This window comes from Enterobacter sp. Ag1 (assembly GCA_000277545.1).
Taxonomy (GTDB): Bacteria; Pseudomonadota; Gammaproteobacteria; order Enterobacterales; family Enterobacteriaceae; genus Cedecea.
In genome coordinates this window covers 57672-114168 of the sequence record AKXM01000016.1, presented here as the reverse complement: position 1 = coordinate 114168, position 56497 = coordinate 57672, and the positions used below count along the sequence as shown (strand labels likewise).

At 55.8% G+C, this 56497-nt stretch carries 55 protein-coding genes, 3 tRNA genes and 3 pseudogenes (1 of these 61 running past the window's edge); 29 read left to right on the top strand and 32 right to left on the bottom strand.

Annotation, left to right across the window (positions count from 1 at the left end; all coding sequences use genetic code 11):
- The 6 genes from sufB to ldtE form a co-directional block, all read left to right on the top strand.
- Positions 1–1163, top strand: the 3' portion of a protein-coding gene (sufB, locus tag A936_RS08210) for a Fe-S cluster assembly protein SufB (RefSeq protein ID WP_008456512.1). It extends 319 nt beyond the left edge of the window; only the last 1163 of its 1482 coding nucleotides appear in the window; its start codon lies beyond the left edge, outside the window; it ends in the stop codon at positions 1161–1163.
- 16 nt (positions 1164–1179) lie between these two features.
- On the top strand, positions 1180–1926 hold the full coding sequence (gene sufC, locus A936_RS08205) for a Fe-S cluster assembly ATPase SufC (protein WP_008456510.1): 747 nt from the start codon (positions 1180–1182) through the stop codon (positions 1924–1926).
- Positions 1901–3181 carry a Fe-S cluster assembly protein SufD gene (sufD, locus tag A936_RS08200; protein WP_008456509.1) on the top strand — a complete coding sequence of 427 codons (1281 nt, stop codon included), beginning with the start codon at positions 1901–1903 and terminating at the stop codon, positions 3179–3181. The genes sufC and sufD overlap by 26 nt, the downstream gene beginning before the upstream one ends.
- Entirely contained in the window at positions 3178–4398 is a 1221-nt protein-coding gene (gene sufS / locus A936_RS08195) for a cysteine desulfurase SufS (protein ID WP_008456508.1), read from the top strand. The genes sufD and sufS overlap by 4 nt, the downstream gene beginning before the upstream one ends.
- 11 nt (positions 4399–4409) lie before the next feature.
- Positions 4410–4826 (top strand): cysteine desulfuration protein SufE, encoded by a 417-nt coding sequence (gene sufE / locus A936_RS08190; RefSeq protein WP_008456507.1) that lies wholly within the window; start codon positions 4410–4412, stop codon positions 4824–4826.
- 109 nt (positions 4827–4935) lie between these two features.
- Positions 4936–5934 (top strand): L,D-transpeptidase LdtE, encoded by a 999-nt coding sequence (ldtE, locus tag A936_RS08185; protein ID WP_008456506.1) that lies wholly within the window; start codon positions 4936–4938, stop codon positions 5932–5934.
- A 66-nt stretch (positions 5935–6000) separates the two neighbouring features.
- On the opposite strand, the gene A936_RS08180 is transcribed toward ldtE, so the two are convergent.
- The 3 genes from A936_RS08180 to A936_RS08170 form a co-directional block, all read right to left on the bottom strand.
- Positions 6001–6237, bottom strand: a complete 237-nt coding sequence (locus A936_RS08180; RefSeq protein WP_008456504.1) for a major outer membrane lipoprotein — start codon at positions 6235–6237, stop codon at positions 6001–6003.
- A gap of 309 nt (positions 6238–6546) precedes the next feature.
- Positions 6547–7959: a pyruvate kinase PykF gene (gene pykF, locus A936_RS08175; RefSeq protein WP_008456501.1), complete on the bottom strand. Its 1413-nt coding sequence runs from the start codon at positions 7957–7959 to the stop codon at positions 6547–6549.
- Positions 7960–8330: 371 nt separating this feature from the next.
- Positions 8331–8407 (bottom strand) — tRNA-Val (locus tag A936_RS08170).
- 403 nt (positions 8408–8810) lie between these two features.
- Here A936_RS08170 and A936_RS08165 point away from each other — a divergent pair.
- On the top strand, positions 8811–9722 hold the full coding sequence (locus A936_RS08165; protein ID WP_157141392.1) for an FAD-dependent oxidoreductase: 912 nt from the start codon (positions 8811–8813) through the stop codon (positions 9720–9722).
- 36 nt (positions 9723–9758) lie between these two features.
- Here A936_RS08165 and A936_RS08160 read toward each other — a convergent pair whose 3' ends face one another.
- A complete protein-coding gene (locus A936_RS08160; RefSeq protein WP_008456494.1) occupies positions 9759–10682 on the bottom strand; it encodes a LysR family transcriptional regulator in 924 nt (307 codons plus the stop codon).
- Between the two features lie 72 nt (positions 10683–10754).
- Between A936_RS08160 and A936_RS08155 the strand changes: the two genes are divergently transcribed.
- Both A936_RS08155 and A936_RS08150 read left to right on the top strand, forming a co-directional pair.
- The gene (locus tag A936_RS08155) at positions 10755–11687 is read left to right on the top strand and encodes an alpha/beta hydrolase fold domain-containing protein (protein WP_008456492.1); all 933 of its coding nucleotides are present in this window, start codon (positions 10755–10757) and stop codon (positions 11685–11687) included.
- 64 nt (positions 11688–11751) lie between these two features.
- Positions 11752–12150 carry a RidA family protein gene (locus A936_RS08150; RefSeq protein ID WP_034808298.1) on the top strand — a complete coding sequence of 133 codons (399 nt, stop codon included), beginning with the start codon at positions 11752–11754 and terminating at the stop codon, positions 12148–12150.
- Between the two features lie 34 nt (positions 12151–12184).
- Here A936_RS08150 and A936_RS23275 read toward each other — a convergent pair whose 3' ends face one another.
- The 4 genes from A936_RS23275 to mdtK form a co-directional block, all read right to left on the bottom strand.
- Positions 12185–12325, bottom strand: coding sequence for a hypothetical protein (locus A936_RS23275; protein ID WP_008456485.1), 141 nt, complete (start codon positions 12323–12325; stop codon positions 12185–12187).
- A gap of 200 nt (positions 12326–12525) precedes the next feature.
- Positions 12526–12602 (bottom strand) — tRNA-Val (locus A936_RS08145).
- Between the two features lie 17 nt (positions 12603–12619).
- Positions 12620–12696 (bottom strand) — tRNA-Val (locus A936_RS08140).
- Between the two features lie 154 nt (positions 12697–12850).
- Complete coding sequence (gene mdtK / locus A936_RS08135; protein ID WP_008456484.1) at positions 12851–14224, bottom strand: MdtK family multidrug efflux MATE transporter; 1374 nt, start codon at positions 14222–14224, stop codon at positions 12851–12853.
- Between the two features lie 237 nt (positions 14225–14461).
- Here mdtK and A936_RS08130 point away from each other — a divergent pair, with 237 nt between their 5' ends.
- Positions 14462–15106: a riboflavin synthase gene (locus tag A936_RS08130; RefSeq protein ID WP_008456483.1), complete on the top strand. Its 645-nt coding sequence runs from the start codon at positions 14462–14464 to the stop codon at positions 15104–15106.
- A 59-nt stretch (positions 15107–15165) separates the two neighbouring features.
- Here A936_RS08130 and gmuD read toward each other — a convergent pair whose 3' ends face one another.
- The 3 genes from gmuD to punC form a co-directional block, all read right to left on the bottom strand.
- Positions 15166–16557, bottom strand: a complete 1392-nt coding sequence (gmuD, locus tag A936_RS08125; protein WP_008456482.1) for a 6-phospho-beta-glucosidase GmuD — start codon at positions 16555–16557, stop codon at positions 15166–15168.
- Positions 16558–16783: 226 nt separating this feature from the next.
- A complete protein-coding gene (gene cfa / locus A936_RS08120) occupies positions 16784–17932 on the bottom strand; it encodes a cyclopropane fatty acyl phospholipid synthase (protein WP_008456481.1) in 1149 nt (382 codons plus the stop codon).
- Positions 17933–18228: 296 nt separating this feature from the next.
- The gene (gene punC, locus A936_RS08115) at positions 18229–19431 is read right to left on the bottom strand and encodes a purine nucleoside transporter PunC (protein ID WP_008456480.1); all 1203 of its coding nucleotides are present in this window, start codon (positions 19429–19431) and stop codon (positions 18229–18231) included.
- A gap of 114 nt (positions 19432–19545) precedes the next feature.
- Here punC and punR point away from each other — a divergent pair, with 114 nt between their 5' ends.
- A complete protein-coding gene (punR, locus tag A936_RS08110; RefSeq protein WP_008456479.1) occupies positions 19546–20484 on the top strand; it encodes a DNA-binding transcriptional activator PunR in 939 nt (312 codons plus the stop codon).
- Here punR and purR read toward each other — a convergent pair.
- Positions 20481–21506: an HTH-type transcriptional repressor PurR gene (gene purR, locus A936_RS08105; protein ID WP_008456478.1), complete on the bottom strand. Its 1026-nt coding sequence runs from the start codon at positions 21504–21506 to the stop codon at positions 20481–20483. The genes punR and purR overlap by 4 nt on opposite strands.
- A 292-nt stretch (positions 21507–21798) precedes the next feature.
- Here purR and cydH point away from each other — a divergent pair, with 292 nt between their 5' ends.
- Positions 21799–21888 carry a cytochrome bd-I oxidase subunit CydH gene (gene cydH, locus A936_RS23435; RefSeq protein WP_008456477.1) on the top strand — a complete coding sequence of 30 codons (90 nt, stop codon included), beginning with the start codon at positions 21799–21801 and terminating at the stop codon, positions 21886–21888.
- 82 nt (positions 21889–21970) lie between these two features.
- Here the strand turns inward: cydH and sodB are convergent, their stop codons facing one another.
- A complete protein-coding gene (gene sodB, locus A936_RS08095) occupies positions 21971–22552 on the bottom strand; it encodes a superoxide dismutase [Fe] (RefSeq protein ID WP_008456476.1) in 582 nt (193 codons plus the stop codon).
- 170 nt (positions 22553–22722) lie between these two features.
- The gene (locus A936_RS08090; RefSeq protein WP_008456475.1) at positions 22723–23568 is read right to left on the bottom strand and encodes a C40 family peptidase; all 846 of its coding nucleotides are present in this window, start codon (positions 23566–23568) and stop codon (positions 22723–22725) included.
- Positions 23569–23930: 362 nt separating this feature from the next.
- Here A936_RS08090 and A936_RS08085 point away from each other — a divergent pair, with 362 nt between their 5' ends.
- Positions 23931–24275, top strand: a complete 345-nt coding sequence (locus A936_RS08085; protein WP_008456474.1) for a Grx4 family monothiol glutaredoxin — start codon at positions 23931–23933, stop codon at positions 24273–24275.
- Between the two features lie 41 nt (positions 24276–24316).
- On the opposite strand, the gene rnt is transcribed toward A936_RS08085, so the two are convergent.
- From rnt to eptA, 5 genes are all read right to left on the bottom strand, one after another.
- Entirely contained in the window at positions 24317–24976 is a 660-nt protein-coding gene (gene rnt, locus A936_RS08080) for a ribonuclease T (protein ID WP_008456473.1), read from the bottom strand.
- 275 nt (positions 24977–25251) lie between these two features.
- Positions 25252–25659, bottom strand: coding sequence for a lactoylglutathione lyase (gene gloA, locus A936_RS08075; RefSeq protein WP_008456471.1), 408 nt, complete (start codon positions 25657–25659; stop codon positions 25252–25254).
- 88 nt (positions 25660–25747) lie between these two features.
- Positions 25748–26845, bottom strand: a complete 1098-nt coding sequence (locus A936_RS08070) for an alkene reductase (RefSeq protein WP_008456469.1) — start codon at positions 26843–26845, stop codon at positions 25748–25750.
- Between the two features lie 53 nt (positions 26846–26898).
- Complete coding sequence (locus A936_RS08065) at positions 26899–27498, bottom strand: TetR/AcrR family transcriptional regulator (RefSeq protein WP_008456467.1); 600 nt, start codon at positions 27496–27498, stop codon at positions 26899–26901.
- Between the two features lie 71 nt (positions 27499–27569).
- Complete coding sequence (gene eptA, locus A936_RS08060; protein ID WP_008456465.1) at positions 27570–29198, bottom strand: phosphoethanolamine transferase EptA; 1629 nt, start codon at positions 29196–29198, stop codon at positions 27570–27572.
- A gap of 167 nt (positions 29199–29365) precedes the next feature.
- Between eptA and A936_RS08055 the strand changes: the two genes are divergently transcribed.
- On the top strand, positions 29366–29605 hold the full coding sequence (locus A936_RS08055; protein ID WP_008456463.1) for a DUF1289 domain-containing protein: 240 nt from the start codon (positions 29366–29368) through the stop codon (positions 29603–29605).
- Between the two features lie 57 nt (positions 29606–29662).
- Positions 29663–30559, top strand: a complete 897-nt coding sequence (locus tag A936_RS08050) for an aldo/keto reductase (protein WP_008456461.1) — start codon at positions 29663–29665, stop codon at positions 30557–30559.
- A gap of 3 nt (positions 30560–30562) precedes the next feature.
- On the opposite strand, the gene A936_RS08045 is transcribed toward A936_RS08050, so the two are convergent.
- Genes A936_RS08045 through A936_RS08035 form a run of 3 tightly spaced genes read right to left on the bottom strand, consistent with a single transcriptional unit; the run spans position 30563 to position 33682 of the window.
- Positions 30563–32584: an FUSC family protein gene (locus A936_RS08045; RefSeq protein ID WP_008456459.1), complete on the bottom strand. Its 2022-nt coding sequence runs from the start codon at positions 32582–32584 to the stop codon at positions 30563–30565.
- Positions 32584–33441 carry an efflux RND transporter periplasmic adaptor subunit gene (locus A936_RS08040; protein ID WP_008456457.1) on the bottom strand — a complete coding sequence of 286 codons (858 nt, stop codon included), beginning with the start codon at positions 33439–33441 and terminating at the stop codon, positions 32584–32586. The genes A936_RS08045 and A936_RS08040 overlap by 1 nt, the downstream gene beginning before the upstream one ends.
- Before the next feature lie 4 nt (positions 33442–33445).
- Positions 33446–33682 (bottom strand): DUF1656 domain-containing protein, encoded by a 237-nt coding sequence (locus A936_RS08035; protein ID WP_008456455.1) that lies wholly within the window; start codon positions 33680–33682, stop codon positions 33446–33448.
- Positions 33683–33858: 176 nt separating this feature from the next.
- On the opposite strand from A936_RS08035, the gene slyA reads away from it, so the two are divergent.
- The 9 genes and pseudogenes from slyA (at position 33859) to A936_RS07990 (ending at position 42064) form a co-directional block, all read left to right on the top strand.
- A complete protein-coding gene (gene slyA / locus A936_RS08030) occupies positions 33859–34305 on the top strand; it encodes a transcriptional regulator SlyA (protein ID WP_034808293.1) in 447 nt (148 codons plus the stop codon).
- Positions 34306–34524: 219 nt separating this feature from the next.
- On the top strand, positions 34525–35526 hold the full coding sequence (locus A936_RS08025) for an LLM class flavin-dependent oxidoreductase (RefSeq protein WP_008456452.1): 1002 nt from the start codon (positions 34525–34527) through the stop codon (positions 35524–35526).
- Positions 35523–36644, top strand: a complete 1122-nt coding sequence (locus A936_RS08020) for an amidohydrolase (protein ID WP_008456449.1) — start codon at positions 35523–35525, stop codon at positions 36642–36644. Before A936_RS08025 ends, A936_RS08020 begins: the two co-directional genes overlap by 4 nt.
- A gap of 47 nt (positions 36645–36691) precedes the next feature.
- A pseudogene (locus A936_RS24070) lies at positions 36692–38005 on the top strand (LLM class flavin-dependent oxidoreductase).
- Between the two features lie 20 nt (positions 38006–38025).
- Positions 38026–38958: an ABC transporter substrate-binding protein gene (locus tag A936_RS24065; protein ID WP_008456446.1), complete on the top strand. Its 933-nt coding sequence runs from the start codon at positions 38026–38028 to the stop codon at positions 38956–38958.
- Positions 38959–38968: 10 nt separating this feature from the next.
- A pseudogene (locus A936_RS08005) lies at positions 38969–39477 on the top strand (GNAT family N-acetyltransferase).
- 9 nt (positions 39478–39486) lie between these two features.
- Positions 39487–40413, top strand: coding sequence for an amino acid ABC transporter permease (locus tag A936_RS08000; RefSeq protein ID WP_008456443.1), 927 nt, complete (start codon positions 39487–39489; stop codon positions 40411–40413).
- Positions 40397–41170, top strand: coding sequence for an amino acid ABC transporter ATP-binding protein (locus tag A936_RS07995; RefSeq protein ID WP_008456441.1), 774 nt, complete (start codon positions 40397–40399; stop codon positions 41168–41170). Before A936_RS08000 ends, A936_RS07995 begins: the two co-directional genes overlap by 17 nt.
- 1 nt (position 41171) lies before the next feature.
- Positions 41172–42064 (top strand): annotated as a pseudogene (locus A936_RS07990) (transporter substrate-binding domain-containing protein).
- A gap of 47 nt (positions 42065–42111) precedes the next feature.
- Here the strand turns inward: A936_RS07990 and A936_RS07985 are convergent.
- Entirely contained in the window at positions 42112–42576 is a 465-nt protein-coding gene (locus A936_RS07985) for an outer membrane lipoprotein (RefSeq protein ID WP_008456437.1), read from the bottom strand.
- A gap of 291 nt (positions 42577–42867) precedes the next feature.
- Between A936_RS07985 and anmK the strand changes: the two genes are divergently transcribed.
- From anmK to pdxY, 5 genes are all read left to right on the top strand, one after another.
- A complete protein-coding gene (gene anmK / locus A936_RS07980) occupies positions 42868–43992 on the top strand; it encodes an anhydro-N-acetylmuramic acid kinase (RefSeq protein ID WP_008456435.1) in 1125 nt (374 codons plus the stop codon).
- 91 nt (positions 43993–44083) lie between these two features.
- Positions 44084–44407: a C-type lysozyme inhibitor gene (mliC, locus tag A936_RS07975; protein ID WP_008456434.1), complete on the top strand. Its 324-nt coding sequence runs from the start codon at positions 44084–44086 to the stop codon at positions 44405–44407.
- Positions 44408–44464: 57 nt separating this feature from the next.
- A complete protein-coding gene (pdxH, locus tag A936_RS07970; RefSeq protein WP_008456433.1) occupies positions 44465–45121 on the top strand; it encodes a pyridoxamine 5'-phosphate oxidase in 657 nt (218 codons plus the stop codon).
- A 140-nt stretch (positions 45122–45261) separates the two neighbouring features.
- Positions 45262–46536, top strand: coding sequence for a tyrosine--tRNA ligase (gene tyrS / locus A936_RS07965; protein ID WP_008456432.1), 1275 nt, complete (start codon positions 45262–45264; stop codon positions 46534–46536).
- Positions 46537–46614: 78 nt separating this feature from the next.
- Positions 46615–47475: a pyridoxal kinase PdxY gene (gene pdxY, locus A936_RS07960; protein WP_008456431.1), complete on the top strand. Its 861-nt coding sequence runs from the start codon at positions 46615–46617 to the stop codon at positions 47473–47475.
- A 47-nt stretch (positions 47476–47522) separates the two neighbouring features.
- Here pdxY and gstA read toward each other — a convergent pair whose 3' ends face one another.
- The 9 genes from gstA to rsxA form a co-directional block, all read right to left on the bottom strand.
- Entirely contained in the window at positions 47523–48125 is a 603-nt protein-coding gene (gstA, locus tag A936_RS07955; protein ID WP_008456430.1) for a glutathione transferase GstA, read from the bottom strand.
- 109 nt (positions 48126–48234) lie between these two features.
- Entirely contained in the window at positions 48235–49740 is a 1506-nt protein-coding gene (dtpA, locus tag A936_RS07950; RefSeq protein WP_008456429.1) for a dipeptide/tripeptide permease DtpA, read from the bottom strand.
- A gap of 606 nt (positions 49741–50346) precedes the next feature.
- Positions 50347–50982, bottom strand: coding sequence for an endonuclease III (nth, locus tag A936_RS07945; RefSeq protein WP_008456428.1), 636 nt, complete (start codon positions 50980–50982; stop codon positions 50347–50349).
- Positions 50982–51671, bottom strand: a complete 690-nt coding sequence (locus tag A936_RS07940) for an electron transport complex subunit E (protein WP_008456427.1) — start codon at positions 51669–51671, stop codon at positions 50982–50984. The genes nth and A936_RS07940 overlap by 1 nt, the downstream gene beginning before the upstream one ends.
- Positions 51668–52294, bottom strand: coding sequence for an electron transport complex subunit RsxG (gene rsxG, locus A936_RS07935; RefSeq protein ID WP_008456426.1), 627 nt, complete (start codon positions 52292–52294; stop codon positions 51668–51670). Before rsxG ends, A936_RS07940 begins: the two co-directional genes overlap by 4 nt.
- A 9-nt stretch (positions 52295–52303) precedes the next feature.
- A complete protein-coding gene (gene rsxD / locus A936_RS07930) occupies positions 52304–53356 on the bottom strand; it encodes an electron transport complex subunit RsxD (RefSeq protein ID WP_008456425.1) in 1053 nt (350 codons plus the stop codon).
- The gene (rsxC, locus tag A936_RS07925; protein ID WP_008456424.1) at positions 53357–55312 is read right to left on the bottom strand and encodes an electron transport complex subunit RsxC; all 1956 of its coding nucleotides are present in this window, start codon (positions 55310–55312) and stop codon (positions 53357–53359) included.
- Positions 55305–55883: an electron transport complex subunit RsxB gene (rsxB, locus tag A936_RS07920; RefSeq protein ID WP_008456423.1), complete on the bottom strand. Its 579-nt coding sequence runs from the start codon at positions 55881–55883 to the stop codon at positions 55305–55307. The genes rsxC and rsxB overlap by 8 nt, the downstream gene beginning before the upstream one ends.
- Complete coding sequence (gene rsxA / locus A936_RS07915) at positions 55883–56464, bottom strand: electron transport complex subunit RsxA (protein ID WP_008456422.1); 582 nt, start codon at positions 56462–56464, stop codon at positions 55883–55885. The genes rsxB and rsxA overlap by 1 nt, the downstream gene beginning before the upstream one ends.
- Positions 56465–56497 lie beyond the last annotated feature (33 nt).

The window sequence follows — 56497 nt, the reverse complement described above, 5'->3', positions numbered from 1 at the left end:
GAGCGGTGCAACAGCCACCTAATGCTTTCCTGACGAACGAAGTCGAAGACGCGTTTAAGCAGCTTGGTGTACCGGTGCGCGAAGGTAGCGAAGTGGCTGTTGACGCCATTTTTGACTCCGTGTCTGTGGCAACCACTTACCGCGAAAAACTCTCCGAGCAGGGCATTATCTTCTGCTCCTTCGGCGAGGCGATTCACGATTACCCGGAACTGGTCAAAAAATACCTGGGTACCGTGGTGCCGTCTAACGATAACTTCTTCGCCGCGCTTAACGCCGCGGTGGCCTCTGACGGCACCTTTATTTACATCCCGAAAGGCGTGCGCTGCCCGATGGAGCTGTCCACCTATTTCCGTATCAACGCGGAAAAAACCGGTCAGTTCGAGCGCACTATTTTAGTGGCGGATGAAGGCAGCTATGTGAGCTACATCGAGGGCTGTTCTGCACCAGTGCGCGACAGCTACCAGCTCCACGCCGCCGTAGTGGAAGTGATTATTCACCGCGATGCGGAAGTGAAGTACTCCACGGTGCAAAACTGGTTCCCGGGGGATAACAACACCGGCGGCATCCTGAACTTCGTCACCAAGCGCGCCCTGTGCGAAGGTGAGAACAGCAAGATGTCCTGGACACAGTCAGAAACCGGCTCTGCCATCACCTGGAAGTACCCGAGCGTGATCCTGCGTGGCGATAACTCCATCGGCGAGTTCTTCTCCGTGGCGCTGACCTCCGGTCATCAGCAGGCGGACACCGGCACCAAAATGATCCACATCGGCAAGAACACAAAATCGACGATCATCTCGAAAGGGATCTCCGCCGGTCATAGCCAGAACAGCTACCGCGGCCTGGTGAAAATCATGCCCACCGCGACCAACGCTCGTAACTTCACCCAGTGCGACTCGATGTTGATCGGGCCGGACAGCGGGGCGCACACCTTCCCGTACGTGGAGTGCCGCAACAACACGGCGCAGCTGGAGCACGAAGCCACCACGTCGCGCATTGGTGAAGATCAGCTGTTCTATTGCCTGCAGCGTGGCATCAGCGAAGATGACGCCATCTCGATGATCGTCAACGGGTTCTGCAAAGACGTGTTCTCAGAGTTACCGCTCGAATTCGCGGTGGAAGCACAAAAATTATTAGCCATCAGCCTCGAACACAGCGTCGGTTAAGGATTAAGGGAAAACTATGTTAAGCATTAAAGATTTACAGGTCAGCGTTGAGGATAAAGAGATCCTGCGTGGCTTAAACCTCGAAGTGAAGCCGGGCGAAGTTCACGCCATCATGGGGCCAAACGGCTCCGGGAAAAGTACCTTATCCGCCACGCTTGCCGGTCGTGAAGACTACGAAGTGACCGGCGGATCGGTGCAGTTCAACGGCAAAGACCTGCTGGAACTGTCGCCGGAAGACCGCTCCGGCGAAGGTATTTTTATGGCCTTCCAGTACCCGGTGGAAATTCCCGGCGTCAGCAACCAGTTCTTCCTGCAAACCGCGCTGAATGCGGTGCGGGAATACCGGGGCCTCGAGTCGCTGGATCGCTTTGATTTTCAGGATCTGATGGAAGAGAAAATCAAGCTGCTGCAAATGCCGGAAGATTTACTCACCCGCTCGGTGAACGTCGGCTTCTCCGGCGGCGAGAAAAAGCGTAACGACATTCTGCAAATGGCGGTGCTGGAGCCGGAGCTGTGTATTCTCGATGAAACCGACTCCGGGCTGGATATTGATGCCCTGAAGATTGTGGCCGAAGGCGTTAACTCGCTGCGTGACGGCAAGCGTTCATTTATCGTGGTCACCCACTACCAGCGTATCCTCGACTACATCAAGCCGGACTTTGTTCACGTGCTGTATCAGGGGCGCATCGTTAAATCTGGCGATTTCAGCCTGGTGAAACAACTGGAGGAGCAGGGTTATGGCTGGCTTACCGAACAGCAGTAACGGCAACGCGCTCCAGCAGTGGCATCATCTGTTTGAAGCTCAGGGCACGGGCCGCTCGCAGGTGGCCCAGCAGCATATGCAGCAGCTGTTGCGCCTGGGTTTACCGACACGCAAGCATGAAAACTGGAAATACACGCCGCTCGACGGGTTGCTGAATAACCAGTTTGTCTTTGCGCCTCAGTCGCCTTTAAGTGCGCAACAGCGTGACGAGCTTGCCCTGCCTGTAGACGCGCTGCGGTTGGTGTTTGTTGACGGGCATTTCAGCGCCGAACTGAGCGATGACATCGCCGACAGCGGTTTTGTGATCAGTATCGACGATAACCGCCAGACGCTGCCCGCGCCGGTTCAGGGCGAAGTGTTCCTGCACCTGACGGAAAGCCTGGCGGAGACCGTGACGCATATTCGCGTGGCGCCTAACACGCAGCCTGAAAAAGCGCTGTTGCTGATGCACGTCACGCGCGGCAGCAAGGCGCAGGAGATGGCGACGGCGCATTACCGTCACCACCTGATCCTTGAGCAGGGCGCTCAGGCCACGGTGATGGAGCACTTCGTCAGCCTTGACGAGGCGGCGCATTTCACCGGCGCACGATTTACCGCCGAAGTGGCCGCCAACGCGCAGCTTAGCCACTACAAGCTGGCGTTTGAAAATGCCGCCAGCTACCACTTTGCGCACAACGATCTACTGATTGAGCAGGACTCGACGGTGAGCAGCCACAGCTTCCTGTTGGGGGCCGCAGTGCTGCGCCACAACACCAGCACGCAGCTTAACGGCGAGAACAACCAGCTGCACATCAACAGTCTGGCGCTGCCGGTAAATAACGAGGTGTGCGACACCCGAACCTGGCTTGAGCACAACAAGGGCTACTGCAACAGCCGCCAGCTGCATAAAACCATCGTGCGTGATAAGGGCCGGGCGGTGTTTAACGGCATGATCAAAGTGGCTCAGCACGCGATTAAAACCGACGGGCAGATGACCAACAATAACCTGTTGCTTGGCCGCCTGGCGGAGGTGGACACCAAGCCACAGCTGGAAATCTACGCCGATGACGTGAAGTGCAGCCATGGCGCAACCATTGGGCGCATTGATGACGAACAGATGTTCTACCTGCGCTCCCGTGGTATCAGCGAACAGGCTGCACAGCAGATGATAATCTTCGCCTTTGCCGCAGAGCTTACCGAAAGTATTCGCGACGAGGCCTTAAAACAGCAGGTGCTGGCACGTATCGCCCGGCGCTTTGCAGGGGGCGAGGCATGAGTTTTTCAATTGAGCAGGTCAGGGCTGATTTCCCGATTCTGAGCCGTGAGGTCAACGGCCAGCCGCTGGCCTATCTGGACAGCGCCGCCAGCGCGCAGAAACCACAGGCGGTGATTGACGCCGAGCTTGAGTTTTATCGCCATGGGTATGCCGCAGTGCACCGTGGCATTCATACTCTGAGCGCAGAAGCAACCACCCTGATGGAAAACGTGCGCAGTCAGGCGGCACGCTTTATCAACGCGGCAAAACCGGAAGAGATTGTCTTTGTGCGTGGTACCACCGAGGGGATAAACCTCGTGGCCAATAGCTGGGGCAGCGCCAACGTCCAGGCCGGGGATAACATCATCATCAGCGCCATGGAACACCACGCTAACATCGTGCCGTGGCAGATGCTGTGTGAGCGTACCGGCGCGGAGCTGCGCGTTATCCCGCTCAACCAGGACGGCACGCTGCAGCTTGATGTCTTCCCGACGCTGATTGACGAGCGCACAAAACTGTTGGCGATTGCCCACGTTTCTAACGTGCTCGGTACCGAAAACCCGGTGAAGGAGATGATCGCTACCGCGCATCAGGCGGGCGTCAAAGTGCTGGTGGATGGCGCACAAGCGGTGATGCACCACGTCACGGATGTGGCGGCGCTGGACTGCGATTTTTATCTTTTCTCCGGGCACAAGATTTACGGGCCAACGGGGATTGGCGTGTTGTATGTGAAAGAAAGCATTCTGCAGGATATGCCGCCATGGGAAGGCGGTGGGTCGATGATTGCTACCGTCAGCCTGACTGCAGGGACGACTTACGCCGCAGCCCCGTGGCGCTTTGAAGCCGGGACGCCAAACACGGCTGGCATTATCGGCCTTGGGGCAGCGTTGAGCTACGTTGAAGGGCTGGGCATGGAGGCGGTTGGCGAGTATGAACGCAACCTGATGCGCTATGCTCAACACGCGCTGCAGGCCGTGCCCGATCTCACCGTATACGGCCCGGCAGAGCGCCGTGGTGTGTTGGCGTTTAATCTCGGGAAACATCATGCCTATGACGTCGGCAGCTTCCTCGACAACTACGGCATCGCGGTTCGCACCGGGCACCATTGCGCCATGCCGCTGATGGCGTTCTACAGCGTCCCGGCCATGTGCCGCGCCTCCTTTGCCATGTACAATACCGAACAAGAAGTGGATCGCCTGGTCGCCGGCCTGCAGCGTATCCACAGCCTGTTAGGATAACGGAGACGGTCATGGCCACGCTGCCGGATAAAGACAAACTGCTAAAAAATTTCAGCCGCTGTGCGAACTGGGAAGAGAAGTATCTCTACATTATCGAACTGGGCAGCCGCCTGCCGGAACTGGCGGCGGAGCAACACAAGCCTGAACATATTATTCAGGGCTGCCAGAGCCAGGTATGGATAGTCATGCACCAGCAGCCCGATGGGGTGATTACGCTGGAGGGTGACAGCGATGCCGCTATCGTTAAAGGGCTGATCGCTATCGTATTTATTCTCTATCAGCAAATGACGCCGCAGGATATCGTGGCGTTTGATGTGCGCCCGTGGTTTGAAAAAATGGCGCTCGCACAGCATCTGACGCCGTCCCGCTCTCAGGGGCTGGAAGCGATGATTCGCGCAATTCGCAACCAAGCCACCAATCTCATTTAAGTTAGCTAAACTTAATCATACCTATGGTCCTGTTTTGCGAGGCGGTTTTCTGCCTCGCTTGTCTTTCAGCCTGCTGGCGCTCGCCAGCGCGACTACAGGAATAAAAAGTATGAAATACGCGTCTTTACTCACACTGGCCATTATCGGCGCTCTGAGCGCCATTCAGCCCGCTTTAGCCCTCGATTATCCCTTACCGCCGGAAGGCAGCCGCCTGATTGGCCAAAACCAGACTTATACCGTACAGGCAGGCGATCGTAACCTGCAGGCTATTGCCCGGCGTTTTGACACCGGTGCGATGCTGCTGCTGGAGGCCAATAACTCCATTGCGCCAGTGCCTAAACCCGGCACGGTGCTGATCGTCCCCAGCCAGCTGCTGCTGCCGGACGTGCCGCGCGAGGGGATTGTGGTGAATCTTGCCGAGCTGCGGCTGTATTACTTCCCGCCGGGACAAAATATTGTGCAGGTTTATCCGATTGGTATTGGTCTGCAGGGGCTGGAGACGCCGTTGATGACCACCAGGATTGGGCAAAAGATCCCCAACCCTACCTGGACACCTACCGCCGGTATTCGCCAGCGCTCCCTGGAAAAAGGGATCAAGCTGCCGCCCGTCGTGCCTGCCGGGCCTAATAACCCGCTGGGGAGATTCGCTATGCGGCTGGCCTACGGTAATGGCGAGTACCTGATTCACGGCACCAGCGCGCCGGACAGCGTGGGGCTGCGCGTCAGCTCCGGTTGTATCAGAATGAATGCCCCCGACATCAAAGCCCTGTTTGAGCAAACGAAAACTGGCACGACGGTGCGGGTGATTAACGATCCGGTGAAATTCTCCGTTGAGCCAAACGGCGTTCGCTACGTCGAAGTCCATCGGCCGCTTTCTCAGGATGAGCAGCAGAACACGCAGACTATGCCTTACGTGCTTCCCGCTGGCTTTAGCGAGTTCCGGGCCGGTAGCGGCGTGGAGAAAGCGTTAGTGGAGAAGGCGCTATACAGGCGTGCGGGGTATCCCGTTGTGGTCTCTGCGGGGCAAACACCTGCGGCAACGATGGCGGTGCAGTCGGCGAGGAATGGCGTGGTAAATGCTGAAGAGGCGACTAGCGCGACACAGTAGCCGGTGGGGATAAATGACAGGCAAAAAAAATGGCGCACATTGTGCGCCATTTTATACCAGTGACTCTTACTTACGGTAAGAGTGAGCCTGGTTGTCCAGACGCTGGTTAGCGCGAGCGGCGTCGTCTTTAGCAGCCTGAACGTCAGAACGCACTGCGTTCACGTCGTTGCTCAGCTGATCAACTTTAGCGTTCAGAGTCTGAACGTCAGAAGACAGTTGATCGATTTTAGCGTTAGAAGAACAACCTGCCAGCATAGTAGAAGCCAGGATTACCGCGCCCAGTACCAGTTTAGTACGATTCATTATTAATACCCTCTAGATTGAGTTAATCTCCATGTAGCGTTACAAGTATTACACAAAGTTTTTTGTGATGAGAATAATTTTTTGTCGGGAATACCCCTAAATTTGATCGTTCGCTCAAAGAAGCACCGAACGGAGCCGGAAAGTTAAAAAAAAGAGAGAAAACAGGGGAATTTCATCGGATTCATCTTAATTAAGAGTAAGCTTAAATAGTAAAATCCGATTTGCATTTTTATTAAGATCTGACTGCAAGTGATATAAAAAAAGCGCCCGGAGGCGCTTTTTTGTTAATTAAACTTGTTAACAAGTCAATTACAGAACATGGACCGAGGCGGTGTTAGTGGTGCCGCTTGGGACCAGCGCACCAGAAACCATCACCACGATGTCGCCTTTACGAGCCAGGCCGCTTTCCAGCGCCACTTCTTTACCCAGGCGGTAGAAGTCGTCGGTGGAGGCAATTTCTTTCACCATCTGGGTGACAACGCCTTTGCTCAGCACCAGCTGACGCGCGGTTACTTCGTTGGTGGTCAGCGCCAGAATAGTCGCGTTCGGGAAGTATTTACGCACGGCTTTAGCGGATTTACCGCCCTGGGTGGCAACCACGATCAGCGGTGCTTCCAGTTTTTCTGCGGTTTCAACGGCGCCACGGCAAACGGCTTCGGTGATGCGCAGTTTACGGCTGTCGTTGCTGTTGTCCAGGCGGCTGGTCATCACGCGGTCGGTACGCTCGCAGATAGTTGCCATGATGGTCACAGCTTCCAGCGGGTATTTACCTTTTGCAGACTCACCGGACAGCATCACTGCGTCGGTGCCGTCGATGATGGCGTTAGCAACGTCACCGGCTTCTGCGCGGGTAGGGCGCGGGTTTTTGATCATGGAGTCGAGCATCTGGGTTGCGGTAATCACCACTTTACGTGCACGAACGCATTTCTCGATCATCATCTTCTGCGCGAAGATAACTTCTTCCACCGGGATTTCAACGCCCAGGTCGCCACGAGCAACCATGATGCCGTCAGATGCTTCGAGGATTTCGTCGAAGTTGTTCAGGCCTTCCTGGTTTTCGATCTTGGAGATGATCTGGATCCTCTCGCCGCCGTGGGCTTTCAGGTGCTCACGAATTTCAACCACGTCAGAACGCTTACGGATGAAGGAGGCTGCCACGAAGTCAACGCCCTGTTCGCAGCCGAAGATCAGATCCTGTTTGTCTTTCTCAGCCAGCGCTGGCAGCGCGATGGACACGCCCGGCAGGTTAACGCCTTTGTTCTCACCGAGGTCGCCGTTGTTCAGCACTTTACAGATAACTTTGTTGCCTTCGATGGCGGTGACTTCCATGCCGATCAGGCCATCGTCCACCAGAACGGTGTTGCCCACGGTCAGGTCATTGGTGAAGCCTTCGTAGGTCACTGCGACGATTTCGCTGTTACCAACCACGGATTTGTCGGTGGTGAAGGTAAAGGTCTGGCCTGCTTTCAGGGAGACATCGTTACCGCCTTCCAGCTTGATGGTACGGATTTCTGGCCCTTTGGTGTCCAGCAGGATAGCGGCTTTTTTACCTGTTTTAGCAACGACGTTGCGCAGGTTTTTGATGCGCTGGCCGTGTTCTGCATAGTCACCGTGGGAGAAGTTCAGACGCATAACGTTCATGCCCGCGTCGAGCATTTTAGACAGCATCTCTTCGGATTCGGTTTTTGGACCGATGGTGCAAACGATTTTAGTCTTTTTCATGACAGTCTTATCTATAAGTTGAGGAGGAATGTTGAAATCGTGTTCCGGGAGACCGAGCTGCCGGAGCTTAAAAGAATACTGTGGTGTTGAAAGTGGCACCTGGTAAGGATAGGTGACAGAAATAAAGCGTGCAGAGGAAAGTGTGCTTGTGGTTCAGCAGGGGAAAGCGTTAGACGATGTTGTTGTATAAAAAAGGAGTCCAATGAGCTGAAACCATTCAAGTTAAGAACGGGCGTAGTATAGATAAATCTGGCTGGAAAAGGAATCAAAACCGTTGATTCAGCGACGGAGTGCACAGTTTTACAGCGAGTTGTTATCAGGGCGTTGCCAGATGTTTGAGCGTTTTCAGAGATGATGAAAATAAAAAGAAATGGTGCGTTCAATTGGACTCGAACCAACGACCCCCACCATGTCAAGGTGGTGCTCTAACCAACTGAGCTATGAACGCATTTAATACGATTTGTAAAACGATAACCGACTGAATTGATTATTGTTTTATCTTCTTTGGTGAGAAGTGACAACATTATGACGGGCAATCGGGATGTTGACAAGCCCCGTAGAAACTGTCCGGTGAATGTTTGAGCTTTTTATGCTTGTTCTGGCTGGCGTTTCAATCTGGCTGCTGATAAAACCGTTTCTTCTCCGACAGTCAGAGGCATTTTTATGATAACCATTATTGGCGCTGGTGTAGCGGGGCCGCTGCTGGCGTACATGTTGCACCGCCAGGGTATTGCGGTCTGTATTTCGAGGCTGATGCTTCTCTCGATTCACGCCATCAGGGTGGCATGCTCAATCTGAACGAAGGCACGGGTAAACCTGCACTTCGAGCGGCGGGATTGTATGAAGCCGCAATGGCTCTGGTGTTGGAGGGGGCGGATGCAACTCTGATGCGTGATAAAAACGGCCATATCTTGTATCAGGATGAAGGTGATGGCTCCCGCCCGGAAGTCGACCGCGGCGCGTTGCGCAAACTAGTGATAGAGGCGTTGCCCAAGGGGATCATTCGTTGGAACAGTCGGGTAAGGTCCGTCGAACGACAGGGCACAGGCTTTCTTCTCCGGCTAGAGAACGGCAGTACGCATGTTTGTGATGCCCTGATAGGCGCCGATGGTGCGTGGTCGAAAGTCAGGCCTTTGTTAACGGGACAGCAACCGCTTTATTCCGGAATAACCTTTGTTGAGCTGCGTTACCCGAACGTAAGCCAGCAATATCCTGCGGTGAAAGCGCTGGTGGGCAAGGGGTCGTTGTTTGCTCTGAGCGAAGGCCGGGGCATCATGGCTCACTGTGAACCTGGAGACGAGGTTTCAGCCTATGCCGCCATACCCGTACCGGAAGCGCAATCGCGCAGAACCTTTACTCGTGATGAATTGGCTGAACACTTCCGTGACTGGGGCGAATGCTACCGCGAGATGTTAGTGCAAAGTGAGGGGCCGATGGTTGCCAGGCCAATCTATGTGTTACCTACCGCGGAGTTCTGGAAGGCAGCGGGAAATGTGACCCTGATTGGTGATGCCGCGCATGTTATGTCACCTTTTGCCGGGGAGGGCGTGAATCTGGCGATGGCGGATGCCGTCGATCTCGCCTATGCCATCATTTCCCAGCCTTCCAGCATGGAGGGTGCTTTTAAGGTATATCAGGAGGCAATGGCTGCACGAACCGTTCGTTTTCAGCAGGAGTCTGCCGCGAATTTTGCCATGGGGTTTGCGGCTGATGCGCCTCGGGAACTGCTGGGGTTATTCACCGGATTAGGAGCGCAGGATTAGGGCCTGTAATTCCCAAATCATTTCATCGGGATGTTGTTAATGATCCATATGCTTCACCAGGCTGTCGATAAACAACCTCACTTTGGCTGCCAGATGTTTCCGATTAGGGTACACCACGTTCACGCTCAGTGGCGTGCCGCCTAATTCAGGCAGTACGGGCACCAGTGTGCCCTCTGCGACATCCCGGGCAACGAGAAAAGCTGGCAGGAAAGCGATGCCTAAGCCTGCAACAGCGGCGGCGCAAATAGCCTCTCCGCTGTCGAAGCGGATCCTGCTGTGCCCTTCAACCAACACGCTCTCATTGCTGGCCGTGAACAGCGTCCAGTTTGTCGTTTGAGGGCTCAGGCCGTAAATCAGCCGCTGGTGAAGGCGAAGATCTTCTGGCGAACCTGGTATACCTGAACTGGCCAGGTAATCTGGGGAAGCAAACAGATGAGGGCGAATGCGCTGCACGGTTCGTGCAATAAGCTGTGAATCTTTCGGTAAATCACCCAGTCGGAGGCTGAGATCGAACCCCTCCGCGACGAGGTCCACCACGCGGTCGGTGAAATTGACTTCAATATCCAGTCTCGGGTAGGCCGCCATGATGTGCTTCAGAAAAGGCAGAAGCACTACTTTGCCCCACGTTTCCGGGACGCTGAGCCGAAGCACTCCGCCGGGGCTGGAAAAATTCTGCCGGACACTCGCCTCTGCTTCTTCAATATCCTGCAAAATCTGTGCGCAGCGTTCATAAAAACCGTAGCCATCGCGGGTCAGGGCGACGCTTCGCGTCGTACGATTAAATAGCCGCGTTTCCAGCTGTGCTTCAAGGCGTGCAATCGCTTTTCCTGCGGCGGAACGGGTTAAGCCCAGCGCCTTTCCTCCGGCGACAAAGCTCCCGCTTTCCACGATAGCCACGAAAACTCGCAGGCTACCGAGATCGAGGTCTGAATGGCTTTTAGTGCCTGTGCGGAGTGACATTGGTGAACCTCTTTCGTCAAATCATTAAGCATAATCTTTTTTGTTTAATCACAGTAGACAATGGAGAAATAAATGCTTCCTGATAACGCACAGGCAGCCCTTATGGGCTGGATAAAAGCCGCCGGGCCGGTTGTGAAGAAGGTATATGGCCAGTCTGATGCTGACTGGAAAGCAGTTCGGGCTGACTATGTGAAGCAGCTGGATGAGTTGTTCCCTCCCGTGGAGGGCGTAACCTTTGCCGATGCCAGCCTGGGCGGTATTGGTGCGATGTTTGTCACGCCTGAGGAAGTCACTGAGGATCGGGTGATGATTTATATTCATGGCGGAGGCTATGTTCACGGTGGGGTCGAAGCTTATCGGGGATTAACCGGGCGTTATGCTCGCGCCTTGAAGGCTAAAGTATATGCGGTAGATTATCGTCAGGCGCCTGAGTTTCCTTTCCCGACGCCAATTGATGATGTCTTTCAGGCCTACCGAGCCTTGCTTGAGCAGGGTACAAACCCGCGCTCGCTGATGATTTCGGGGGATTCTGCCGGTGGGGCGATGGTTGTCACGCTGATGCGTAAAGCGCGCGGTGCTGGCCTGGCATTACCCGCCGCCGCAGTAGCTATTTCACCGTGGGCTAACTTAACGCATAGCGGCGCATCTGCAACGGTGCGGGATGGGCTGGACCCTTTATGCAGTGTAGCTTTCCTGAACCAACTGGCCCGAAGTTTCCTTGCCGGAGTGCTGCCCACACATCCGGATGCTTCTCCGGTTTTTGCCGATGTACAAGGCCTTTCTCCCACGCTGATACAGGTTGGTGAAAACGAGGTGATGCTGAGCGACGCCATTCGCCTTGCATCCCACATGAGTGAGAGCCGGGTTCGTACCACTCTAGAAGTTTGGCCGGAAATGTTTCACGTCTGGCATTTGTTTGCCGGGATATTGCCGGAGGCGGACCAGGCGCTACGAAACGCGATAAGATTCTTCGAAGATGCGCTAAACCCGGTCAACATCGGGTGAGATCAAAATGATTCATCTGCAGGCGCGAGAATTGCGAGCCTTTAAATAATGGGGAGAGACAGTCGTGTCAGACAGAGAAATTATTATGCCGCCTTCCATGCAAGTACTTGCTGAACGGGCGGGGTATGCACCTGCGGTGGTGGTAGGTAACACGGTTTATTGTGCCGGGCAGGTTGGGCGCACGCCTGATTTACAGGTGATAGCTGACCCAAGGGCGCAGTTTATGGCCTGCTGGGAAAACCTGCGTCTGGTCCTTCAGGCCGCGGGCTGCAACTTTGAAGACGTTGTGGAAATGACTACTTACCACGTAGACATGAAAGAACACATGGCTGTTTTTCGGGAGGTGAAAGACGAACTGTTTCCGCGGGGACACTGTGCCTGGACCTGCATCGGCGTGTCTGAACTGGCTCGCCCGGGGCTGCTGGTGGAAGTGAAATGTATTGCCGTGAGAAGAACGGCGTAACATAAAAAAACCGGCTGAGTAAGCCGGTTTTTTATCAGATTTTGCAGGCGTCGCCGCAGTCGTCATCGGCCACAACGGCCTGAGCTTTTTTGTCTGCGTCTTCCTGGCGCTCGGCGTTGCGCGCTTCGGCTTCATCTAACCCGGAAAACACCAGATTATTGAGATCGATTTCCATAAGTTACCTGTCGTGGTTTAGTGAATGACTCGCTTTATGATATGCAACCTTTCGGGTTTTCGCATCCCCAAACACCGGCGGACGCTCAAAACGCTAAAAATGACGTTTTCATGCGCTACGGGCTTGCGTGTAAAAATGAAATTTGGAATTTATCAGCTTGAAGAAAAGCGGGTTAAAGAAGGGAACTGCTTTAGCAAATATGGTGCGTCCGAGTGGACTCGAACCACCGACCCCCACCATGTCAAGGTGGTGCTCTAACCAACTGAGCTACGGACGCACTGATATATTTGAAAATGGTGCGTTCAATTGGACTCGAACCAACGACCCCCACCATGTCAAGGTGGTGCTCTAACCAACTGAGCTATGAACGCATTGTTGTCTTGGCGACAGCGGGGACGAATATTAGCGATACACCTCGGGGCTTGCAAGGGAAAACTCGCAATTTTATTCCAGATTTCACACGATTGCCGAGCATCTGCGCAGAATGGAGAGAAAGTAGCCGCGGATGCGGCTACCGTTGTTTAATTAACGCGCGGCGCGCTGCAGGATTGTGACGGAAGGCTGACGCTGCAGCCAACGCATACGCAACATCATCATGATCGCGGCGGAAGTCAGGCCGATAATAAAGCCGATCCAGAACCCGGCCGGGCCCATCGGTTCGACGACCCAGTCGGTTAGCCCCAGAATATAGCCGGCTGGCAGCCCCAGCACCCAGTACGCGATGAACGTAATAAAGAAGATCGAGCGGGTATCTTTGTAGCCACGCAGAACGCCGCTGCCTATCACCTGGATTGAGTCGGATATCTGGTAAATGGCTGCCAGCAGCATCAGATGCGCCGCCAGCGCGACAACTGCCGGATTGTCGTTGTACAGCAGAGCAATGTGCTCCCGGAAAATAACGGTAAACAACGCGGTGCACATCGCCAGGCAAATGGCCACGCCAACCCCGGTGCGGGCGGCGATTTGTGCATCCAGGGTGGAGCCCTGCCCAAGACGGAAACCGACGCGAATAGTCACCGCGGCCCCTAAAGAGAGCGGCAGCACAAACATCAGCGAGCTGAAGTTGAGGGCAATCTGGTGCCCGGCAACGTCGGTGATACCCAGCGGGGAAACCAGCAGGGCGACAACGGCAAACAGCGTAACTTCGAAGAACAACGCCAGGGCAATCGGCAGTCCGAGCTGGCTCAGGCGCTTGACCACCGCCCAGTCCGGCTTGCTGAAACCATCCGGGTTTTTGATGTCGCGCATCGAACGCGCTTTCTTGATGTAAGACAGCATGCTGAAGAACATCACCCAGTACACCGCCGCCGTTGCCACGCCGCAGCCCACGCCGCCCAGTTCTGGCATGCCGAAATGGCCATAAATGAAGACGTAGTTGACCGGAATATTGACCAGCAGGCCGATAAAGCCCATCACCATACCTGGCTTGGTTTTGGCCAGGCCTTCGCACTGGTTACGTCCTACCTGGAAGAACAGGTAACCTGGCGCACCCCAGAGCAGCGCTCGGAGATAGCGAACGGCTTTATCCGCCAGTTCAGGATCGATATTGTGCATAGCGTGAATGATATGGCCCGCGTTCCACAACACCACCATCACCAGCACGGAAACCATGCCAGCCAGCCAGAACCCCTGGCGAACCTGGTGCGCAATGCGGTCACGTCGCGCCGAACCGTTGAGTTGCGCAACGGTTGGCGTTAAGGCCAATAGCAGCCCGTGGCCGAACAGAATAGCGGGCAGCCAGATGGAGGTGCCGATCGCCACGGCGGCCATGTCGGTAGCGCTGTAGCCGCCGGCCATCACGGTATCGACGAATCCCATTGCAGTTTGAGCGACCTGCGCGATGATGACAGGTATCGCCAGGGCAAGGAGCTGGCGAGCTTCGGTGAGGTACTTCTGCATGATTACACCTGATTATTTTTATATGTATGAGAGACTAAAAAAGCCGCCAAAACAGGCAGCAAGAAGATGAACTGGGGAAATAACCAGTCTATTGTAGCGGGAGTTTATTTATACGCCAGTCAAAAATAGAGCCAGCGCACGCCCCGCACTGGCAAGCTGATTTTCCAACTGCTAAAGTGCGAAAATGTCTGTTAATGGCGGTAGCGTTACCGTCTGCGAATTGCCAGGAGTTTTTAGATGTTTACAGGTATTGTGCAGGGCACGGCGACCCTGGTTTCCATCGATGAGAAACCGAATTTCCGCACCCACGTTATTGATATGCCGACTGAAATGCTGCCAGACCTCGAAACCGGGGCTTCGGTGGCGCATAACGGCTGCTGCCTGACGGTAACCGAAATCAACGGCAATCACGTTAGCTTTGATTTGATGAAAGAGACGTTGCGCATCACCAACCTCGGTGAGCTAAGCGTGGGCGACAGCGTGAACGTTGAGCGTGCTGCCAAATTTAACGACGAAATCGGCGGACATTTAATGTCGGGTCATATTATGACCACGGCCGAAATTTCAAAAATTCTGACCTCAGAAAATAACCGCCAAATCTGGTTTAAGATCCAGGATAAGACCCTGATGAAATATATCCTTTATAAAGGTTATGTGGGCATCGACGGGATCAGCCTGACGGTGGGCGAGGTGACCGCCACGCGTTTTTGCGTGCATCTGATCCCTGAAACACTGGAGCGCACTACGCTTGGTGCTAAAAAACTGGGGCAGCGCGTGAACATTGAAATTGACCCGCAGACCCAGGCAATTGTCGACACCGTTGAACGCGTGCTGGCTAGCCGTGAAGCGGCAATAGCAGCGGCGATTCCCGCTAGCGAATAAACATTCTTTAGCCATAAAAGACGGGGCCAGCTGGCCCCGTTTCTCGTTCTTAACCAGGATTAATCTTCTTCGTTAAACCCGTTTTCGACTGCAGTTTTCATAAACCACTCGCCGCTTTTCTTAATCGTGCGCTGCTGGGTATTAAGATCCAGCGACACAAAGCCATAGCGGTTTTTGTAGGCGTTGCACCATGACCAGTTATCGATAAATGTCCACATGTGGTAACCAAGGCAGTTGCTGCCCTCGCTGATGCCCTTATGCAGCCACTTCAGGTGGTCACGAACGAAATCAATCCGGTAATCATCGTTGATTTGGCCGTTGTCGATAAAGCGCTGTTCGTTTTCGACGCCCATGCCGTTTTCTGAAATATAGCAGGCCGGGTTGCCGTAATTTTCACGCAGATTGGTGAGAATATCGTAGATCCCGCGCTCGTAGATTTCCCAGCCACGATAAGGGTTCATTTTGCGACCCGGCATTTCGTAGGACTCAAAGAACCACTCCGGCATAAACGGACTTTCCGGGTTAACCAGCGTGTCGCGACACTTAATGCGGCGCGGCTGGTAGTAGTTAATCCCCAGTAAGTCTACGACGCCCGCAGCGAGCAGGGCTCTGTCCTCAGGCTGACAGGCCGGAAGTTTATCGTGCTCTTTCAGGAACGCGACCAGCTCAGCAGGATATTCACCGCGCAGTGCCGGGTCCAGGAAACTGCGGTTAAACATCAGGTCGGCCAGGTTGGCGGCCTTTACGTCAGCCGGGTTTTGCGAACGAGGGTAAGATGGCGTCAGGTTGAGAATGATGCCAATCTGGCCGTCATCGCTGCGGGCATGGTAAGCCTTGACCGCTTTAGCGTGGGCAAGCATGGTGTGGTAAGCGACGGTCACCGCGCGGTTGAAATCCACCACGTTAGGGTAGTGGTAGTCATAGAGGTAGCCGCATTCAACCGGAACAACCGGCTCGTTGAAGGTAAACCAGTGCTTCACGCGATCGCCGAAAAGCTCGAAACAGGTATTGGCGTAGGCGGCATAGGCATCAACCACTTCACGGCTTTCCCAGCCGCCTTTTTCCTGCATCACCATGGGCATATCAAAGTGGTACAGGTTGATAAATGGCTTAATGCCCTGAGCCAACAGTTCGTCAATCACCTGGTTATAGAACTCAACCGCCAGCGGATTGACTTCACCCGTGCCCTCGGGAATCAGACGAGCCCAGGAAATGGAGGTGCGGAAAGTATTGTGATTGAGCTTTTTCAGCAGGGCGATGTCTTGCTTCCAGCGCTGATAAAAAGTTGAGGTGTTTTGTGGCCCGACGCCGTGGTGGAAACGGTTAGGCTGCTCGGCGAACCATCGGTCCCAGATGGTTTCAGATTTGCCAAAGTTCAGCGCTTCGCCCTCGGTTTGTGGGCCGGAGGCTGCGCTGCCCCACCAGAAATGCTCAGGAAATGCGTATTTCATCGTTGTCCTCACGGTCTGACCTGCCATCTCCGACAGGCAATCATTGATACGGCTAATGCCCAGATTGTCTGTGATTGATGAAACCGGTTTCCATCCCAGGAAATGATATCTGTTAAGCAGATCAAGCCGCTAAGCGCAGGCAGGGCTAAACCTGTGAGGTTAATCACATTGGTGCGCAAAGAGAGACAATTGCAAAGAAGAAAACCCGGCATTCACCGGGTCTGTTTTAACGGGGTACGCGCAGGCCGTGCTCAATGCCCCGGCTGAAAACAACCTGCCAGAGCTGAATGTCGCGCGCCCGGAAAGCGCCGGCGCAGGCATTCAGGTAGTAACTAAACATCCTTTTAAAGCGCTCAGAATAGTTGCCTTCGATTTCTGACCAGGTTGCCAGAAAACGCTCGTGCCAGGCCATCAGCGTTTTGTCATAGTCGGCGCCGAAGTTGTGCCAGTCTTCCATCACAAAATGCGGTTCGCTGGCGTCGGCAATCTGCCGCACCGACGGCAGGCAGCCATTAGGGAAAATGTACTTATTGATCCACGGATCGACATTATTGTCGGTCTTTTTAGAACCTATTGTGTGTAGCAGGAAAATGCCGTCCGGCTTGAGGTTGCGGTCGGCAACGTCAAAGTAGGTGGCATAATTTTTAGGCCCGACGTGCTCAAACATGCCGACGGAAACAATGCGGTCAAATTGTTCGTTCAGGTCGCGGTAGTCCTGTAAAAGGATGGTGACATCCAGGCCTTTGCAACGCGCCTGCGCTATTTTTTGCTGTTCTGCTGAGATAGTCACACCAAAGACGGATACGCCATAGTTGCGTGCTGCAAACTCGGCCAGACCGCCCCAGCCGCAGCCGATATCCAGCAGCTTCATACCGGGTTTCAGCTGCAGTTTTTCGCAGATCATTTTGAGCTTGGCATCCTGAGCGTCGCTGAGATTTGTCGCGTCTTTCCAGTAACCGCAGGAGTATTGCATGTGCTTGTCCAGCATCCGGCTGAACAGATCGTTGCCAAGATCGTAATGCTCTTTCCCGACTATCCATGCGCGTTTTTTAGACTGCAGGTTAACCAGTCTTGCCGCCGCAATGCGCAGGGTATCTTTGAAATGGTGGGGGAGTTGGTTTTCCAGCCCGGCACGCAGGACTTTAGTGAAAAAGATATCCAGCCGTTCGCATTCCCACCAGCCGTCCATATAGCTTTCGCCAAGGCCGAGAGAACCTTCCTGCAGAACGCGTTTAAAAAAGTTCGGGTTTTTGACCTGAATATCAAAGGGGTTTGGGCCGTTGAGGGTGATACCTGCCCGGCTCAGCATTTCATTTGCGATACGATACCATTCGTTATCTCGTACGCTCACTTCTTCTATACACGATGAACTCATAGCTTCTCCATCACCTTGTTGTGATCAGAACCTTAAAACAGCGTAGACGCTATTCCCGGCTTGTGAGAACTCTCACGGAAAATTCCGCGTGCCTGATATCCGACGTAGAACAGAGAAAGGGGGGATTCTCCCTTACTGAAAGGCCATCCATGGAAAAACGGAAGCGCTCCGGCTTCCGCAAAATAAAATTGATAAGGCTTATCGTAGAACCGCAATTACTATAAGCCCGTTTAATTGAGGGTTCAATGGAATATTGTTAGCAAGCTAATCACACAACATTCACATTATCATGCAGGTTACTGTGCGCGGGACAGCTCGCTGTGGCCCTTGTTGGGTGCTTCGCGTTGGGCCGCGTGTTGCAGGGCATAGCCCAGACCAGCAAGCAGGACTGTCGCCAGCATCACGCTGGTGGTGGTCAGCAGCGGCGTAGTGACCAGCCAGGAAACCATTAAGCTTGCCAGGAAGCAAAGCCCAAGCTGCAGGGTGTTTTGCAGGGCTGCGGCTTTCCCGGTTGCCTGCGGGAAAGGCAGCAGAGCCGAGGACACCACGATAGGGTAGATGGCGCCGTTCGCCGCGGCCATCACGCAGAACGGAATAAGCAGCAGCGTCAGATCAGCATGGCCGCTCACCGCCACGCCCCAGGTGGCGACCACGCTCAGGGTATACAGAGCCAGCAGCCACGGAAGTAGCTGTTTGCCACTCCACTTTTGCAGCGCGCTGCGGCAGCCATAGCCACCAATCAGGAAAGCGACAGTCTGCGGCATGTAGCTCAGGCCAATCGCCGCGGGGCTGTAGCCCATCTCATTCAGAATAAATGGCGAGCCGGTAAGCCAGGCGAAAAAGCTGGCGGAACAGGCGGCGTAAATCAGCACGTTGCCACCGTAAACGCGGGAACGTAATAAAGAGAAGAAGCTGACTTTATTGTCTTCGGTTTGCCCGTGGTGCTGAGTCCGGGGCTTGAGGCGCAGCGTGGGGATCATCAGCAGCAAAGCGACGGCGAACAGCACGGCAAAAATAGCCTGCCATTCAAAATGGTTCAGCAGCCAGCTGCCGAGCAGCGGGGCCAGCGCCGGAGAAAGCCCGACCAGCGGCATGATGGTGGCAAAAATGCGGCCAGCGCGGTTGGCGGGATAATAATCAGTCACCAGGGCCTGCCAGCTAACGGCGGCTGAGCAAACGCCCACGGCCTGAATAAAGCGCAGCACCAGCAGCGTGGTGGCATCCTGCACCCAAAGCATTCCGATACAGCCGGCGGCAAACATGGCCAGGCCAATCAACAGCACAGGTTTACGCCCGAAGCGGTCGGAAAGCGGGCCCCAGATTAGCTGGGCAAAAGCAAAGCCAGCGAGGAACAGGCTCAGGCTGGCACTCACGGCGGAGGCGGTGGTCCCCAGATCTTGTTGAATTGCGGCAAAGGCGGGCAGGTACATGTCGGTGGCCAGGAAACCCAGCACGCTCAGCCCCGCAAGCCAGATAAGAAATCCCTTTGATGGTTGCATATTTCACTCTTGATTTTGATAGCAGGTTAACGGGGCAGGAGTCTACGGAGTGCAAAACCGCTTGTGAAACGCTAATATTTGCAAATTGCATTCAAATTTTTTGCAGGCAGAAATATGTGGTCTGAATATTCGCTGGAAGTGGTTGATGCCGTGGCGCGAAACGGCAGCTTTAGCGGTGCAGCCCAGGAGCTGCATCGCGTGCCTTCTGCCATCAGCTACACGGTGCGTCAGCTTGAAGAGTGGCTGGCCGTGCCGCTGTTTGAACGGCGTCATCGGGACGTTGAACTGACCGCCGCCGGGGCATTTTTTCTCAAAGAAGGTCGGTCTGTTATCAAAAAAATGATGGCAACGCGCCAGCAGTGCCAGCAGATAGCCAACGGCTGGCGTGGGCACCTGTCCATTGCGGTAGACAATATCGTTAAACCTGAGCGTACTCGCCAGCTGGTGCTGGATTTTTATCGTCATTTCCCGGATATCGAGTTAAGGGTTTCCCAGGAAGTGTTCAACGGCGTGTGGGATGCGCTTGCCGACGGGCGAGTTGAGGCGGCGATTGGCGCCACGCAGGCTATCCCGGTCGGGGGGCGTTACGCATTTCGGGACATGGGGGCGCTAAGCTGGCGCTGCGTGGTTTCCGCTGACCATCCGCTTGCGCAACGGGAAGGTATTATTCTGGATGATGACATTCGTCCCTGGCCATCCCTTGTGCTGGAAGACACATCCCGTTCGTTACCCAAGCGCATTACCTGGCTGCTGGACAACCAACGCCGCGTGGTGGTGCCGGACTGGGCGTCGGGGGCGGATTGCCTGACGGCGGGATTATGCATTGGTATGGTGCCGACGCACATTGCCCAGCCGTGGCTCGTCAGGGGCGACTGGAAAGAGCTGATGCTGGAGAATCCATTCCCGGACGCGGCCTGCTGCTTAACCTGGCGGCAGGACGATGCTTCGCCCGCTTTGAGCTGGCTGCTGGACTATTTGGGTGACAGTGAGACGATGAATCAGGAGTGGCTGCAGGAGCCGGGTAACACATTCCCGGCCCCCGAAGAGACTTAGCGGCGGTAATCGCGGAACGGACCGTCGGCCACCGAGCGGCGTTCAATCAGACGAGGATGGACTTCAATCGTCTGCGACTCTTCGCGCTTATTAATGATGCGGTCGAGCAGCATGTTAAACGCCGTTTCGCCCAGGCGCTCTTTCGGCTGGTGGATTGTGGTCAGCGCCGGAGAGAAATAGCGGGCGTTGCGCACGTTGTCATAGCCGATGATAGAAATGTCCTGCGGCACGCGCAGCCCCATTTCGTCTGCGGCGCAAATTGCACCCATCGCCATAATATCGCCGCCGCAGAAAACGGCGGTAGGGCGATGCGGCTGGTTAAGCAGTTGCTGCATGGCGCGATAACCAGACTCTGGTTCGAAATCACCCTGAACCACCCAGTTATCCGGCACTTTGATATTGGCTTCTTCAAGTGCCTTCAGGAACCCTGCATGGCGGCCGCCGCCGGTATTTCGCTCCAGCTGACCCGGAATAGCACCGATATCGCGATGGCCACGTTCAATCAGGTAGCGGCCCGCAAGGTAGCCGCCGTGGAAGGCATTATCGACCACGGAATCGGTAAAGTCCGCACGAGCTTCGCCCCAGTCCATCACCACCATCGGAATATGGCGGTACTCTTCCAGGGTTGAAAGCAGCGTCTCAGGGTATTCGGAACACATGACCAGCAGCCCATCCACGCGTTTTTGCGCCATCATGGACAGGTATGCGCGCTGCTTTTCAAAGTTGTTGTGCGCGTTGCCCAGAATCAGGGTGTAGCCCTTGGCGAAACAGCTGTTCTCAACGGATTCAATAATTTCCGCAAAATAAGGGGCTTCGCTTGAGGTGGCAAGCAGGCCGATGGATTTGGTGTGGTTGACCTTCAGGCTGCGAGCCACGGCGCTAGGCGAATAGTGCAGCTCTTTGATGGCTGCCCAGACGGCGTTGCGTGTCTCTTCCGCCACAAAACGGGTCTTGTTAATGACATGTGACACAGTGGTAGTGGAAACGTTTGCGCGCTTCGCTACGTCCTTAATCGTTGCCATTAGATGTCACTCCAGACCATATCGTAAACTCCTGATAACTCATGTGTTAAACGTTTGCCTTCGCTAACTCCTGGGGCAACACGTTGGTTGCAGGCCTGTCGGGGATGCGACATACAGCGGGAGGAGGGCGTTGCCGGGCGATACGCGGTAAATTAGCGAAGGATTTTGGCTTATCCCGGGGCAAAGTGGAAGAGGGAAAACCGATATCTGTGCAAATCCAGCAGGATTTTTATCGCTAATTGTGGGAAAATCACCCCACATACACTTTGTAGGGAAATAAAAGGAGCTTACGATGAGTACCGATCTGAAGTTTTCCGTGGTGACTACGGTTATCGTACTGAGTCTGATTGTTGCCGGGGCGCTAACCGCCGTCCTGCACTGATTTACAAAGGGCCGCTTTCGCGGCCCTTCTCGTATATAGAAGAAAAGCGTTGCTTCCCTCCTTCGTGGTTAACCGCTAAAAATCAGCCCGCCAGGTTTTGCGCAACAAATTCCCAGTTGACCAGCGCCCAGAAATGGTCGAGATAAACCGGGCGCGCGTTGCGGTAATCGATGTAGTAAGCATGTTCCCATACGTCCACGGTCAGCAGCGGTTTTGCTCCGGTTGTTAATGGGGTACCTGCGTTAGAGGTCGAGACGATAGCCAGGCTGCCGTCGCTATTTTTCACCAGCCATGTCCAGCCGGAGCCGAAGTTTTTGATGGCCGCTTCGGTGAACTGCTTTTTAAAGGCTTCCACGCTGCCAAAAGCGTGGTTGATGGCTGCCAGCACGTCACCGGTCGGCTCCCCGCCGGCATTCGGCGCCAGGCAGTGCCAGTAGAACGTATGGTTCCAGACCTGGGCCGCGTTATTGAAGATCCCGCCGTCAGATCCTGTCACGATCTCTTCCAGCGTTTTACCTTCAAACGGGCTGCCTTTGATCAGATTATTCAGGTTAGTGACGTAGGTCTGGTGATGTTTGCCGTAATGGTATTCGAGTGTTTCGGCTGAGATATGCGGTGCCAGCGCATCTTTGGCATAGGGCAGGGCGGGTAGTTCGAACGACATGGCTTCACTCCTTGTTATTTTGCTTCACAATATAACTACATTTTGTGTGGTTATAAGGTTAGCAAATTACGAGAGTGCAAAAAAGCGCAATGAAACAACAAAATAAAACAGCCCGTGCCGGGCTGTTAATATTTTAATCAGTCTGATTAGCCCGAAAGGGCGCGATAAGATTAACGAATAGTTTTTGGCGTCATGACCCGGCGGGCGCCCACGTAATGGCGCTGCCAGTAATCTTCGCTCAGGGAGGTGATCTGAATATCGCGGCCGCTGCGCGGGGACTGAATAAACTTCCCGTTGCCAACGTAGACGCCAACGTGATCGGCGGTGCCACGGCCCTGGGTACGGAAGAACACCAGGTCACCGCTTTCCAGTTCGCCGCGGTCAACGGAGGAGGCATCGCGCAGGTGATACATTTCATTGGCGGTGCGTGGAATACGGATATTCACCAGATCTTTATAAGCGTAATAAATCAGCCCGCTGCAGTCGAAACCTGTGCGTGGGGAAGTACCTCCCCAGCGATACGGTTTTCCAATTTGCCCCATCAGCTTGTTCATGGCCGTTTTTTGCGCTTTCTGCACGCGCACTTTATGCGCCTGCGCGATGGTCAGATTTTTTTCCGACTTCACCTTAACGCACTGCTTTTTATGCCCTTTACGATGAGTGCATTTTTCAGTGTAGGCAACGTTGGCTGAGGCTGGCTGTAGGGCTAATTTCTGCGAGGTTTTTTTGCTGCTAGTTTTAGCGAGGGTGCTGCTTTTGCCTGAGGTGGTGTGTTTTGCCACTTTGGCTTTCGCCGGTGAGGTTGTTTTTTTACCGGACTTCTTTGTGGAGGCTGTGCTGATCTTCGGTTTTGCTTTCTCTTTGCCCTTGTTGCTTTTACTGGTTGTTGTCTTGGCCGGATGACCTTTTTGTGCAACAGGATGGCGGACGTGCTCGGACGCCTGCGCCAAAGGTGTATAGGGCAAAGCAAATAGCAGAGCACATAGCGTGATAGAGATTTTATTTATCCGCGCCACTCGTCAATCCCCTGATAAATGAAGACACGATGCTAACCATCATGCCTGCGTATGATTTTTGCGAAACCCGACGATTCTAATGCATAAAAGCCGATAATGTTAATAGGCAAATACTATTTAACGGTCAAAAGTGGAAGCTATAGCTAAAAAATTAGCCATTCCAGGGTGTTATCCGCTGTTTAATTGATCTTGAATGAAGCAAATTGCTCATTTTCGCGCGCCGTAAAAGTGTTATTCTTAAGGTATGTTTGCGCGCCAGGCGGGGGAAAGAGAAACCCTGATAAAAATGGTGTTTTCTGCCCGGGGCGCAACTGGCTACAATGGCAGGCTATTGCCGTATCAAGGTTTGAGGAAGCAAGACAATGAGCACTATTGAAAAAATTCAACGCCAGATCGCTGAGAACCCGATTCTTCTCTATATGAAAGGTTCCCCGAAGCTGCCGAGCTGCGGCTTCTCCGCTCAGGCCGTTCAGGCGCTGTCCGCCTGCGGCGAGCGTTTCGCCTATGTGGATATTCTGCAGAACCCGGACATTCGTGCTGAGCTGCCAAAATACGCTAACTGGCCAACGTTCCCGCAGCTGTGGGTGGACGGTGAGCTGGTCGGCGGCTGCGACATCATCATCGAGATGTACCAGCGCGGCGAACTGCAGGCGCTGATTAAAGAGACCGCAGAGAAGCATAAATCTGAAGAGCCAGGCGCAGAATAATTTCGCCAGCCAGTAAAAAAGCGACCCTCAGGTCGCTTTTTTTATGCTTCAGATTCCGGTTCGTCGGCCAGCGGCAGCGGCCAGCCGCCGAGGCGCTTCCAGCGGTTGACGATTTCGCAGAACAGCAGGGCGGTTTGCTCGGTGTCGTACAGGGCGGAGTGGGCCTGCGAGCTGTCAAACTTCTGGCCTGCGGCGATGCAGGCTTTGGCCAGCACTGTTTGCCCCAGCACCAGGCCGCTCAGGGCCGCGGTATCAAACGTCACAAACGGGTGGAACGGGTTGCGTTTCAAAGAGGCTCGCTCTGCCGCCGCCATCATAAAGCTGTGGTCGAACGTGGCGTTGTGCGCCACCATAATCGCCCGGCTGCAGCCGCTGTCTTTAATGCCTTTTCGCACGGTTTTGAAAATCGCGTGCAGGGCATCGTATTCGCTGACGGCACCACGCAGGGGATTATGCGGGTCAATACCGTTGAACGCCAGGGCTTCAGGCTGCAGGTTCGCGCCCTCAAACGGATCGACATGGAAGTGCAGCGTTTCGTCGGGGGATAACCAGCCGTCTTCATCCATCTTCAGGGTAACGGCGGCGATTTCCAGTAACGCATCGGTTTTAGCGTTAAAACCTGCGGTTTCAACGTCGATAACTACCGGATAAAAACCACGAAAACGGTCGCACAGGCCATGCAATTGCGTGTTGTCTGACATCAGCTTCTCTTAATACGGGGAAAATGCAGCGCGCATTATGGCAAATTTCGTGGAGTGTTGCAGTAAAGGCCGCACAACGTGCGCCTTCAGGGTATGGATAACTCCCCAATAATAGGAAAGGCGGCCCGAAGTCATTATGAAATAAACCAGAAAAATCAATTCATTGATTTTCATCTGTTAACCACAAAGAGGGAAAAACCACGCTTTTTCCATCTTTAGTTAGCAACAATCAGGGCGCACAACACGCCCCTTGTTTGACGCTAATCGCCTGAAAATCAGTTACCCAGGCCTTTGCCCGCGTGCTTCTCTTCGATCAGCTCGATTTTGTAACCGTCCGGATCTTCAACAAAAGCGATAACGGTGGTGCCGCCTTTTACCGGGCCGGCTTCACGGGTCACGTTGCCGCCGTTATTGCGAATGCGTTCGCAGGCCTCTGCGGCGTTATCCACGCTCAGCGCGATGTGGCCGTAAGCGGTGCCCAGCTCATAGCTGTCCACGCCCCAGTTATAGGTCAGTTCGATAACCGCCGTGTCGCTTTCATCGCCATAGCCGACAAACGCGAGAGAGTATTTGTACTCGGTGTTTTCGCTGGTACGCAGCAGTTTCATGCCCAGCACTTTGGTATAAAACTCGATGGAGCGTTGCAGGTCGCCAACGCGCAGCATGGTATGAAGTAGACGCATAAAATCCTCGTCGAATGAGACAGTTATTTCTGGAGTCGTTGAGTATAGCGGCGTTTGCGCGCCGCTATCAATGAAAGGTACTGCGGAGTTACAGCGTTGGGTAGTCGGTGTAGCCTTCCGCGCCGCCGCCATAGAAGGACTCTGGGCGCTGTGGGTTCAGCTCGGCATTTTTGTGCAGACGAGCGACCAGGTCCGGGTTGGCAATGAACGAACGGCCAAACGCGACGGCGTCGATCAGGCCTTTGCCGATCAGATCTTCCGCTTTCTCCGGGGTATAGGCGCCAGCGCCAACGATCACACCGCTAAAACGCTCACGGACTTTGGCACGGAATGTCTCGGTGTACGGTTCGCCACCGGCCCAGTCCGGCTCGGACATATGCAGATAAGCAATGCCGCGTTTGCCCAGCTCTTCAATCAGGTACAGCGCGTCAGCCTCTTCGTCCGGGCCGTTGTCCACGTTCTGGAAGGATCCAATCGGTGATACGCGGATCCCGATGCGGTCGGCACCCCATTCTTTGATCCCGGCATCAACCACTTCCAGCACCAGGCGAGCGCGGTTCTCGCGGCTGCCGCCATATTCGTCGGTACGGTGGTTAGAAGAAGGAGACAGGAACTGGTGCAGCAGATAGCCGTGAGCAGAGTGCAGCTCAACCAGGTCAAAACCGGCGTCACGTGCATTGCCAATTGCCTTGCGGAAGTCATCCACGATGCCCGGAATTTCGTTCAGTTCCAGCGCGCGAGGCATGGAAGTATCTTCGCGAACGGCGTTGCCGTTTTCGTCACGCAGGGAGGTACGGGTCCCGGCACTCAGCGCGGAAGGCGCGACCGGAGCCTGCTGGCCTGGCTGGAGGGTAAAGTGGGAAATACGGCCGGTGTGCCACAGCTGCACCGCCATGTGGCCTTTTTCAGCGTGCACGCCAGCGGTAATTTTTTTCCACGCGGCGATTTGCTCTTCGCTGTGCAGGCCCGGAGCGCCGGCGTAGCCTTTAGCCTGGGCGGACATCTGGGTTGCTTCGCTGATGATAAGCCCGGCGCTGGCGCGCTGGCGGTAATATTCGCCCATCAGCGGGGTTGGGATATCGCCTGGCTCAATACTGCGCAGGCGCGTCAGCGGAGCCATAAAGATACGGTTTGGTACGGTAATAGCGCCAACTTTGAGCGGCGTAAACAGTTTATCTGCTGACATGGTGTTTCCTCAAGTAGACCGGTCGTCTAGTAATTCAGTAAATAAAAAACCTGTCAGGCGACAGGTTCTGCCAATAGGATTCTTACGTGTGCCAGCGCGCTTTCCAGCGGCAGCGCGCTGCGGGATATTTTTGCCTGCAGGCTGGCGCCTACCCACAGCGAGTACAGCACCATGGCCTGCTCGAGCGCTTCGCCTTCAAAGCGCAGGCTTTTTTCGCTGCGGCCTTTCTCCAGGGCATCAGCAAGCAGAGAGATTAGCTGTGAGCCGCCGTTATTCAGCGCGCCGCGCATATCTTCCGAAAGATCACAGACTTCTGCTGAAAGTTTCACTATCAGACAGTTACTCAGGTTTCCGCTCTGGCAGAAGTAGCTCAGCATATCCTGGTACCACTTCAGCAGGCGCTGGCGATAATTGCCTTCGCCGTGCGAAAAGTGTTCCGCCACGCGCAGATTAGAAGCCTGATAATAGCGCTCCAGCATTGCCACGCCAAACGCTTCTTTTGAGCGGAAGTAGTGGTAGAAAGAGCCTTTGGGCACTTCTGCGGTGCGCAACAATTCGCTTAACCCCATGCCGGTAAAGCCCCGGGCAAGGCACAGCCGCTCGCCAATGGCGAGGAGATGTTCGCGAGTGTCGTGTTCAGGATGTCGATTCATGCGCTCAAATGTAGTAGACCAGTCAGTCTAATGCAATAGGCGCCGGCCACTTTTTTGTGACCACCATCCCATTAGCGCCTGCGGCAGTCGGCAAGAATATCCGTATCTTTTTGATAAACCAAGGTATGAATATTCATCATACCGAGCAGGGTTGAGAACAAATTGTCCTGGGACACGGCGTCGCTGGCGGCCTTATTGGCCAGGCACTCGTTGTCCAGCGCAAAGCTTCGCTGATAATCCTGTGACAGCCAGAACAGTAGCGGGATATGTGTCTGCTGCGAAGGCGCGAGCATATACGGCGTACCGTGCAGGTAAATACCGCTTTCCCCGAGAGATTCCCCGTGATCGGCCAGGTAAACCAGCGCCGTATTCAGTTTATCCTGATGCTGTTTCAGCTTGTCGATAGTGCGGCTCAGCACGTCGTCGGTGTGCAGGATAGTATTGTCGTAGGTGTTAATCAGCGCCTGGCGGTCACAGTCCTGAATTTGATTACTGTCGCAGGTGGGGGTGAAGCGGCGGAAGCTGGCCGGATAGCGCTGGTAATAAGCCGGCCCGTGGCTGCCCATCAGATGCAGCACCAGGACGGTATCCCGCTGCAGGCCGTCGAGAACATTGTCCAGGCGGTGGAGCAGCACATCGCCAAAGCAGGCGCCGTCTTTGCAGTAAACGTCCAGCTTCCACTGGGTCATATCCGTATGCGGAACACGGTCGCAGGCGCCTTTGCAGCCGCCGTCGTTATCCCGCCACAGCACGTTCACGCCGCCGTGGGCTAATACGTCCAGCAGGCCTTCCTGGTGCCGGGCGAGATCCGCATCGTAGGTTTTACGCGGCATCACTGAGAACATACAGGGCACAGAAACCGCGGTTTCCGTCCCGCAGGACGAGGCATTCTGGAAGTAAATCACGCCCTGTTTTTTGAGCTGAGGATTGGTCTCACGCTCATAGCCGCCCAGCGAATAGTTCTCGGCTCTTGAGGCTTCACCGACGACCAACACCACCAGCGTTTTCTTCGGCTGCTGTTTAATCAGCGGGCCTCTTTGCGCGTCTTCGCCAATTTTAATCAGCGTCTGATCCCCGGCAAACCAGCGTTCTTTGCTGTAGCGGCTAATGGCACTGATGTAGTTTGCGGGCGTGACCATTTTCACCACGCTTTTATTGTTCCGGAACAGCGAAGCGTAGTCTTTGTAAAACACAGCGGCGATGAGGATTATCACCAGCAGTCCGGCGAGAATGCCGACCAGGCGAGTCAGCACGATATGCCACCAGCGCGCCGGCTGAACCTTCACCAGGGAAAGCAACAGGGCGGGGATAATACCCAGCAAGGCCAGCCAGCTGACCAGCTGCGGCGTAACCAGCGCGGTGGCTTCCTGGGAATCTGTTTCAAACACGTTGACCATCATGTTTTTATCAATGACGGCGCCGTAGGTGAACATAAAATAGTTGCTGGCAGCGCAGCCGATGACCAGCAGCACCAGCACGGGTTTGCGCAGCCAGGGCAGGTTCACCACGCTGAAAATCATTAGCCAGCCGCAGAACAGTACCACCGGCACCGAAGCGGCAAACAGCCAGCTATGGAGCGAGTGCGGGGCAATTAGCTGCCAGCTGCGGTGGATAAAAAGAGAATTGATCAGCGTAAAGAAAAATGCGCAGCAGAGGTTAAACTGCGCATCGTTACACTGTAACTTTTTTAAAAGGTTCATATAAGCCGTGAATACAAAACTGAATATGCGCTATCCTGGAGAGAGAAGATTAGTTGAACCTTAATTTTCAGCCGCTTTCAGTCGAGAGGCGATTTTTTAGCCGCCCCGCTTGCATCCGGGGCAGACTCAGGCTTCAATTGATGCAAAGTCGTTAATGAGGCGGGTTAGTGTCTGAGCAGCTAGAGTTCTTCCCCATTCAAAGCCCCTGCCGCGGGATCTGCCAGTCGGATGAACGCGGCTTTTGCCGTGGCTGTATGCGCAGCCGGGACGAGCGTTTCCAGTGGCAGCAAATGAGCGACGCCCAAAAGCAGGACGTGCTGCGCCTCTGCCGCCAGCGCTTATTGCGCAAGTTACGAGCAAACAAGCCAAATTCTCCTGAAGAACCTGAGCAGCCCTCACTGTTTTAATCATTCACCGCCGTTATACTCGGGGAAGATTTTTTCCTTTTTTGAGGTGATTTTTTTATGGTACAGCGTATTACGATTGCCCCGCAGGGCCCGGAGTTTTCACGCTTGGTGATGGGCTACTGGCGTTTGATGGAATGGAACATGTCCCCGCGCGAGCTGGCGAGCTTTATTGAAGAGCACGTTGAGATGGGGATCACCACGGCGGATCACGCCGATATTTACGGCGGGTACGCTTGTGAAGCGGCCTTTGGCGAAGCGATGCGTCTGGTGCCACATCTGCGCGGTAAAATGGAGATTGTCACCAAGTGCGGTATCGCCACCACCGCGAAGCCAGAAAATGCTCTTGGCCACTACATTACCGATCGCGATTACATCATCAGCAGTGCAGAAAGCTCGCTGAAAAAACTGGCCACCGACTATCTGGATTTGCTGCTGATCCACCGCCCGGACCCGCTGATGGACGCCGACGAAGTGGCGGAAGCCTTCACCGCGCTGCATCACAGCGGCAAGGTGCGCCATTTCGGCGTGTCTAACTTTACCCCGGCGCAGTTCTCCTTGCTGCAGTCTCGCCTGCCGTTCACCCTGGCAACAAACCAGGTTGAGCTTTCACCGGTGCACCAGCCGTTGCTGCTGGACGGCACGCTCGACCAGCTCCAGCAGCTGCGCATTCGTCCGATGGCGTGGTCCTGCCTTGGGGGCGGCCGTCTGTTTAACGACGATGAATTCCAGCCGCTGCGCGCCGAACTGCAGAAAGTGGCGGAAGAACTTGGGGCCGACACCATCGAACAGGTGGTTTATGCCTGGGTGATGCGCCTGCCATCTTCCCCGCTGCCGATCATCGGGTCTGGCAAAATCGAACGTGTGCGCTCTGCCATTCACTCGCTGTCTCTGGAGATGACTCGCCAGCAGTGGTTCCGCATTCGTAAGGCCGCGCTCGGCTACGACGTGCCTTGATCGTTACTGACCGCCTGCCAGGGTTCCGGCAGGCGGTGCCTGTTCCAGCTGGGACAGCGAGCAGTAAAGCCGCCAGATAATGCCCGCCAGTTCCCGCGCCGCCGGATCGTGATGATGCGACAGCGTGTCGCACATTCTTTGCAGTTCTTTCAGTGATTCCGCCAGCGGCCTTTGCAGTACACCCCGTTCACTCATCACATCCCGCAGGGTGTGCAGGCAAACGTCCCTGACCATCGACAGCGGGTCGGAGCGTGTTTCCCAGCCGCGCAGCTGCCAGACTACGTGCGAGCAGTTGAGCAGCACCACGCCCCAGCGCAGAAGCCAGCGGCGGGCCGCCTCTTCTTTGCTACTGCTAAGCTGGCTGATGTGGTGGTACACCAGCGATTCAAACTGGCTCTCGCTGTGCTGCGGTTTGCGGCTGAGCTGGTCGATAAACCCGCGCCGCAGCGCCCGGATATGGCGGCGGCTCCTGCGGGTGTCGGAGCTGGGGCGCAGTACCGAAAAAGCCAGCCATGAAATGCCCACGCCGAGGACTTTGGCGAGGTTGTCATTCATAAACCCGGCAAAGTCGTACACCGGCGGATTGCTGACCGACAGAAACGATCCCATAAAGACAATGAGCTGCCCCCAAAGCGCGGCGCGCTTTGCCTGCTGGAGTTTCAGTAACTGCATGGTGAGCAGCAGCGGCAGCAGGAAAATAAGGAACTGCCACAGCTGGGTGACCTGAATCATCAGGCCAAATTTCACCAGGAAACTGAACAGCGACAGCCAAAGCAGGGTCCGCATCAGCAGCGTGAGCGAGCCGAGCGGCGAGGCGACCGAAGAGTAGAGCACACAGCTAATGGCGGCGAGGGACAGCGCGCCGCCGCCGGACTCCCACTGGGTACCGATACACCAGGCGCCGGTCAGGACGATCGTTGCAAAAGTGCGCACGGCACTCCACAGCGCTTCGGCATTGTCGGTATGGCGCGCCAGCGGCGGGGCTTCGGGCGGCGTAATCACCGACACCGGCGTGGCGTTTTCCAGCTCTCTTAGCCAGCGGCTGCTGTTGAGATAGAGCCAGCAGAAATAGCGCAGGCGGTGCCAGAATGCCTGATGGCGATAATCGTCCTGAGAATGAGGGGCGATGTGTTGCAGCAGCCGGGCAACGGTGTATTTATCGGCGTTGGGCTTGGCCAGCTCCCGCAGCAGGCTGTCCAGCACCGACCAGATATTGGCGGGTGCCTCCGGCCAGTTGAGCAGCATCCGACGCAGGCTGGATATCACGCTGGTCAGGCGCAATTGCTGGTGAAGCAGGTAGTTCAGCAGGTTGTTCTGGCGGCGGAAGCGATAGTGGCTCCAGAAAGCCTGAATACGCAGCAGATTCATGGTCAGGATCTGGCCGATAATCCCTTCATGCGCGGTGCGAATGGCGTCGGTGGTTTCCGGCTGCCAGAGCAGGCTGGCGTGTTCGAGCAGCCGGGCGTGCATGTTTTTCAGGGCGCTAACCAGAGCGCTGCCGTCCGAGGTGCTGGGCAGCACCATCATCATAAAGCCGCCGCACAATATCCCGACCACCACCTCGCACACGCGGGCCTGGGCGATATCCCACAGCTCCGTTGATTCCACGGTATTGATCATCGGGAAGGCAATAATGGCGGCAGTGTACCCGGCGAGCATGAAGGCGTAGGCCACGTTATTCTGAAAATGGCTGGAGGCCCAGGTACAAAGCGCCAGCCAGCTTGCCATGGCGAAGGTGAACAGCCAGGGATCGTTCAGCGCGTTGCCGGCAATCATTAACGAGGCTGCCGCGCCGATAAAACTGCCCGCAATCCGCCCCAGACTTTTGCTTATCACGCCGCCAACGGTGGGGAAGCTCACCACGGCGGCGGAGGTCATCGCCCAATAAGGCTCATCCAGATTCAGGCCGTAGGCAATGGCCAGCGCCATGCCCATGGCAATAGCGTTACGCAGCGCATAGCGCCATTGCCCGCCGGTGGCTTTTCCCCACGGCGTGTTATGCCACGCCAGAAAACTGAGATTCATCAGGGCTGAACGCTAACGGTGCAGGTGGTGCCTGACACCAGCGTCACGCCATCAGGAATGGCATCCAGGCTAATGCGCACCGGCACGCGCTGCGCAAGGCGAACCCACGGCACGTTCGGCTTAATGTCCGGGACCAGGTCGCTGTCGCTTTCGATGCTTTGGTCGTAGATCGCGCGGCCAATACTTTCTACTTTGCCGCTCAGCTTTTGGTTGCCGTTGTACAGCACGATCTGCACGGCATTACCAGGCTGAATGCGGCGCAGCTTGGTCTCTTCGAAATAGCCCACCACGTAAAACGAGTGGCTGTCCACCAGCGCGAAGACCGGCTTGCCTTCGCTGGCGTAGTTCCCGACGCGGGAGGTCAGGTTGGTGACCCAGCCGTCTACCGGGGCAGTGACTGTGGTTTGCGAAAGCTGCCACTGCGCCTGCTCCAGCGTGGCCTGGGCGACTTTCACTGCCGCCTGCATCGCTTTAACGTTAATGTTGGCGGTGTCCATGTCTTCGGCAGAAATATAGTTGCGCGGCAGATTCTGGCGGCGGTTCGCCTCGTTGCTGGCTTTGGCCAGATCGGACTGGGCCTTCGCCAGCTGCGCCTCGGCGTTTAGCACCGCAATGTGGTAAGGCGTGGCGTCGAGGGTGAACAACGGAGTGCCTTTACTCGCAAACTGGTTGTCTTTCACGTTCAGGGTCACGATGGTGCCGGATACCTGCGGCGTGATGCTCACCTGTTCGGCGCGCACCTTGCCGTCCCGCGTCCAGGGCGACTGCATGTAATAGTTCCATAACAGCCAGCCCGCCAGCAGCGCGGCGGCAAAAACGATGAGGGTGGAAAAATATTTTATTGTTTTGATATTCATTGCGTTACCACATCACCAAAAGAGCCATGCCGGCGCTGACGGACAGCGCGAAAAGGGATAAGTCCATTAACGTGGGATGCCAGATTTCGCCGGAATAAATCCAGTCGCGCAGCAAACGGTGGACGATCAGCCAGATAAAAAAGCCGACAAACACGGCCTTAAACAGCGGAGGGAAGTAGACCGATGCCCCGACCACAAGATCCTGAAGTGGGAAACCGGACGGGCTAAAAGTGAGACTCACGTAGTGATAATCCTTTAAAAAACGGGGGTGGCTGCCGTTTCCCCTCACTTAGATGTAGAATAAAAGTATAGCTGGTTGCATAACTTCAGTGAAAGTAAGGGATTTGTTTTTAACAATTAATGCCTGCACAATAGTCTAAAATCAGTATAATAAGTTAGCAAGCTAATTATAAGGAGATGAAATTGGAATCGCCATCGCCATTAGGTTCGGATCTGGCCCGCCTGGTACGCATCTGGCGTGCGCTGATTGACCATCGCCTGAAACCTCTGGAATTGACACAGACACACTGGGTAACGCTGCATAATATTCATCAGCTGCCGCCAGATCAGTCACAGATTCAGTTGGCTAAAGCGATCGGCATTGAGCAGCCATCACTGGTTCGTACGCTCGATCAACTCGAAGAGAAAGGGTTAATCTCGCGCAAAACCTGTGCAAACGACCGTCGGGCAAAACGGATTAAATTGACCGAGCAGGCCGCGCCAATCATTGAAAAGATGGAAGGCGTAATAAACGAAACGCGGGGAGAAATCCTGTCGGGTATTACTCGCGAAGAGCAGGCGCTGTTAAGCAGCCTGATTAATCGGCTTGAGCAAAATATTATTGAACTGCAGGCCCGGGATTAATCTCCCAGGTTGAACCAAAGCCTCGCTGCTTATCCAGCGGGGCTTTTTTTTACCTGACGATCCGTCACCCGCAAAAATATTCGCCCGGTAGCAAAGAGTTGGGCAGGCGTGTGAGTTTGTTTATCTCTATTTCAGAAGTCTAAATGTAAATTAATTGTTTCTCACCGCCGTCTCCCGCTTTTAATAATGCAGGCATGTTTTTAACAATGAGCCTGCATTATGTCTTATCGCATCAGTATCCTGGATAAAAGCCCGCTTGCGCCCAACGACAGCGCGACGGACGCCCTGGCCCGTACGCTGCATCTCGCGCAGCAGGCAGAAACCTGGGGCTATCACCGCTTTTGGCTGGCCGAGCACCACAACACGCCCCAGCTTGCCAGCCCTTCGCCGGAAGTGTTGATTGCCTGGATTGCCGGGCAGACTCGCCGCATTCGCGTGGGCTCCGGCGGCGAGATGCTTCAGCATTACAGCCCTTACAAAGTGGCCGAAAACTTCAATCTGCTGTCGTCCCTTGCGCCTGGCCGCATCGATCTCGGCGTCGGTAAAGCGCCGGGGGGCTTGCCGCTTTCGACGCAGGCGCTGCAGCACGGGCAATCGCCGTCGATAAAAGGCAGCTTTGATGAACAGCTCACGCAGCTCGACGACTGGCTCTCGCGACGTGAACCCGCGACGGACGAAAGCGTTCGCGCCACGCCGCTACCGGCCCAGCGCCCGGAAGGTTTTTTATTAGGCGCCAGCCTGCAAAGCGCCAGGCTGGCGGCCAGCCTGGACTGGAACTTTGTTTTTGCCGCCCATTTAAACGGCGATAAAACACTGCTGCGCGACGTAGTGACTGAGTGGAAAAAGAACAGCCGCCGCGACGTGCTGGTGGCCGTACAGGCTATCGTGGCACGGGATGCAGGCCGCGCGGAAGAGCTTGCCCGACAGGTGGAAATCTGGGGCGTGGAACTTGAAAACGGCCAGCGCGTGAGCGTGGCAAGCGAAGAGCAGGCCCACAGCTTTGCCCGCCAGTCCGGCAGCACGCTGCGAAGCCTGACGCGCCGTGAACCTTCGCTGTTCAAAGGCACGCCTGAAGCGGTGCGGGAAGCGCTGCAGGCGCTGCACGAAGAGTACGGCATTGATGAATTTATTATTGATACGCCGGTGGCAGAAGGAGCAGAACGTCTGGCTTCGCTGCAGCTGCTGGCCGAGGCCCATGCGGCTGCGGAGGTGGCTGTATGACGTTTGCTCAGCAACTGATCGACTGGCGTCGCGAGCTGCACCGGTTCCCGGAATTATCCCTTGAAGAAGTGGCAACCACCTCGCGCATCCGCGACTGGCTGCAAAGCGCGGGTATCCGCCTGCTGCCGTATTCGCTACACACCGGCGTAGTGGCGGAAATTGGCGAAGGCGAGAACGCTATTGCGCTGCGGGCCGATATCGACGCACTGCCCATTGAAGAAGCCAGCGGCGTGGCCTTTAGTTCGCAGAATCCAGGGGTAATGCACGCCTGCGGGCATGACGTTCACAGCAGCGTGATGCTGGGCGCGGCGCTGTTGCTTAAGCAGAACGAAGCGCAGCTTAACGGCCGGGTTCGCATTCTGTTTCAGCCCGCAGAGGAGCGTTTTGGTGGGGCCAGCACGCTGGTCAAGGCCGGCGTGCTGGAGGGGATCTCCGCCATTTTTGGCATGCACAATGAGCCAGGCCTGCCTGTCGGGGCGTTTGCCACACGCGGCGGCCCGTTCTATGCCAACGTTGACCGGCTGGTCATTCATGTGCGGGGCAAAGGCGCGCATGCGGCGCGCCCGCATGAAGGCAAAGACGCGATATTGCTTGCCAGCCAATTAGTTACCCTGCTGCAAAGTATCACCAGCCGGGAGGTCAACACGCTGGATTCAGCCGTATTGAGTATTACCCGTATTGCGGGCGGTAACACCTGGAACGTGCTGCCGGAAAGCGTTGAGCTGGAAGGTACGCTGCGCACCCACAGCGCCAGCGTGCGAGAGGCGGTTAAAGCTCGCGTGATTGAGATTGCGGCCGGTCTTGCCAGCGCCTTTGGGGCGGAAATCGACGTCACCTGGCATTTGGGGCCTGACGCGCTGGTTAACGATGAGCGCTGGGCAGCCTTTGCCAGCGAAGTTGCCGCCGCGGAAGGTTACGCCACGCATCATGCCGATCTGCACCTGGGCGGCGAAGATTTTGCGGTTTATCTCCAGCATATTCCCGGCGCGTTTGTCAGCATCGGCAGCGACAGCCGCTATGGGCTTCATCATCCGGCCTTCGATCCCGATGAAAGACTGATTGAACCCGCAGCCCGTTATTTCGCCCGGTTAGCCCAATCGGCGCTACAACAACTTTAACTCTAATCAGCGACGGCGGATTTTAACGATCCGCATAAGGATAAGGCATGTCTGCAACACGACAATTAAGACTGGGTACGATATTACATGGCGCGTCGGGAAATATGTCGGCCTGGCGCCATCCTGCTGCGGTAGCCGATGCCAGTATCAATTTTGAGTTCGTCAAACAAACGGCATTCAAGGCGGAAGAGGGGAAGCTGGATTTTATCTTTGTGGCCGACGGACTTTATATTAACGAAAAATCTATCCCGCACTTTTTAAATCGCTTTGAGCCGCTGACTGTATTATCTGCCCTGGCGAGCGTGACGAAGCATTTGGGCCTGGTGGGAACATTGTCGACGTCGTATAGCGACCCTTTTACCACGGCGCGCCAGTTTGCGAGTCTCGATCATCTGAGCAACGGCCGCGCCGGCTGGAACGTGGTCACGTCTCCACTGGAAGGATCGGCTAAAAACTTCTCCAGAACCCAGCATCCTGAACACGCGCTGCGCTATCGCATCGCCGATGAATACCTGGACGTCGTAAAAGGGCTCTGGGATTCATGGGAAGAAGATGCTTTTGTGCGCAATAAAGAAAGCGGGCAGTTCTTCGCTCCTGAAAAGCTGCACGCGCTCAATCATCAGGGGGATTTCTTCCAGGTCGCGGGGCCGCTGAACATTGGCCGCACGCCGCAGGGCAGGCCAATTTTGTTCCAGGCCGGCGCCTCGGAAGACGGCAAAAAGCTGGCGGCAAAACATGCCGATGCCATTTTTACTCACCATGAATAGCTCGATGAGGCAAAAGCCTTTTACCGGGATGTGAAAAACCAGCTGGAAGGGCAAGGCCGTGAGGCTGACTCGCTGCACATCTTCCAGGGCGTGAGCGTCATCGTTGGCACGGATGCCGAAGACGCTGAACGGCAGTACCAAACCACCGCTGCGCTGGTCTCCATCAGCGATGCCCTGAATTACCTGGGCCGCTATTTCGAACACCATGACTTTAGCCAGTACCCGCTGGACGAGCCTTTTCCCGATATCGGCGATTTGGGCCAGAACAGCTTCCGCAGCACCACCGATGAGATCAAACGCAACGCCCGGGAGCGCGGGTTAACCCTGCGCCAGGTCGCGCTTGAAGCCGCCAGCCCAAGGCCGCGTTTTTCCGGTTCGCCGGAACAGGTGGCGGACGGCCTGCAACAGTGGTTTGACGAGCGAGCGGCAGACGGATTCATCATCCAGGGCGGCACCCCGGACACCTTCCCGCGTTTTGTGGATCAGGTTGTGCCGGTCCTTCAGGCTCGTGGCCTGTTCCGCACCGAATACCCCGGCATCACGCTGCGCGAAAGCTTTGACCTTGCGCAACCCGAAAATCGCTACGGCAAATAAAACAAATAAAGAGAAAAACTATGCAAAAAACATCCCTGCTGCTGGCGATTGCGCTGGCGTGGACGCCGCTTACCTGGGCGAACGACGTGACCATCAACGGCACTGGCGTCAGCCTGGAAGCCAACAAAGCGCCGATCAATACCGCTAAAAATCCGCAGGCCATCGCGCAGTTGCCTAAAGATTATCGATTTGCCGTTCCCGGTAAATTTACCGTGGCAGTGGCGGCGCTCAATTCGCCGCCGCTGACGGTTTTTTCTGATGACAATAAAACCCTGCTAGGCAGCGAAGTCGACATTGCCCGCCTGGTTGCCGACAGCCTGGGACTAGAGCTGAACGTGGTCCCGACCTCCTGGGAGGACTGGCCGCTCGGCGTAGCTTCCGGGAAATATGATGCCGCGATCAGCAATATTACCGTCACCAAAGATCGCAAAGAGAAGTTCGATTTTGCCACCTACCGCAAAGACTCGCTGGGCTTTTATGTGAAGTCCAGCAGCCCGATTAAATCGCTCACCCACGCGGAAGATATCGCCGGGTTGCGCATCGTCGTTGGGTCCGGCACCAATCAAGAAGCGATCCTGCTGGCGTGGAATGCGGAAAACGAGAAAAAAGGGCTGAAGCCGTTTACGCCGGTGTACACCAAAGACGATGCCGCGCTCACGCTGGCGCTGCAGTCCGGGCGAGCCGATGCCTGGTTTGGGCCTAATGTCACCGGGGCATGGAAAGCGGCGCTGACCGGTAAAACAAAGCTGGTGGGCAGCGTGGACGGCGGCTGGCCAAAAGCGGCACACATTGCGGTGACGCTGAAAAAAGGCAGTGGCCTGGTGGAACCGGTGCAGACGGCGCTCAACGGCGCGATTCAACAGGGCGACTACGACAAAGTTTTAAAGCGCTGGGGTGAAGGCGTGGAGCGTATTTCTGCCTCGGAAGTTAACCCTGCCGGTTTAGGCGATTGAGGAGGCGTATATGAGCGAATATTTTCGCGTTTTGTCCCCGGAAGCGCAGGAGCTGCAGCCAATCATTAGCGGCCTGTTTGGCGAGTACGCCGCCCGCTACGGGGATTTTTTCTCCCGTGATGCCGAAGTGGAGCTGACCGAATGGTATCTGCCGCCGCAGGGCATTTTTATCGTGCTGGAGCCGAGGGTGAAATTATTGCCACCGGGGCCTACAAGCCCTACGACCAGCAAACCGCCGAGATCAAACGTATCTGGACGAAAAGTACTCTGCGCAAGCAGGGCCTGGCCGGACGAGTGGTTCGCGAACTGGAGAGACTGGCCCTTCAGGCTGGCTACAACCGCATCTATCTCACCACTGGCTTTCGTCAACCGGAGGCCGTCAGGCTTTATCTGAGCGAGGGCTACGATCCGCAGTTCAGCCTGGAGGTTGACCCCGAAACGTTCAGCCTGCCGCCCTACGACGGGCGGCTACGGTTCACCAAAATCTTAGCGCTGGAAAGCCTGAGTAAAACGGCCTGAGGAGTGACGATGAAAACGTCTGAAACCATTAAAGTGGTGCCCGCGCGTTACCCGTTGCGCACCGTGGGGGCAGTGATTGCGCTGCTTGTGCTCGCGGTGGTGGTGCAATCCGTCGCGTTTAACCCTCGCTGGGAATGGGGCGTTTTTGCCCACTGGTTTTTTGATCCGGTCATTCTGGAGGGATTGGGGCAAACGCTGTTGTTAACGCTGCTGGGCACGGCGCTGAGCGTGGTGCTCGGGGGCTTACTCGCGCTGGCAAGGCTCTCTTCTTCCTGGCTGTTGAGCTGCCTGGCCTGGAGTTACATCTGGCTGTTTCGCTCCCTGCCGCTGATTGTCGTGCTGATCGTGCTCTACAACTTCTCCTACCTGTACGACACGCTGTCGATTGGGGTGCCTTTCACCAGCATCGTCTGGGGCAGCTACGACACGATTAACGTGCTGGGGCAGTTTTCGACGGCAGTAGTGGGGCTGACGCTGGTGCAAAGCGCCTACACCGCAGAGATTGTTAGAGGTGGTTTTCTGGGGGTGGATCACGGGCAATACGAAGCCGCCGCAGCGTTAGGCCTGCCCGCGTGGCGGCGCACCGTGCGGATTATTTTGCCGCAGGCGCTGCGCACGATCCTGCCCGCCGGGTTCAACGAAATCATCAGCCTCGCTAAAGGCACGGCGATGGTTTACGTGCTGGCGATGCCGGAGCTGTTTTACACCATTCAGATGATCTACAACCGCACGCAGCAGGTGATCCCGCTGCTGATGGTGGCGGCCGTCTGGTATCTGGTGATCACCAGCGTACTGTCGGTGATTCAGTACCTGGTTGAACGCTCGCTGGCCCGCAGCGAACGCCGCTCCGCCATCAATCAAACGCGCACCGCCCGCAGCGCTGCGCCGTCCACAGCCCCCGTTGCCCAGGAGCCGGTCCATGCCAACCTCTCATAACGGCCATATTTCCATTACCGGCGTCAGCAAATATTTCGGTCGCCATAAGGCGCTGGATGATGTTTCGCTTGAGATCCCGCCTGGCACGGTGACGGTAATCCTCGGGCCATCCGGCTCCGGTAAATCTACGCTGTTGCGCACCATCAACCACCTTGAGCGGGTAGACGAAGGCTACATCCAGATTGACGGCGATTACATTGGTTACCGTCTGAAAGGGGACAAACTGTACGAGCTGAAAGAAAAGGAGATCCTGCGCCAGCGGGCCAACGTGGGCTATGTCTTTCAGAACTTCAATCTGTTTCCCCACATGACGGTGCTGGAAAACCTGATTGAAGCACCGGTGGCTCATAAACAGCTGAGCCGCAAAGAGGCGATTGAGCGTGCGTATGATCTGCTGGACATCGTCGGGCTGCGCAATAAAGCCGATGCCTGGTCGCGGCATTTATCCGGCGGGCAGCAGCAGCGTATTGCCATTGCCCGCGCGCTGGCACTGAGCCCAAGGGTGATGCTGTTTGATGAGCCAACGTCAGCGCTTGACCCTGAGCTGGTCGGCGAAGTGCTGGACGTAATTAAAAGACTGGCCAGTTCGGGCACGACGCTTGTAGTCGTCACGCATGAAATCGGCTTTGCACGGGAAGTGGCCGATCAGGTGGTGTTTATGGTCGACGGCAAAATTGTCGAGCAGGGAAGCAGCGACGAAGTGCTGAATCGCCCGCAGCACCCGCGCACCCGTCAATTTTTATCGAAGGTGCTGTGAGATGAAATATGGCTTTATCGCGCTGTTGATCTCTTTTTCCGCTTTGTCTGCGCAGACGAATATTGACCTTGTTGCCAATGAAAAGCCTTTGAGCGTGGCGCGGGATGAAAAGGCGATTGCCAAAATCCCCGCAGGCTACAGGTTTGTCGAGCCAGGTACATTAACGGTGGCGATCTCCGCGCTTAACTCTCCGCCGCTGGCGCTGCTGGCCAGCGATAACCGCACGCGCATAGGCAGCGACCCGGACATAGCCCGCCTGCTGGCCGGTAGCCTTGGCCTGAAACTGAAGCTGGTGCCGACCGCGTGGGAAGACTGGCCGCTGGGCATCACCTCCGGGCGCTATGATGTGGCGCTGGTAAACATTGCCGTGACGGAGCAGCGGAAAGAGAAATTTGATTTTGCCACCTATCGCGTGGACTCGCTCTCTTTTGCGGTGAAGGCCAGCAGCCCGATTCAGTCTATCGCTAAGGCAGAAGATCTCGCCGGGCGGAAGGTTATCGTCGGGTCAGGCACAAATCAGGAGCGTATTTTGCTAGGCTGGAATGCAGAAAACGAAGGTGCCGGGCGCGAGCCCGCCTTGCCTGTGTATGTGACCGACGATGCCTCCGCCAACCTTTATATTCAGTCTGGCCGGGCCGACGTGTTCTTTGGGCCGCAGTCAATCACCGCCTATAAAGCCGCGTTAACCGGCACTACGCGTGTGGTTGGGCTGGGGCCGAAAAAGGCCTATGTGGCGACGACAACGAAAAAGGGCAACGGGCTGGTGTACGCGCTGCAGGCGGCGCTGGATGGCGCTATTCAGCGGGGAGAGTATCAGCAGGTGCTTGCGCGGTGGGGGAGCAGGGGGAAGAAGTTGCCCAGTCGGAGGTGAATCCGCCCGGCATTACTTACTAACAGAAAAGGCCCGCTATGCGGGCCTTAATTCATTTGGTGATGTTGTCTTAGCGAGGAGCAACGGTGATGTTGTTGCCGCTGCCGGAGATGGCTACACGCTGGCCAACGGAGTAACGGGTGTCACCCTGTTTCTGCACGGCGATGATGGTCTGGCCGTCATCTTTACGGATTTCCAGCTCAACGCCTTTGCTGTTGCCCATTGCGCCGCCGACGGCATCACCCGCCAGGCCACCGGCTACGGCGCCGCCTGCGGTGGCCAGAGTACGTCCGGTGCCACCGCCGACGGTGTTACCCAACAGGCCACCCAGTACCGCACCGCCGATAGCCCCGATAGTGCTATTGCTGTCGCTGCCTTTGATGGTCACCGCGCGAACGTGGGTAATGGTCCCGTAGGTCACGGTTCTTACCTGTTTAGCTTCAGACGCGTTGTACACATCGCCGGACAGCCCTTCGTTGGCGCAGCCAGCAAGGGTGAAAGCAACCAGTGAAACTGCCAAAATACGTGAAATCATTTGTACCTCTCCTGTGAACCATCAACGCTCGGTGAGCATCCGTTATGACTAAATTATATGGCAATTCCTGGCCATAGTTCATGTTTGTTCTACAACAATCCTGTAAAAATAGTAAATCAAATGTCTTTAACAACAATTAAACCGCCGCGCTGTGCGAGTTTGGCTTAAATGCCGTACTGCTTTCTGCCGCGACTGACACAGATTATTAATTAAAATTATTAATAAATCATAATATTGCGTGCTAGTTTAACCACATTAATTTACCGCCCCGGCGAGAATAAGGAGTGACGGATGAAGTCAGGTCGTTATATAGGCGTGATGTCAGGCACCAGTCTGGATGGTATCGATGTGGTGCTGGCTGCTATCGACGAACATCTGGTCGTTCAGCAGGCGAGCTACAGCCACCCGATGCCGCTGGCCATCAAAAACGCGGTTCTTGCCGTTTGCCAGGGGCAGCAACTCACGCTGTCCCAGCTAGGCCAGTTGGACAACCGGCTGGGTAAATTGTTCGCCGAGGCGGTGCAAATCCTTATTAAGCGCGAAGGGCTGCGGCCTGAAGACGTCACGGCCATTGGCTGCCATGGGCAAACCGTGTGGCATGAGCCGCAGGGCGAGGCCGCCCACACTATGCAAATTGGCGACAACAACCATATTGCCGCGCTGACCGGTATTACCGTCGTCGGTGATTTTCGCCGCCGCGATATGGCGCTTGGCGGGCAGGGCGCGCCGCTGGTGCCGGCGTTTCACCAGGCGTTGCTCGCTCATCCGGTTGAGCGCCGAATGGTGCTCAACATCGGCGGCATTGCCAACCTCTCTTTGCTGATCCCAGACCAGCCGGTCAGAGGCTACGACACCGGGCCCGGTAATATGCTGATGGATGCGTGGATCTGGCGGCAGCGTGGAAAAGGCTATGATAAAGACGCCGAATGGGCGAGCCAGGGCAAAGTCGTTCTTCCTTTGTTGCAGCAAATGCTGAGCGATCCTTACTTCGCCGCACCTGCACCCAAAAGTACGGGTCGTGAATACTTTAACTATGGCTGGCTTGAGCGCCAGCTTGCGATGTTCCCGGCGCTTGCCGGAGAAGATGTGCAGGCCACGCTGACTGAGCTGACGGCGACAACCATCGCCGAGCAGGTACTCCTGAGCGGCGGCTGTGAACGTCTCATGGTATGCGGCGGAGGCAGCCGTAACCCGCTTCTGATGGCGCGCCTCGCTGCGCTGCTGCCGGGTACGGAAGTGACGACGACCGATGAAGCCGGGATAAGCGGGGACGATATGGAAGCGCTGGCGTTTGCCTGGCTGGCCTACCGAACAATGTCCGGCCTGCCGGGCAACCTGCCTTCGGTAACCGGTGCCTCTGAGCCGACCATCCTCGGTGCCATTTATCCTGCTAATCCGCGTCATAATAAGAGTTAACTGAAATTATCTTCATCCCGCAGCCGCTAAACTGCTAGCGTTAAGGAGGGCGCATGCCCTCCAGGGATAACAAGATCTTCAGGATACTCAGATGAAAAAACTGCTCGTTGCCACCGTGCCACTGCTGCTCGCCGGCTGTAGTTACTACAACGCTTTTCTCGAAAAAATGCATACCGATACGCTGGCGTATCAGTGCGATGAAAAACCGCTCACCGTGAAGCTGAATAACGACAAACAGCAGGTTAGCTTTGTCTACGATAACCAGATGCTGAACCTGACGCAGGGGCTTTCCGCGTCCGGCGCACGTTATACCGACGGCGTGTACGTCTTTTGGTCGAAGGGCGACAGCGCAACCGTCTATCGCAAAGACACAATCGTGCTGAATAATTGCCAGCTACAGACGGCCAAACGTTGAGATTTCTCAGGGTGGAGAGCACAATAGCTCCACCCGAGGATAGCCTGATGTAACGCCATGTCTGATAACGACTCTTTGCAACAGATTGCGCATTTGCGCCGCGAATACACCAAAGGTGGCCTGCGCCGCCACGATCTCACCGACACCCCGCTGCCGCTTTTTGAACGCTGGCTGGCTCAGGCCTGCGAAGCCAAACTTGCCGACCCGACCGCCATGGTCGTGGCCACGGTTGACGAAAACGGCCAGCCGTATCAACGCATCGTCCTGCTAAAGCATTTTGATGAAAAAGGGCTGGTGTTTTACACCAACCTGGGCTCCCGCAAGGCGCACCACATCGAACACAACCCCCGCGTTAGCCTGCATTTCCCGTGGCATATGCTGGAGCGCCAGGTGATGGTGCAGGGCACCGCCGAGCGGTTATCCACCCTCGAAGTGTTGAAATACTTCCACAGCCGCCCGAAGGACAGCCAGATAGGCGCCTGGGTATCGAAGCAATCGAGCCGCATATCCGCGCGCGGCGTGCTGGAAAGCAAATTCCTCGAGCTGAAACAGAAGTTTCAGCAGGGGGAAGTGCCGCTGCCGAGTTTTTGGGGCGGCTACCGCGTCAGCATCGACCAGATGGAGTTTTGGCAGGGTGGCGAACACCGTCTGCACGATCGCTTCCTCTACCAGCGCGACGGAACAGCCTGGAAAATAGACCGCCTCGCGCCGTAAAGTCAGGATTTTCACCTTAAGCGCTGGTGCTAACTGCGCCAGCCCTTTATTCTATGTCCCCTAAAAAATGAATTCTTTCGCCAGTGGGCGAAAAGCCGTGTACCGGCAAAGGTGCAGTCGTATTAGAGATGGAGAATTTGATGTCGAACATCAATTTGATCAAACAATTGCAAGAGCGGGGCCTGGTGGCCCAGGTGACGGATGAGGATGCGTTAGCAGAGCGACTGGCGCAAGGGCCAATTGCACTCTATTGCGGCTTCGATCCGACCGCCGACAGCTTGCATTTGGGCCATCTGGTTCCACTGCTGTGCCTGAAACGCTTTCAGGAAGCAGGCCATAAGCCGGTTGCCCTCGTGGGCGGCGCCACCGGTCTTATCGGCGACCCAAGCTTCAAAGCCGTTGAGCGTAAGCTAAACACCGAAGATACCGTGCAGGAGTGGGTGGAAAAAATCCGCCGTCAGGTTGCGCCGTTCCTCGACTTTAACTGCGGGGATAATTCTGCCGTCGCCGCAAACAACTACGACTGGTTCGGCAGCATGAACGTGCTGACCTTCCTGCGTGATATCGGCAAGCACTTCTCTGTTAACCAGATGATTAACAAAGAAGCGGTAAAACAGCGTCTGAACCGCGATGACGTGGGGATCTCTTTCACCGAGTTCTCTTACAACCTGCTGCAGGGTTACGACTTCGCCTGCCTGAACAAACTGCACGGCGTGGTGCTGCAGATTGGCGGTTCTGACCAGTGGGGCAACATCACCTCCGGTATCGATCTGACCCGCCGTCTGCATCAGCAGCAGGCTTTCGGCCTGACCGTGCCGCTGATCACTAAATCCGACGGCACCAAATTCGGTAAAACCGAAGGCGGCGCGGTCTGGCTTGATCCGAAGAAAACCAGCCCGTACAAGTTCTACCAGTTCTGGATCAACACCGCGGATGCCGATGTGTATCGCTTCCTGAAGTTCTTCACCTTTATGGACATTGCAGAGATCAATGCCCTGGAAGAAGAAGACAAAAACAGCGGGGCTGCACCTCGCGCCCAGTACGTGCTGGCCGAGCAGGTCACCCGTCTGGTGCACGGTGAAGAAGGTCTGACCGCGGCCAAGCGCATTACTGCCAGCCTGTTTAACGGCAACCTGAGTGAACTGAGCGAAGCCGACTTTGAGCAGCTGGCTCAGGACGGCGTGCCGATGGTCGAAATGGATCGCGGTGCCGACCTGCAACAGGCGTTGGTGGATTCCGAGCTGCAGCCATCCCGTGGCCAGGCGCGTAAAACCATCTCGCAGAACGCAATCACCATCAACGGTGAAAAACAGTCTGACCCGGAATACTCCTTCACCGAAGGCGACATCCTGTTTAACCGTTACACCCTGCTGCGCCGCGGTAAAAAGAACTACTGCCTCGTCTGCTGGAAATAAGTTATCGGAATAGAAAAGCACGGCTTATGCCGTGCTTTTTTTTAGCAAGCACAACACCTGGCGATACCTGAGTCGAAAATGAAAAACATTCTTGCCATCCAGTCCCACGTGGTATTTGGTCACGCCGGTAACAGCGCCGCCGAATTCCCGATGCGCCGCCTGGGCGCCAACGTCTGGCCGTTGAACACGGTGCAGTTCTCCAACCACACGCAATACGGGCAATGGACCGGCACGGTGATGCCCGCCAGCCACCTGAGCGAGATTGTGCAGGGGATTGCGAATATCGGCCAACTGGAGCGCTGTGATGCGGTTCTGAGCGGATATCTGGGCTCGGCTGAGCAGGGCGAACATATTCTTTCCATTGTGCGTCAGGTAAAAGCGGCTAACCCGAAGGCAAAATACTTCTGTGACCCGGTGATGGGGCACCCGGAGAAAGGCTGTATCGTGGCGCCTGGCGTGGCGGAATACCACACGCGCTACGCCATGCCTGCCAGCGATATCATCGCGCCGAACCTGATTGAGCTGGAAATTCTCAGCGGCCACAGCGTAAACAACGTGGACGAAGCCGTGGCGACGGCCCGGGAGCTGATTGCTCAAGGGCCGGAAATTGTGCTGGTGAAGCACCTGGCGCGCGCAGGCTACCAGCAGGATCGTTTTGAAATGCTGCTGGTGACGGCGGACGAAGCCTGGCACATCCATCGCCCGCTGGTGGACTTTGGCGAGCGCCAGCCGGTTGGCGTGGGTGACGTGACCAGCGGCCTGCTGCTGGTTAAGCTGCTGCAGGGGGCAACGCTGCGTGAAGCGCTGGAGCACGTTACGGCGGCGGTGTACGACATTATGGTCGTCACCAAACGCATGGCCGAGTACGAACTGCAGCTGGTCGCGGCTCAGGACGGGATTGCCAAACCCGAACACTATTTCACCGCGGTGAAGCTCTGAAATAAAAAACGCCCTCAGCAGAGGGCGTTTTGCTATCCAGGCCTGATTTAAATCCCTTCGGCGGTCAGCGCCGCAGACACAGCCGGGCGCGCCTTCATGCGCTCAACGTAGGCTTCGATGTTTGTCAGCCCGGCCAGATCCAGCTTCAGGCCATAGGCCCAGCGCAGCACGGTAAACAGGTAGGCGTCCACCACGGTGAAGCGGGTCCCCATCAGCCACTGCTTACCCTGCAGCGACTCGTTCACATAGTGGAATTTCTTCTCCATCTGCTTGCGAACCACGGCCTTGAACTCTTCAGGGGTTGCCGGGTTGAACAGCGGAGAAAAGCCTTTATGCAGCTCGGTTGCCACATAGTTCAGCCACTCCAGCGTGTGATAGCGAGTCATGCTGCCTGCTGGGGCCAGCAGATGGCGATCGGGCACTTTATCCGCCAGGTATTGCACGATAGCCACGCCCTCGGTCAGCAGAGAGCCGTCATCCAGTACCAGAGCGGGCACCTGTCCTTTGGGGTTAATGGCGAGAAAATCGTCACCGTTTTCGGTGCGCTTGGTCGCGAGGTCAACTTTCACCAGCGAAAAGTCCAGGCCAGATTCACGCAGGATAATGTGTGGGGAGAGGGAACAGGCACCGGGCTTGAAATACAGTTTCATGACGAACTCCTTTAGGGCGCTAAGATAACTTATGTTAGTGCGGACACCGGGAAAAAAAAAGCCGCCAGCTGTGAGGCCGGCGGCTAAATAATCATTTTTCCTGGAGAAATTACGCGGTAGCGGTTTCGTTAACCTTTTCGGCTTTGTCTTCGCTCAGCGTCATGCGGTTCAGCTTCGGCGCGGTCAGCAGCATCAGCACGGCAATCACGCCGGTGACGATACCGATCTGCATGAAGACACGACCGTAGACTTCCAGAGACTGCAGCGGGTCAGTCACGTTTTCCGGCACCGCCATTAGGCCTGCAACTTTACCGGCGATGATTGCTGCACCCGCAGTCGTCAGGAACCAGCTGCCCATGATGAAGCCCATCAGGCGCTGGGGTACCAGCTGTGCCACCATTGCGAGGCCCAGGCCGGAGATCATCAGCTCACCAATACTCTGCAGCGCATAGCTCAGAATCAGCCAGTTTACGGACACAATACCCGCTTCGTTAGCGAACTTCGCGCCAACCGGCAGAACCAGGAAGGCGAAGGAGCACAGCACCATCCCGATTGCGAACTTGTGCGGCATCGGCAGGCGGTCGCCCATTTTGTTGTAGATAGCGGCGAGAATCGGGCTACCAATCATGATCCAGAACGGGTTCAGCGCCTGGAACTGCTCGGCTTCGAAAGTGATGCCCAGAATTTCGTGGCCCACGTTGCGAATAGCGAAGAAGTTCAGGGAGGTTGGCATCTGGCTGTAAAGCACGAAGAAGACGATAGCTTCAACCATCAGGATGAAGGCCACGATCATCTTGCGGCGAGCCGCGCCTTTCATCGCAAAAGCTTCTTTCGCGAAGATAATAACGATACCCAGTGCAACGAAGCCCAGCACTGCGCGAGCAATGCCCTGGTTGTGCAGCAGCCAGGTTGCCACGGCAATAAGCACTACAACGCCTGCGACGGTTGCTATCAGCTTACCGAAGTGCACCGGTGCGAAGTCAGGCTTAGAGCCATAGTTCTTCACCCACCTCTTACAGAAGATGAAGTTCACCAGCGTAATCAGCATGCCCACGAAGCTAAGGGAGAACGCGGTGCTCCAGCCATACTGCGCCGCAAGCCATGGGGTGGCGAGCATAGAGAAGAAGGAGCCGATGTTGATGGACATGTAGTACATGGTGAATGCACCGTCCAGGCGCGGGTCGTCTTTCTCATAGCAGGTTGACAGCAGCGCGGAAGGGTTAGCCTTGAACAGGCCGTTACCTACGGCGATGGTCGCCATCCCGATATACACCACGCTCACGTCGTGGCCGGAGTAGGCCACAAGGGCGTAACCGATAGCCAGTACGACGGTACCAAGCATGATAACGCGTTTGGTGCCGAGGACTTTATCGCCCAGCCAGCCGCCAATCGCGACCAGGCCATAAACAAGGGCGCTAAAGGAGGAGAACAGCGTGATGGAGTCCGCTTCGGACATGCCCAGCATTTTGACCAGGTAAACGGCCATGATGCCTTGCAGGCCGTAATAGCCGAAACGCTCCCAGAGTTCGATAGAGAAAATCAGGTAGAACGATTTAGGTTGCTTAAAGGCGTTTAGACTAACGCTTTCTGCTGGTTCTTTGTTTGCAGTCGACACATATACCTCTTTTTTTACATCCCGCTTTAATTAAGGGGCTTACTTATGTCTTACCGCATGGGTAAGCATTTTTCTTGTTATTAGGAAGGAAAAACGGGGGGTAATGTTCACTATCCAGGGGTTGCAGGCAAGGGGTTTGTAATATTCTGTTACATATATCCATGGCAAGATAATACGCCATCAGGTGAATTGTTATTCAGCGTTAAATTTTACCAATTCATTTATTAACGATTTTTTGTCTTTTTTCAAAGCGATTTTTTAACATTATAGTTATATATTCTGCTTATTAAGCTGTGATGCAGTGTTAATGACCACTATATTCAATATGTCTGGCCTATTGTATGGCCGTAGATCCATTATTGCTAACGATAGCAAGGCGTTAGTGGTGATTTCGTTACCTTTACGCAACCTCAGGTTATCAAAGTGATGCAGATCACAAATTTATAGAAATTTCTTATCGCAAAAAAACGATTAACCTGGTGAGCCGGTTAATCAACGAACAATATAAAATCACATTGCGTTATTCATGGGATAAAAGTGTGCAGCTCGGGTAGTTTTTAGGCAGGGAAGTTCAGAGGAAGCCCGGTACAGAGCCGGGCGAGGCTATCAGGCGTCAACCTTCTCTTTAAATTCGCAGAGATCTTCGATAATGCATGAGCCACAGCGCGGCTTGCGCGCGATGCAGGTATAGCGGCCATGGAGGATCAGCCAGTGATGGCAGTCGACCTTAAATTCTGCCGGAACCACCTTCAGCAGTTTTTCCTCTACCTGCTCGACGTTTTTCCCGGCAGCAAACTGAGTGCGGTTACACACCCGGAAGATATGGGTATCGACGGCAATCGTTGGCCAGCCGAAGGCCGTGTTCAGCACGACGTTGGCGGTTTTACGGCCTACGCCCGGCAGCGCCTCAAGCGCCGCCCGGTCCTCAGGGACTTCGCCACCGTGCAGGTCAAGCAGCATGCGGCAGGTTTTGATCACATTCTCCGCTTTGCTGTTAAACAGGCCGATGGTTTTGATGTACTCCTTTACGCCGTCTACCCCAAGCGCCAGCATCGTCGCCGGGGTATTGGCGACAGGGTACAGCTTTGCCGTCGCCTTGTTGACGCTGACGTCGGTGGCCTGAGCGGACAGCAGAACCGCAATCAGCAGCTCAAAAGGGCTGCTGAAATTGAGTTCGGTTGTCGGATGAGGATTGTTGTCTCTCAGGCGGGTGAGGATCTCAACGCGCTTGCTGTTATTCATTAAGCCTTCTCTGCATTGCCTGCTACGGCGGCGGCGCTTTCGCGGGCGCGACGTGCCTTCATTTTTTCATCAATGAGGTATTTTATCGCCAACAGCATACCGAGGCCAATAAAGGCGCCCGGCGGCAGCATGGCGAGCAGGAAAGGCGTGTCGGTATGGAAGACTTCAATGCGCAGCACTTTCGCCCAGTTGCCAAGCAGGCCGTCCGCGCCGTCAAACAGGGTGCCGTTACCAATAATCTCGCGAATGGAGCCTAAAACAAACATTGCGCTGGTCGCGCCCAGTCCGGTGGCAAACCCATCCAGCGCGGCATAAGGCACGCTGGCTTTTGCCGCGTAGGCTTCGGCTCGCCCGACGACGATACAGTTGGTGACGATGAGCGGGATAAAGATCCCCAGCGACTGGTAGAGCCCAAATGCATAAGCGTTGATCAGCATCTGCACGATACTGACCACCGAGGCGATGATCAGCACGTACACCGGAATACGAATCTCAGCGGGCACCCAGCGGCGCAGGGCGGAAATTGTCCCGTTGGTCAGCGTCAGTACCAGCGTGGTTGCCAGCCCAAGCCCGAGGGCGTTGGTGGCGGTGGAGGTGACGGCCAGCAGCGGGCAAAGGCCCAGCAGCTGAACCAGCGCCGAGTTATTTTTCCACAGCCCGTTTACCAGGACGCGTTTTGTTTCGCTCATTGTTGTTCTCCACAGGCCGGCAATTCGTTGAGCTGCGCGGGCAGGGTTTCTGCAAACAGGCCAGCGCGCTTAACGGCATTGACTACCGCGCGCGGGGTAATGGTTGCCCCGGTAAACTGCGTGAACTGCCCGCCGTCTTTTTGGACCGCCCAGCTCGGGTCATTGCTGCCCTGAATGCGTTTGTTAGCAAAGTGGGTGATCCAGTCGCTGAGACGCAGTTCTATTTTATCCCCAAGCCCCGGCGTTTCGTGGTGTTCGGTCACGCGGGTGCCGAGGATGGTGCCGTTAAAATCGGCGGCAACCAGAATCTGTATAGCACCAGAATAGCCGTCCGGCGCGGTGGCTTCCATGACAACGGCAACGGGCTTATCGCCTTTACGCGCCACATAAATATGTCGGGCGCCTTTGCCTAGCGGGGAGTCCTTCACTAGCAGGCAGCTGTCCTGAATAGGGTTATCGTAGACGTCATCGGCAATCACCTGATCAAATAACATTTTTTGCTGCAGCGCCGATTGCTGGGCAATTGTCGGTTTGGTGAGTTCGTTGACCAGCGCCGTCAGCCCGGTAAACAGAGCGGCAAACAGCGCCAGGGCTACGCCATGCTTTTGCATTGTTTTAAACATAGCGTCTCCTTAGCGGTGGCCGTACGCGCGAGGGCGGGTGTAGTAGTCGATCAGCGGCACGGTAATATTACCCAGCAGCACGGCGAACGCCACGCCGTCCGGGTAGCCGCCGTAAGTGCGAATCAGCCAGACCAGCAGGCCAACCAGCGCCCCGAAAATCAGTCGTCCACGGTTGGTCGTTGAGGCGGTGACCGGGTCAGTCAGGATAAAGAACGCGCCGAGCATGGTCGCACCGGAGAACAGATGCACCATCGGCGACAGGCATTTTTCCGGGGCAATAACCCAGCCGAGCGTGGAGCAGACGACCAAAGCCACCAGGAAGCCCGCCGGGATATGCCAGCGAATGGTGCCGCGCCACAGCAGGAACAGACCGCCCGCCAGATAAGCCAGGTTAACCCACTGCCAGCCGAGGCCCGCCAGCGCGCCGCCATAGATTGGCGCACTCAGAAGTTGCTCTGCGGAGTGCCCCGCGTGCAGACCGGTTTTGAAGGTGTCCAGCGGCGTGGCCTGGCTGATGCCGTCCACGCCCATGCGCAGCGTATCCATGGTACCGCCGGTGGCGGTTGCGCCGTGGAAAATCACCTGCAGGCTGTCAACAAAACCCGGTACGCTGGCGGCAATGGACTGCGGCGGCAGCCAGGAGGTCATCTGCACCGGGAAAGCAATCAGCAGCACAACGTAGCCAATCATCGCCGGGTTAAACGGGTTATTGCCAAGGCCGCCATAGAGCTGCTTGGCAATGATGATGGCAAACACCATCCCGACAACCACCATCCACCATGGCGCGAGAGGCGGAATACTGATCCCCAGCAGCAGGCCGGTGAGCAGCGCCGAGTTATCGGCAAGGTGGTTTTGTACGGATTTTTTGCGCAGACGCAGCACCAGCGCTTCGGCGACCATAGCGCTGACGATCCCCAGTACAACCTGAATCAGCGTTCCCCAGCCAAACCAGTACCACTGCATCGCGATGCCGGGCAGGGCTGCGAGACAAACCAGCATCATAATCCGCGCGGTGCTGCGCTGATTATGGGTAAACGGAGAGCTTGCGATTTTAAAAACCATTTATTCCTCTGGAGACATCTGAGCGGCTTTACGCGCCTGAACGCGAGCAATTGCCGCAGCCACTGCAGCTTTGCGTGGATCTTGTTCTTCTTGTGGAGCTGATTGTTCGCTTTCCGCTTTCTGCGCCGCTTTGCGAGCCTTGGCTCGGGCAATGGCGGCCTCAACGGCGGCCTTACGCGGGTCAACGGCTTCTGGCTCAACGGCAGCTGGCTCAGGGCTTTCTGCGTTTTGTGCGGCTTTGCGAGCCTTGGCACGGGCGATCGCGGCTTCAACGGCAGCCTTCCGCGGATCGGTTTCGGTGCTGCTCGCCGATTCTGCCTGTAGCGCTTTCTCGGCCTGGCGCGCGCGCGCTTCAGCTTTACGGGCTTCGCGGGCGGCAATCATTTCGCTATTGTCCGGCGTACTGCCGGCTTTCACCATTATAGGTTCGTCGCTGGCCTGCGCTTTTTTGCTTTTTACGCGGGCAAGTGCGGCCTGAATGGCATCGTTATCTTTTGCCGTCGGCTGAACCGCGGCATTTTTATGGCGCTCAAGGCGAGCGGCTTTCTCACGCTCCAGCCTTTCCTGCCGTGCCTCAAAGCGAGCCTTAGCCTCAACGGTGCGTTTGGCTTCCAGCTCAATCTCACGGATTTCGGCCTTTTCCTGGCGGAAGTACTGCACCAGCGGAATATTGCTCGGGCAAACGTAGGCGCAGGCCCCGCATTCGATACAGTCAGACAGGTTGTAGGCGGTGGCTTTGTCGTGCTGCTGGCCTTTGCTGAACCAGTACAGCTGCTGCGGCAGTAGATCGGCCGGGCAGGAGTCCGCGCAGGCGCTGCAGCGAATACAGCCTTGTTCTTCTTCCTGCTCGCCCATTTCAGCCGGAGACGGGGCCAACAGGCAGTTGGTAATTTTCACTACCGGCACATCGAGCCACGGCAGGGTGAAGCCCATCAGCGGCCCACCCATAATCACTTTCTGATCCTGTCCTGGGCGGAAGCCCGCAAAACTGAGCAGGTGGCTGACCGGCGTGCCCAGACGCGCCCAGACGTTGCCCGGCTGAGTTATGGATTCACCAGTTAAAGTGACGACACGCTCGGTCAGCGGTTCGCCGTCGATGACCGCACGTTTAATGGCATACGCGGTGCCGACGTTCTGCATCAGAATGCCAATGTCGGACGAACGGCCCCCGTGGGGCACCTGCTTGCCGGTTAAAATCTGCGTCAGCTGCTTGGCGCCGCCGGACGGGTATTTCGTCGGGATGACCCGCAGCTGCATATCGTGGCTATTAGCCAGCACCGCCCGCATCATGGAGATCGCCTGCGGCTTGTTGTCCTCAATGCCAATAAGAATGCGCTGTGGCTTCAGAATATGGGCCAGAATGCGCACGCCTTCGATAATTTGCGCGGCACAGTCCTGCATCAGGCGGTCGTCGGCGGTAATGTAGGGCTCGCATTCGGCGGCGTTCACGATCAGCGTGTCAATTTTATCGCCGCCGCCCTGCAGTTTGCTGCCGGTCGGGAACCCTGCGCCGCCCAGCCCGACCACGCCGAACTGGTGAATGCGTTCAATAAGGGCTTCACGGCTCTGGCAGCGGTAGTCGCTCCAGCCGTCTCGTTCAATCCAGCGGTCCTCACCGTCAGCATCAAGAATGACGCTAAGTTCGGCGAGGGCAGAAGGATGCGCGGTTGAGTGCGGCTCAATAGCCTTAATGGTGCCGGAGGTTGGAGCGTGTACCGGCAGCATACGCCCGCGTCCACGGGTCAGAGGCTGGCCGCGCAGCACATAATCACCGGGTTTGACGCACAGTTCACCTTCCGCGCCGATGTGCTGCTTCAGCGGAATCACGAGCTGGGAGGGCAGCGGAACCTGGCGCAGCGGCGTGCCGTTGGACTGGGTTTTCATCTCCGGGGGATGAATGCCGCCGTCAAAGTCCCAAATTCTGTCTTTTTTAAAGCGATTGAAGATATTAAGCATGGTTATCCGCCGGGATCATACGCACCGGGATGGTCTGCAAATCCCATTTCCAGCTTTCGGTCGTCGGGCTGACGGGGATCAGGTCGATGCAGCGGGTAGGGCAAGGGTCGACGCAAAGGTTACAGCCTGTGCACTGGTCGCTGATCACGGTATGCATGGCGCGGGTCGCGCCTACAATCGCGTCAACGGGGCAGGCCTGAATGCATTTTGTGCAGCCGATGCAGTTTGCTTCGTCAATCACGGCGAGCATGCGCACCGGCTCTGCGGCGGTGGCGTCGCCGTCAATCGGCTGGGGCTCCACGTTCAGGGCGCTGGCAATCTTCAGCATTACGGCTTCGCCGCCCGGCGCGCAAAGGTTGATTTTCGCGCCCTGGTTGCCAACGGCCTCTGCGTAAGGACGGCAGCCTGGGTAACCGCACTGGCCGCACTGGCTCTGGGGCAGCAGTTCGTCAATGCGGTCAACAATCGGATCTTCTTCTACTTCAAAGCGGCGAGAGGCATAGCCCAGGATCAGGCCGAACAGCAGCCCCATCAGCGTGACCGAAATAATGGCCATCCACAACGTTGTCATCAGAACTTCACCAGCCCGCTAAAGCCCATAAAGGCGAGGGCCATCAGGCCTGCGGTCACCAGCGCGATAGCGTTGCCGCGAAACGGGGCTGGAATATCGGCTACAACCATACGCTCGCGAATGGCCGCGAACAGCACCATCACCAGCGAGAAGCCAAGCGCGGCGGAAAAGCCGTACACCGCCGACTGCAGGAAGTTATGGCCCAGATTGATGTTGAGCAATGCCACGCCGAGTACGGCGCAGTTGGTGGTGATCAGCGGCAGGAAGATCCCCAGCAGGCGATAAAGCGCGGGGCTGGTTTTACGCACCACCATTTCGGTGAACTGCACGACAACCGCGATAACCAGGATAAACGCCAGGGTGCGCAGATAGATCAGGTCCAGCGGCACCAGGATAAGTTCGTCAATGATCCACGCAAAAATAGAGGCGAGCGTCATCACGAAGGTGGTCGCCAGCCCCATGCCGATGGCGCTTTCCAGTTTTTTGGAAACCCCCATAAACGGACACAGACCAAGGAACTTCACCAGCACGAAGTTATTGACCAGCACGGTACCCACAAAGAGCAGCAAATAATCTGACATGATTCGACCTGAAACAAAAAAAGCCGCCTATTA

Coding starts and splice junctions, on each gene's coding strand:
- sufC (WP_008456510.1), top strand. CDS start 1,180: ATGTTAAGCATTAAAGATTTACAGGTCAGCGTTGAGGATAAAGAGATC.
- sufD (WP_008456509.1), top strand. CDS start 1,901: ATGGCTGGCTTACCGAACAGCAGTAACGGCAACGCGCTCCAGCAGTGG.
- sufS (WP_008456508.1), top strand. CDS start 3,178: ATGAGTTTTTCAATTGAGCAGGTCAGGGCTGATTTCCCGATTCTGAGC.
- sufE (WP_008456507.1), top strand. CDS start 4,410: ATGGCCACGCTGCCGGATAAAGACAAACTGCTAAAAAATTTCAGCCGC.
- ldtE (WP_008456506.1), top strand. CDS start 4,936: ATGAAATACGCGTCTTTACTCACACTGGCCATTATCGGCGCTCTGAGC.
- A936_RS08180 (WP_008456504.1), bottom strand. CDS start 6,237: ATGAATCGTACTAAACTGGTACTGGGCGCGGTAATCCTGGCTTCTACT.
- pykF (WP_008456501.1), bottom strand. CDS start 7,959: ATGAAAAAGACTAAAATCGTTTGCACCATCGGTCCAAAAACCGAATCC.
- A936_RS08165 (WP_157141392.1), top strand. CDS start 8,811: ATGGCTCTGGTGTTGGAGGGGGCGGATGCAACTCTGATGCGTGATAAA.
- A936_RS08160 (WP_008456494.1), bottom strand. CDS start 10,682: ATGTCACTCCGCACAGGCACTAAAAGCCATTCAGACCTCGATCTCGGT.
- A936_RS08155 (WP_008456492.1), top strand. CDS start 10,755: ATGCTTCCTGATAACGCACAGGCAGCCCTTATGGGCTGGATAAAAGCC.
- A936_RS23275 (WP_008456485.1), bottom strand. CDS start 12,325: ATGGAAATCGATCTCAATAATCTGGTGTTTTCCGGGTTAGATGAAGCC.
- mdtK (WP_008456484.1), bottom strand. CDS start 14,224: ATGCAGAAGTACCTCACCGAAGCTCGCCAGCTCCTTGCCCTGGCGATA.
- A936_RS08130 (WP_008456483.1), top strand. CDS start 14,462: ATGTTTACAGGTATTGTGCAGGGCACGGCGACCCTGGTTTCCATCGAT.
- gmuD (WP_008456482.1), bottom strand. CDS start 16,557: ATGAAATACGCATTTCCTGAGCATTTCTGGTGGGGCAGCGCAGCCTCC.
- cfa (WP_008456481.1), bottom strand. CDS start 17,932: ATGAGTTCATCGTGTATAGAAGAAGTGAGCGTACGAGATAACGAATGG.
- punC (WP_008456480.1), bottom strand. CDS start 19,431: ATGCAACCATCAAAGGGATTTCTTATCTGGCTTGCGGGGCTGAGCGTG.
- punR (WP_008456479.1), top strand. CDS start 19,546: ATGTGGTCTGAATATTCGCTGGAAGTGGTTGATGCCGTGGCGCGAAAC.
- purR (WP_008456478.1), bottom strand. CDS start 21,506: ATGGCAACGATTAAGGACGTAGCGAAGCGCGCAAACGTTTCCACTACC.
- cydH (WP_008456477.1), top strand. CDS start 21,799: ATGAGTACCGATCTGAAGTTTTCCGTGGTGACTACGGTTATCGTACTG.
- sodB (WP_008456476.1), bottom strand. CDS start 22,552: ATGTCGTTCGAACTACCCGCCCTGCCCTATGCCAAAGATGCGCTGGCA.
- A936_RS08085 (WP_008456474.1), top strand. CDS start 23,931: ATGAGCACTATTGAAAAAATTCAACGCCAGATCGCTGAGAACCCGATT.
- rnt (WP_008456473.1), bottom strand. CDS start 24,976: ATGTCAGACAACACGCAATTGCATGGCCTGTGCGACCGTTTTCGTGGT.
- gloA (WP_008456471.1), bottom strand. CDS start 25,659: ATGCGTCTACTTCATACCATGCTGCGCGTTGGCGACCTGCAACGCTCC.
- A936_RS08070 (WP_008456469.1), bottom strand. CDS start 26,845: ATGTCAGCAGATAAACTGTTTACGCCGCTCAAAGTTGGCGCTATTACC.
- A936_RS08065 (WP_008456467.1), bottom strand. CDS start 27,498: ATGAATCGACATCCTGAACACGACACTCGCGAACATCTCCTCGCCATT.
- eptA (WP_008456465.1), bottom strand. CDS start 29,198: ATGAACCTTTTAAAAAAGTTACAGTGTAACGATGCGCAGTTTAACCTC.
- A936_RS08050 (WP_008456461.1), top strand. CDS start 29,663: ATGGTACAGCGTATTACGATTGCCCCGCAGGGCCCGGAGTTTTCACGC.
- A936_RS08045 (WP_008456459.1), bottom strand. CDS start 32,584: ATGAATCTCAGTTTTCTGGCGTGGCATAACACGCCGTGGGGAAAAGCC.
- A936_RS08040 (WP_008456457.1), bottom strand. CDS start 33,441: ATGAATATCAAAACAATAAAATATTTTTCCACCCTCATCGTTTTTGCC.
- slyA (WP_034808293.1), top strand. CDS start 33,859: ATGAAATTGGAATCGCCATCGCCATTAGGTTCGGATCTGGCCCGCCTG.
- A936_RS08025 (WP_008456452.1), top strand. CDS start 34,525: ATGTCTTATCGCATCAGTATCCTGGATAAAAGCCCGCTTGCGCCCAAC.
- A936_RS08020 (WP_008456449.1), top strand. CDS start 35,523: ATGACGTTTGCTCAGCAACTGATCGACTGGCGTCGCGAGCTGCACCGG.
- A936_RS24065 (WP_008456446.1), top strand. CDS start 38,026: ATGCAAAAAACATCCCTGCTGCTGGCGATTGCGCTGGCGTGGACGCCG.
- A936_RS08000 (WP_008456443.1), top strand. CDS start 39,487: ATGAAAACGTCTGAAACCATTAAAGTGGTGCCCGCGCGTTACCCGTTG.
- A936_RS07995 (WP_008456441.1), top strand. CDS start 40,397: ATGCCAACCTCTCATAACGGCCATATTTCCATTACCGGCGTCAGCAAA.
- A936_RS07985 (WP_008456437.1), bottom strand. CDS start 42,576: ATGATTTCACGTATTTTGGCAGTTTCACTGGTTGCTTTCACCCTTGCT.
- anmK (WP_008456435.1), top strand. CDS start 42,868: ATGAAGTCAGGTCGTTATATAGGCGTGATGTCAGGCACCAGTCTGGAT.
- mliC (WP_008456434.1), top strand. CDS start 44,084: ATGAAAAAACTGCTCGTTGCCACCGTGCCACTGCTGCTCGCCGGCTGT.
- pdxH (WP_008456433.1), top strand. CDS start 44,465: ATGTCTGATAACGACTCTTTGCAACAGATTGCGCATTTGCGCCGCGAA.
- tyrS (WP_008456432.1), top strand. CDS start 45,262: ATGTCGAACATCAATTTGATCAAACAATTGCAAGAGCGGGGCCTGGTG.
- pdxY (WP_008456431.1), top strand. CDS start 46,615: ATGAAAAACATTCTTGCCATCCAGTCCCACGTGGTATTTGGTCACGCC.
- gstA (WP_008456430.1), bottom strand. CDS start 48,125: ATGAAACTGTATTTCAAGCCCGGTGCCTGTTCCCTCTCCCCACACATT.
- nth (WP_008456428.1), bottom strand. CDS start 50,982: ATGAATAACAGCAAGCGCGTTGAGATCCTCACCCGCCTGAGAGACAAC.
- A936_RS07940 (WP_008456427.1), bottom strand. CDS start 51,671: ATGAGCGAAACAAAACGCGTCCTGGTAAACGGGCTGTGGAAAAATAAC.
- rsxG (WP_008456426.1), bottom strand. CDS start 52,294: ATGTTTAAAACAATGCAAAAGCATGGCGTAGCCCTGGCGCTGTTTGCC.
- rsxD (WP_008456425.1), bottom strand. CDS start 53,356: ATGGTTTTTAAAATCGCAAGCTCTCCGTTTACCCATAATCAGCGCAGC.
- rsxC (WP_008456424.1), bottom strand. CDS start 55,312: ATGCTTAATATCTTCAATCGCTTTAAAAAAGACAGAATTTGGGACTTT.
- rsxB (WP_008456423.1), bottom strand. CDS start 55,883: ATGACAACGTTGTGGATGGCCATTATTTCGGTCACGCTGATGGGGCTG.
- rsxA (WP_008456422.1), bottom strand. CDS start 56,464: ATGTCAGATTATTTGCTGCTCTTTGTGGGTACCGTGCTGGTCAATAAC.